This window comes from Staphylococcus sp. HMSC14D10 (genome assembly GCF_001808125.1).
GTDB classification, from domain to species: domain Bacteria; phylum Bacillota; class Bacilli; order Staphylococcales; family Staphylococcaceae; genus Staphylococcus; species Staphylococcus haemolyticus.
The window spans coordinates 1-57,671 of record NZ_KV792248.1; the positions used below are offsets into that span (position 1 = coordinate 1).

A 57,671-nucleotide genomic window follows, 5' to 3' on the forward strand; every position below is an offset into this window, starting at 1 on the left:
TTTAGTCATCAGTCCAATTTATTATAGAGCCAAAAAAACTGAGAAAGCTACAATTAACACTTTCTCAGTTTAGATTGCTAATATATATTTGCAATTTTGTCTTACAATAATTCATTATTAAATCATTTAAGTGTATTAGTAAAAACAATTGATATTTATATTTCAAAAAATTTTATTTTGAGTTTTGTTTTTGACATTCTTCACATACGCCATAAACTTCTAGTTTATGGGTGTGAATATCTACATTAGGTAGATACACCTTTATTTGATCAATTGGACAAAAATCAATAACTTTAGTATCACCACAATTTTCACAAATAAAGTGATGATGGTGATGATTCATACAAGCAATTCTAAATTTCATTTCACCATCTAATTCAGTACTCTCAATAATTTTTAAGTCTTTAAATAAATGTAAATTACGATAAATTGTATCGAAAGAGATACCTGGATAATCTTTGTCTAATTGTTGTTGAATATGTTTTGCATTAATGTATTTATCTTCTTTAACAAAAATATTAATCATATCTTCACGTTTCTTAGTATATTTCAAACCATTATCTTTTAAAATTTTAATTGCATCATTTGTATTCATAAGTTATTGCCCCTTTTTAAGTCTTACAATTGATTTTTGGAATAACATTGTAAGTCCTAATAATAAAACTAATAGTACTACAATAACACCACCCGGTGAAATATTCATATAAAATGCTAAAACAAGGCCCATTATAACTGAAAATTCGCCAATTATGACACTTAAAATGATTAATTGTTTGAAACCTTTAGTTATTCTCATTGCTATAGCAATGGGTAATGTTATTAATGCACTGACTAAAAGTATGCCAACCACTCTCATTGAAGCAGAAATTACCATAGCCACGATAACTATAAATAAAAATTGAATCCATTTAGGAATATTTACAACTCTACTATATTCTTCGTCAAATGAAAGTATAAATAATTCTTTATAAAATAAAGTAATAAATAAAACAACGACAATTGCTATAACTACAACCGTTAAAAAATCACTAAGACTGACCGCACTTATGGAACCAAATAGTAAACCTACAATTTCTTGGTTAAATCCATCTGCAAGAGAAATAAAAATGGCACTTAGTGCAATCCCTGTGCTCATTATAATTGGTATGGCAATCTCTTGATAGTTAGAATACGATGTTCTTAACTTTTCAATTAAAAGCGCACCTACAATAGCATATAATATACCAAACCACATCGGATTAATGATAGTTAGTGCGGGTGACAAAGTTAGTATAAACATGCCAAATGAGATACCACCTAGTGTAACATGGCTAAGCGCATCTGCAATCAAAGATAATCTTCTTACAACTATAAAAGCACCAATTAAAGGTGCAATAAATCCAATTAAAATACCACTAAGTAATGAATATCTCATGAAGTCGAAATTTAATAACGCTTCAATCATGGATATCACCACTCACTTGTTTAATTAATACATTCATTTTGTTACTCCTAATATATTAAATTTTAAACTTCACAACATTCTCTATTATGTTGATGATCTACAAATTTAATGGGGTGACCATAAATTTTAGAAATTTCAACTTCGTCTAGTTTTTTGAAGTCCTCGGTTGATCCATGGAAATGTAAATGTTTATTTAAGCATGCTACTTTTGTTGCTGTATCAGCTACAACGCCAATGTCATGTGTTACTAATATAATCGTTATACCTTCATCTTTTAATCTTTCAAGCGTTTCATAAAATTCACTTACATGTTTTGCATCAATACCATTTGTAGGTTCATCTAAAACTAAGACAGAAGGATTGGAGATTAAAGCTCTAGCAATTAATACACGCTGTTGTTGTCCGCCGGAAAGTTCTGCAATATTCTTGTTGATAAGATGATTGATATTTAATCTAGTTAAAACGTCATCGACAAGTGCTTCATCTTTTTTATTAAATTTTTGAAATAACTTTTTTGTTTTAGTAAGACCACTAAGTACCACTTCTTTAACACTTGCTGGAAATCCAGCATTAAAGGCTGTAGCTTTTTGTGATACGTAACTTATCTTTAAAGCAGATTGATTTTGCTTTTTATATGATTTTCCATCTATATATATTTCGCCCTTTTGCAACGGAAGCAACCCTAATATGATTTTTAGTAAAGTAGACTTACCTGCTCCATTGGGACCCACAATTGCTAAAAATTCACCTTTATTTATGTGTATATTAATATTTTCTAAAACTTGTTTATTATCAAATTGATAATCGATATTTTTTAATTCAAAAACAGGTTGATTCATTATTTCACCTCGTTTAATACTATACAGTTAAGTTTAGAAGTTGTAAATAGTAATGTTTACGACTTGATTTAATAGATAATAAAATGGAGCGATACTGAATTATTGTAAAATTAATTGTATCACTCCTGAGAAAATTATTAAGTCTGTGAAGAGTTATGGTTTAACGCCTTTTAAGGTTATACAGCTATTGTTTTATTACATCATAGCCTTAAATATTAATATTTGATTCACTTCCAATTAATAATAATTATTGCTGAAGAATTTTATATTTTAATTCTGAATCAAATTGTTGTGCTTTTAACATCTCTATTTCAAATTTATAAGGTGGTTTCTTATTTTTTTTATCTTCACCAACATAGGGTGTTTCTAAAATTTTAGGTATATCTTTGAAAACATCATGGTGTACTACATAATTTAATGCGTCAAATCCAATGTGACCGAATCCAATATTTTCGTGTCTATCTTTATGAGCACCTTGCTCATTTTTACTATCATTAACATGAACCACTTTTATTCGATCTAAGCCAATAATTTTATCAAATTCATTTAATACACCATCGAAATCCTCTTTAATGTTATATCCAGCATCATGAGTGTGACATGTATCGAAACAAATTGATAGTCGATCATTATGAGTAACCCCGTCAATAATTTGTGCGATTTCCTCAAAACTTCGTCCAACTTCAGATCCTTTTCCAGCCATAGTTTCTAGAGCGATGCGCACATCATTATCATGAGTTAAAACTTCATTCAATCCTTTAATAATCTGTTGAATACCTTTATCAGCACCAGCGCCAACATGTGAACCAGGATGTAGAACAATATCTTTAGCACCTAAAGCTTGTGTTCGTTCAATTTCATTTTGAAGGAAATCTACCCCTAATTGAAAGACTTCCGGTTTAGTAGTGTTAGCGATGTTTATAATATATGGAGCATGGACGACTAAATTAGATAAACCATATTTATCCATGGCTTCATGTCCTTTTTCGATATTTAAATCCTCTATGCTCTTTCTTCTTGTATTTTGAGGTGCGCCAGTATAAATCATAAATGTAGACTCACCAAATTTGTGTGCTTCTTCTGCAGAACCTTCTAACATCTTTTTACCACTCATAGAAACATGTGACCCAAGTAACATTGCTTTCACCTAACCCTTTTTATTATTTTTTCGTTGTTGTCTATTTTGTCTTTTACTAAATTGTTTTCTTTCTTGTCTCTTCATTCTTTCGACTTCTTGTTTGAATTTCTTTTTATAACCTGGTTTGACTTTATTTTTAGTCTTACTTCGCACTTTATGTTTCACTTCGTTCGTTAAGTGATCGTCTTTTCTTACACGCTTACGTCGAGTATTATGTGCTTTAATTGGTGTTAATTCATTATTTTTCACATCAACATTTTCAAAATGGTAGCCTTTATCTTCAATTAATGTGATTAAATGTTCTTCATCCGGACTATAAAGTGTTATTGCCACACCTCTATAATTACCTCTACCTGTTCTACCCACACGGTGTGTAAAGAAGTCAATATCTTTAGGTACGTCAAAATTAATAACATGACTAACGCCTTCAATGTCTATACCTCGAGAAGCTAAATCACTTGCGATAACAAATTGAAATTCTAAATTACGTATACGTTTCATTTGTTGCTTACGCTCTCTAGGTGTTAAACCGCCGTGTATCATGCCAACTTTAATACCGGCTGCATTTAATGAATTAGCTAATTCATCCGCATTATCTCTACTATTACAAAATACAATACATAAGTACGGATTTAAAATATTAATTAATTGAAGTGTTTTATCTACTTTTTCAGTACCTTTAGTTGGAATTAGATAAAATTCGATATTTTTTTTATTTTGAGATTTAGAATCAACTTCTACATACTCAGGATTACTAAGATATTTATTTAAAAATGGTTGTAAGGATTTAGGTATAGTAGCACTGAAGACAGCTATATGTGCATTTTCATCAAGACGTGATGCAATTAAATCTACATCTTCAATTAATCCTAAATCAATCATTAAATCAGCTTCATCAACTATAAGATAAGATGCTAAGTGCGCATGTAAATGACCACTTTGAGCTAAATCATTAATTCTAGTTGGTGTTCCTATTACTAATTGCGGTTGATTACTTGTACGCTGTCTATCTTTTTCAATATCTGTACCACCAATAAACAAACTAACTTTAACGCCCTGTTTAAAAGTAGCTAGATGGCTTGCTGCATGATATAACTGTTGTGCTAATTCTCTTGTAGGTGCCACCACGATAGATTGAGGTTCTTTATTTTCAACGTCTATTTTATCCATTAAAGGTAATAAAAATGCATGCGATTTCCCTGTACCTGTTTGAGATTGACCTATTAAATTAACTCCTTTTTTAATTCTAGGAATTATTCTATTTTGAATTTCAGTTGGTTTTTCAAATTTTAAATCTTTAATTGCTTCTATAAGTTTTGAGTCTAAATTAAATAACTCAAATGGATGAGTTGCCATCGATTAGGCCTCCTTAAAATATTCAATTGATGTTGATTAAATTTTTTTAGCTATATTTGAATGGGTCTGTATTAATATTAGAAGCTTCAATTGGGAAGTTTACATTTTCAGTATTTAACCAATGCTTCAATAAATCTTTAAGTCCCTCTCTCATTACATATTCACTATAATGATTAATATCTAAAATGGTTATGCCGTTAGTCTGTGCATCAAGTGCATCATGGTGTTTAACGTCCCCTGTTATAAAGATATCAGCCCCCTTATTGAAGGCAAGTGATTCAAATCCAATTCCAGAGCCACCAATAATTGCTACATTTCGAATGAGTTTACCAGAATCACCAGTATATCTAACACTAGGTATATCAAGCTGCTTTTTCACAAATTTCACAAATTCAGCTAATGGCATTGCTTCTTCCATATTCCCGATTTTACCAAGTCCATAATTAGCAGTTTTAGTCATTTTAATAAAATCATAAACTGGCGTTTCATAAGGATGGTTGCTAATAATTGCTTTTTCAGCTAATTCATATTGACTATCTTTAATCATAAATTCAATTTTAACTTCGTTCACGTATTCAATATTGTTTATTTGACCTAAATATGGTTTAGCTTCACCTACAGGTTTAAACTGACCGCGGCCCTCAGTTTCATAAAAACAATATTCATAATTACCTTCTTTTGCAAGTCCTACTTGATCAAGGCTATTTTTAAAGGTTTCTATATCTTCCTTAGGTATATAAGTCTGAACTTTAAAATAGGTTTCATTTTCTTGTGTTAAAAATTGTATATTGTTTAACTTTAATTTATTAGCTAGCATTTGGTTTACACCATTAACGTGGTTATCAAGGTTCGTGTGTAGAGCAATGAGGTTAATATCATGACGAATAATTTTTTGAATTAATTGTCCATAACCATCATCAATAATTGATTTTACTCCCTTAAAAATGAGTGGATGATGAGCGATAATCGTGTTGTAACCATTATCTATTGCTTGGTTAACAATTGAGTCGGTACAATCCAGAGTAGTTAAAATACCATTGATTTCAGATTCATTATTACCTATAAGTAATCCAACGTTGTCCCAACTTTCTGCTGTTTTGAGAGGAACGTGATTATCAACAATAGACATTAACTCTTTAATCTTCATAATTTAACACCTCAGTAATTAATGATATATCATTCTCTATTTCTTTAAGTCTCTCATGATGTGATTCTGAATTCAATTGATTGCGAATATGTTTAAGTGCTTCTAATTCATGATTCCATTTCTTATAAAAAATTTCATTTTTCTTTTGTAATAGCTTAGGTCCAAATTTTAATTCTTTATTATTCAAATTTTCACTAGTAGTATTGTATTCAGCTACAACTATTTCGTAAATATGTCCTTTTTCTTCCATAATAATCTCATCAACAATGTGATAGTTGATAGACATTAAAGTATATCTTAATGCTTCAGTCTGAATGTTACTTTGTAGAACTAGTCTAGGACCTTGAACTAGATGCTCTTTTCCTTCTTTTAATATTTTAGCAATTAACGGACCGCCCATACCACAAATAGTTATATTCTGTATTGATTCGCTTTTGCTTATAACACTCAATCCATCCCCTAATCGAACATCAATTACATCATTAAGTTGATTTACTAATACATTTTTTCTTGCTGCTTCATATGGACCTTTAATAACTTCTCCAGCAATAGCACTAGAGATTAAATTATTTTGAATTGCATAAATTGGAAGATATGCATGGTCAGAACCAATGTCAGCCAATTTTCCGGGAACAAGGTAATTGCAAACAGAAGTTAATCTTTGATTTAAAGTTATCATAGGTATCTCCTTTACTATAAAAAGAGACTGGGACAAAGTTAAGTGTCTCAGCCTAAAATTCTCTTTAGCTCAATATAGTAACGTTTAAAATAGAATTGAATTATCATGGTAGATAATAGAATCATTAATTAGTAAATGCTACAAATTAACTAATTAATTGAAATGAATATTTCAAAATTTTAAACGTTAAGTACTCTATGAGCATTGAAAATAAATAAAGTTTTAACTCGAATTATTAAAATTAATCCATAAAGTCTTTTAATCTCTTACTTCGACTTGGGTGTCTAAGTTTTCTTAGTGCTTTTGCTTCAATTTGACGAATTCTTTCACGTGTAACACCAAAGACTTTACCAACTTCTTCAAGTGTTCTTGTTCGACCATCGTCTAAACCAAATCTTAAGCGTAAAACATTTTCTTCACGGTCAGTAAGCGTATCTAAAACATCTTCTAATTGTTCTTTTAAAAGTTCGTAAGCTGCATGGTCAGATGGACTTTGCGCCTCTTGGTCTTCAATGAAGTCACCTAAATGACTATCATCTTCCTCACCTATTGGCGTTTCTAATGATACTGGTTCTTGAGCAATTTTAAGAATTTCACGTACTTTTTCTGGAGGTAAATCCATCTCTTCTCCGATTTCTTCAGGTGCAGGATCACGACCTAAATCTTGTAATAATTGTCTTTGAACACGTATTAACTTATTAATTGTTTCAACCATGTGGACTGGAATTCTAATTGTACGTGCTTGGTCGGCAATCGCTCTTGTAATTGCTTGTCGAATCCACCAAGTTGCATAAGTGGAGAATTTAAATCCTTTGCTAAAATCAAATTTCTCAACAGCTTTTATTAATCCCATGTTGCCCTCTTGAATTAAATCAAGGAATAACATGCCACGTCCAACATATCTTTTTGCGATACTTACAACTAGTCGTAAATTAGCTTCAGCTAACCTAGACTTAGCAATCTCATCACCTTGCTCAATTCGTTTAGCTAATTCAATTTCTTCTTGAGCACTTAGTAGATTAACTCGGCCAATTTCTTTTAAGTACATTCTTACAGGATCATTAATTTTGACACCTGGAGGGGCACTTAAATCATTTGGGTTTAATTTTTCATCAGTATCTGAGCTATCTTTCTCATTTACTAAACTAATATCATTATCATTTAATTGGTCAAAGAAATCATCCATTTGATCAGAATCCATATCGAAATTTTGCAATTTTTCGGCTATTTCCTCATGACTAAGGTGACCTTCCTTTTTACCTTTATCGATTAATTGTTTCTTAACATCTTCTAATGTTAATGTCGGATCTATTGTTTGTTTTTTAATTTTAACTTGGTTATCAGACATGAAAAGGCCTCCCAATAGTAATATATGTTTTGAAACAAGATATTTAATTATATAATATTTCAATATAATAAGAAAAGTATTAATAAAAATTCATAATAATGGTAACATTTCATATTCAATATTTGAATGTTTAATATCAATTATATTTAAACGACATCACATTAATTAAATGTTACTTATGTTCCATATCTACCCATTAAAAACGCATAATAACCATTATACAATAATGGTTATTAAATAGAAATACTATTTATATGATTTATTAAAGTAAGCAATTTCATAGCAGTTTTTATAATAATAGTTACATACGAGCTTTATTTTTATTAACGATTTGTTCCAAATAATATTTTTGCAATTCTACGTCGCCTATCCGTGACGCTTCACGTAATTTATGATTTAATTCTTCAAGTGTATCTCCATACTTTGATTCATTGATGACATTCATGTAATCTTCTATTTCACTATCATAAGGCTCTTGATTTAAATCATAATTATCCAAAGCGATAATTGCATCTCTCAAATTATCATTATCTGTGTAAAGTATCATATCGCTAATTGTATAACTGTCATTTTCAGCGTAAAAATCTTCTAAAACACTATATATACGTTTGAAAAATTGATTATCAAAGTCACCACTTTCAAGTTGCTTATGATAATTTAAGAATAAGTCTTTATCATTCATAAAATGTTTAAGTAAGGCTCTTTCAGCACTTTCATGTTTTGATAAATGACTAAATAAATTATTTGTATTATTTTGTATTTCACTATCATATGATTGATAATCGTTAAAATGAGGTTCGCTAGGAATATATTGTTGTTGATTCAACACATTGTTATTTAGAGTATTAGAATCAACATTAAATATATGTGCTACATCTTTGATTATCTTATTCTGCAAAATTTGAGAATTCATTAATGCAATATCTTGGGTAACTTCTTTAAGATAACGTTCATAAGCTAAGTCATTATTAGCAATTTCATCTTTGTGTTTATTTACTTTATAAATGATAAATGATTTCTTTTCATTATTTACATATTCAAGAAATTTTTCATTACCATATTTAGTTATATACTCATCTGGATCCATATCTTTAGGTAATTGAACCACAAAAACATTAAATCCTTGTTGTAAAAAGTGTTGCCCAGTTTTAATTGTTGCTTCTTGACCAGCGAAATCACCATCAAACATTAGAGTAATATGAGATGTTAATTTTTTTAGAACAGTAATGTGTTCATCTGATATAGCTGTTCCCATACTTGCAATGGCCGGTTTTAGTCCTGATGAATCGGATTTAATTACATCCATAAATCCTTCTAATAAAATGGCTTCATCATTTTTTCGTATATGCTTTCTAGCATTATCAAGATTATATAATAATCTTCTCTTTTGAAATATGGGTGTTTCCGGACTGTTTAAATATTTAGGTTCTTGATTATTATATGTTCTACCTGAATAGCCCACAATACGACCCTGAGCATTATTTAAAGGGAACATAATGCGATCTCTAAACCTATCAAAATAGCTGAAATTTTCTTCATTTCGTGATAAAAGACCAGCTTCGTACGCGAGTTCTATATCATAACCTTTTTGTTGTAAAAAGTCATGACAAAAGTGAGTATGATTAGGCGCATAACCAATACCACGTGATTTAATAAGTTCTTCAGTAAAACCACGTTTTTTTAGATAATTTAATGCCTCTTCACCTTCTACTGTCTTAAGTAAAGCATATTGATAATATTCAAGCATTAATTCATGCATCTCAATCATTGTTAAATCATTCGATGCTATTTGACTTGTATAGTCACTACTATTACCAATATCAACTGAAATGTTAATTCTTTCTCCTAGCTCTTTTACAGCCTCTACAAATGATAAATCTTTTATCTCTTGAGTAAATTGAAAGACATTACCACCTTTTTTACAACCAAAGCAATGACAAATTTGTTTATCTTCAGATACAGTAAACGAAGGAGTCTTCTCATCATGAAAAGGACACAAACCAATGTAATTGCGTCCTCTTTTTTCTAATTTTACATATTCACTTACTAAATCCAAAATATCGGTCTTATCTTTAATTTCATTAATTACTGATTGTTCAATACGCAATATATATCACCTATAAATTGTAGTCATAATATTATACTTTGTCTAAAGATAAATTAAAACTATTTTGATTGACTTTCGATTATATTAATAACATCATTAGCTGTTTCTTCAATTGCTTTATCAGATACATCAATGACTGCACATCCAATTCTGTCTACGATATCTTCGAAGTATTTAATCTCTTCTTTAATACGTATTTCATTAGCGTATCTAGCTGAATCGCCTAATCCAAGCTGTTTCAAACGTTGTTTTCTAATACGATTTAATTTTTCTTCACTAATTCTTAAAGCGATGCACTTTGATGAGTCAATGTCAAATAACATGTCCGGTGGGGTTACTTCAGGTACAATTGGAACATTCATCACTTTATAACTTTTATGGGCTAAATATTGAGATAAAGGAGTTTTTGATGTTCTTGAAACACCAATTAATACTATATCCGCTTTAGGTAATCCTTTAGGGTCTTTTCCATCATCATATTTTACCGCAAACTCAATCGCATCAATTTTCTTAAAATAAGCGTCATCTAAACGATGGACTCTACCAGGTTGATTATATGGATTCTCTTCAAAAGCATCTTTCAAATAGCCCATTAATGGTCCCATAATATCAATAGAACGTAACTTATTAGTACCTATCTTACTTTCCATATATGTTTTCATTTCTGGTTTAACTAACGTATAAACTATAATTGCATTTCTGTCATTTGCTACTTGAATAACTTCATCAATGTCCTCTTTTGTCTCGATATAAGGATACCTTAAAAATTCATGTTTACATTCCTTTGGATTGAATTGAGAAATACATGCTCTTGTTACTAATTCAGCAGTTTCTCCAATTGAATCAGAAGCGATGATTATCTTTATATTTTCCATCGTTCTACCACCTATTCTTTAAATAATGATACAAATAATTTTGCAATTGTTGTTTTTGAAATTCTACCAGTGACTTGATATTTATTATTATCTTTATTTTTTACAATGGGTATTGAGTCGATTTCTTTCTCTATCATTTGATCTGCAGCATATATAATAAGTTCATCTTCTTCTAAATAAGTTAAGTTAGGCATTCTAGACATGTTTACACTGATAGGCATTGTATGAATATCCTCTCCAATCATAGATGCTCGTAACAAATCCTTTCTTGAACAAACGCCTATAAAATCATTATGCTCATTTGTAATGAATAAAGTACCTGCGTCTTCTAAAAAGATGGTACAAATAGCATCATAAACAGTCATATCTTCTTTTACAATGACTGGTGGAGACATATAGTCTTTAACAACATATTGGCGTAATTTATCGGTCATTAATTTGTTTTTTGATTTTCCTGAATAATAATAACCAACTCGAGGTCTAGCTTCTAAAAAACCGGACATAGTTAAAATTGCTAGGTCAGGTCTTAGAGTAGCACGCGTTAAATCTAATTTTTCGGCAATGTGTTCTCCAGTGATGGGTCCACCGCTTTTGACTATTTCAATGATTTGTTCTTGTCTTTTACTAAGTTCTATAGGTCTTCACCCCTTTTTTATTCACGTCTATTATACCTATTTATTTATGTAGCTACAAATACATATAATTTCTTGCTATTAAATAATCAATCTATTAAACTAATAGTAAGCGAGTTAAGGGTGGTGTAAGCTTAACAATTTTTAATTTGGCTAATATTAAAACTTTATAAAAGAGAGTGGCTACACTAATTTGGGTGGAACCGCGGGTTATTAAGGTATCAACTATATTAAAACAATATAGTAAAATAAATTAACTCGTCCCAAGATAATGATAAATGTAATTTATACATTTATTTATTGTCTTGGGGCGTTTTTATGTATTAAATAAGGAGAGATTATATGGTTAAAGATATGGAAACAATTGTATCATTAGCGAAACACAGAGGATTTGTATTTCCTGGTAGTGATATTTATGGTGGATTATCAAATACATGGGATTATGGCCCATTAGGTGTTGAATTAAAAAATAACGTAAAAAAAGCATGGTGGCAGAAGTTCATAACTCAATCACCATTTAATGTTGGTATTGATGCTGCAATTTTAATGAATCCTAAAACTTGGGAAGCTTCAGGTCACTTAGGTAACTTTAATGATCCTATGATTGACAATAAAGATAGTAAGATTCGTTATCGTGCAGATAAATTAATTGAAGATTACATGCAAAAAGAAAAAGGCGACGAAAACTTTATCGCTGATGGTTTGAGTTTCGATGAAATGAAACGTATTATTGATGATGAAGGTATTGTATGTCCGGTAAGTGGAACTGCTAATTGGACAGATATTCGTCAATTTAATCTTATGTTTAAAACATTCCAAGGTGTTACAGAAGATTCTACAAATGAAATTTTCTTAAGACCAGAAACTGCACAAGGTATTTTTGTGAATTACAAAAACGTGCAACGTTCTATGCGTAAAAAATTACCATTTGGTATTGGTCAAATTGGTAAGTCTTTCCGTAATGAAATTACACCAGGAAACTTCATCTTCAGAACTAGAGAATTTGAACAAATGGAATTGGAATTCTTCTGTAAACCTGGTGAAGAAATTGAATGGCAAAATTATTGGAAAACATTTGCTAGTCAATGGTTAAAAGATTTAAATATCAATGAAGAAAACATGAGATTACGTGACCATGACGAAGAAGAGTTATCTCATTACTCTAATGCTACGACAGATATCGAATATCGCTTCCCATTTGGTTGGGGTGAATTATGGGGTATCGCAAGCCGTACTGACTTTGACTTGAAAAAACATAGTGAACATTCAGGTGAAGACTTTAAATATCACGACCCTGAAACAAACGAAAAGTATGTTCCATACTGTATTGAACCATCTCTTGGTGCTGATCGTGTTACATTAGCATTCTTATGTGATGCATATGAAGAAGAAGGTGTTGAAGGAAGCAAAGATGCACGTACAGTGATGCATTTCCACCCTGCTCTAGCACCTTATAAAGCCGCTGTTTTACCATTAAGTAAAAAATTATCTGAAGAAGCTATTAAGATTTTCGAACAATTAAGTTCTAAATTTGCAATTGATTTTGACGAGTCTCAATCAATTGGTAAACGTTACCGTAGACAAGATGAAATTGGTACACCTTATTGTATTACATTTGATTTTGACTCATTAGAAGATAATCAAGTTACAGTACGTGACCGTGATTCAATGGAACAAGTGCGTATGCCTATTTCAGAGTTAGAAACATTTTTAGCTGAAAAAGTGGCATTCTAATAAAATGTGAATAATTAGTACTAACCCCACCTCAAATTTCTTTGTGGTGGGGTTTTAAGTGTGAGTATTGTTGGATATTAATATTGTATACGTTTAAGTTGGTTAATTAGCTTTTGACCTTTAAAGTACATGCCTGCATATTCTTTATAAATTAATAATATTAATTCTGACATTTCATCTAATATTTCTTGGCTAATGTTAAATTGATTCATTTTATCAATTGGTAATTTTTGTAAAACATCTAATAAGTATAACGTTTTGTTAGATATTCGAAAGGCATGTGGGTCTTTGTGTAATTCTGATTCAAGAATAGTTCCATCATATACAAAACTATACGCAACTAATTTTGATTGATCAAAGCTATTTGAAATAGCTGAGTGATTAAAAAATGCTGTAAACCCAAAACGATTCATACATTTTAAAAGAACTATAATTGACATTAATTGAGCTGAATCACCATTTGAAATCTTTTCGAGTACGAAGTGTAAAAGTTGGTAATGGAACGGTGAAATGTCATCATTATCCATAGAACGTTCAATTGCCTCTGCACATAACGTAGCATAACTACTATTAAATATATCTAAACGTAAATAATAATATTGATTGATAACATCAACTGAACTTAATGTACCCATACCTTTCCATTTATTATAAATAAATAAGCCATACACAAATAGTTGCGTATGGGCTTGCAAACCTGTTTTTGATTTTTTAGCTCGTCTAACCATTAATGGTATTTTTGCACCATGCTCGTTTAATATTGTAATAATTTTATCAGATTCTCCATAATCTACGGACTTTATGATGATACCTTTTTGTTTTTCGAGCATAGTTTCACGACCTTTCTAAAATCAAATATTTTTAATCTTGATCTTCAATATATCCCATTTGACGAATAAAATTAACTTTATTTCGCCAATCTTTTTGAACTTTTACCCATAGTTCCAAATAAACTTTTGAGCCTAGTAACATTTCAATATCATGTCTTGCTCTTTTACCGACTTCTTTTAGTTTTTTGCCACCTTTACCGATAACAATACCTTTTTGTGAATCTCTCTCAACAAAAATAGTAGCTTCAACTCTAACACGCTCGTCATTTTCTTTAATCATTCTATCTACATTTACGCCTATTGCATGCGGAATTTCTTCACTAGTTAAATGTAAAATTTTCTCACGTATGATTTCACTGACAACAAACTGTTCAGGGTGATCTGAGATTTGATCATCTGGATAGTATTTTGGACCTTCAGGTAAATATGTTTTCAACACATCTATAAAATGGTCAACATTTAGTCCTTCTAAAGCTGATATTGGTACGATTTCAGTAAAATCCATGTATTTTTGATATTGTTCTATTCTTGGCATTAAAGCATCAGGATGAACTAAATCGATTTTATTTAATACTAAGAAAACGGGCGTCTTAACATTCTTTAGCATTTCCATGATATATTCATCGCCACGACCGATTTCTTCATTAACGTTAACCATGAACATGATTGCATCAATTTCAGATAGAGTATTTTTTGCAACACGCATCATATAATCACCTAATTTGTGTTTAGGCTTATGAATACCCGGTGTGTCTAAAAATATGATTTGTGCATCATTTCTAGTCATTACACCTTGGATTTTATTTCGAGTTGTTTGAGCCTTGTCGGACATAATTGCAATTTTATGGCCAATAACTCTATTCATAAATGTAGATTTTCCTACATTCGGTCTTCCTATTATTGATACAAATCCTGACTTATGTTCTGTCATTTATTCTAAATCCTTTCCTGAAAAGCCATGTGGTAATAAATCTCCCACAGTTGACTCAAGTAATTCCCCTTTATGGTTTGTCATATATACCGGCATATCATCATCGCATAATTCTTTAAGTACCTGTCTACAAGTTCCGCAAGGAGAAGACGGTTTTTCAGAATCAACAGTTACTGTTATTGATTCAAAATCTCCAGGTCGATAACCTTCAGAAATTGCGGCCACTAAACTAGAACGTTCAGCACAAATGGTAGCAGGGTAAGCTACATTTTCAACATTAGCACCATAGAACGTACGGCCGTCTTTGGTCTTTAAATAAGCACCTACTTTAAAGTTGCTGTATGGTACATACGCACGGCTTTGAGCTTCTCTAGCTTCTTGAAAATAATGTGATCGATAAGTCATTTAAACATCCCCTTTATAGTTAGAAAATATGAGGTAAAAATATAACTAATCCAGTTATTAAAGCAAATATTGATACCAACATAACACTAAATGCGGCAATATCTTTAGCCTGTTTAGCAAGTTCATGATAATCCATTGTAACCAAATCAACTACACATTCAATTGCAGTATTAACAGCTTCTAAGGTTAATACTAAAAAGATGGCTAGTAATATAAATAACCACTCTATAGCACTCAATTGATAAATATAACCTAAAATAATTGTTATAAAAGCAATAATGATATGTAGTAAATAATTATGATCTTTTAGAAGAAGCGTTTTTAACCCATCATACGTATGTTTAAAACGTTTAATATGTTTAATCTCTAGTCAATCCATATGCATTTAGTATAGTGTCTTGACGGCCAAACATTTCTTTCTCATCTTCTTCATTCATATGATCATAACCTAATAAATGTAAAAATCCATGAAGCGCTAAAAATCCAAGTTCTCTTTCAAATGAATGCCCGTATGAGTCAGCTTGTTCTTCAGCTACATTAGTGCAGATAATAATATCACCGAGAACTCTAGGCATATCTAGTCCAACAATTTCTGGTTCGTCTTCTTCAAGAGCGAATGAAATAACATCTGTTACTTTATCGTTATCGCGATAAGTTTTATTTATTTCTTGAATTTCATTTTTATCTACGAATGTGACTGAAAGTTCAGCATCCTCGTTAATTTGCTCTTGTTCTTTAGCAAAATTTAGTAAATTTTCAATCTGATGATACCAAGATTCATTTACCAGGTCTGTATGATCATTAAAATCAATTGTAAACATTTAAATGTCTCCTTCATAGCGATCAATTATTTTACTTACTAATGGGTGTCTTACAACATCACTTTGATCTAATTGCATAATGTTAATTCCTTTGACACCATGTAATTTTTTGACTGCTTCTTTTAGTCCACTTTTAACACCTTTTGGTAAATCGATTTGAGTTTGATCTCCTGTTACTACCATTTTAGAACCAAACCCAAGTCGTGTTAAGAACATCTTCATTTGAGCATGCGTTGTATTTTGAGCTTCATCTAAAATCACAAACGCATCATCAAGTGTACGACCACGCATATAGGCTAAAGGCGCAATTTCAATAGTACCTCTCTCTATAAATCGAGCTGTTTGTTCTCTTCCTAATACAGTGTTTAATCCGTCATAAAGAGGTCTTAAATAAGGGTCTACTTTTTCTTTTAAATCACCGGGTAAAAATCCAAGAGACTCTCCTGCTTCAACAGCTGGTCTTGTTAATACAATACGTTTTACTGAGCCCTTTCTTAGTTGTTTAGCTGCATATACCACTGCTAAAAAAGTTTTACCAGTACCTGCAGGCCCAATGCCAAAGACTAAGTCATTATTCTTCATTGCATTAACATATAGTCTTTGTCCCATAGTTTTTGCTCTAATAGTTTTTCCATAAGCATCTTTTGTAATTTCTTCATCATATAAATCAATAAGGTGATGTATTGTATCATTTTTAGCCATTTTTATTGCAGCTTCTACATCTTTTAATGTAATTGTGTTACCCATTTCAATTACTTTTAATAAATTTTTAAGAACTAATTCTGACTTTTCTACAGGCTCTATTTTTTGACCTTTAACTGCTATTTCTTGGCCACGAGCATGTATTTCGACATCAAATGCCTCCTCAATCGCATTAATATGTTCATCATTATTACCAATTAATGCTTGAGAATGGTTAATATCGTCTATTTGAATTATTCCTGGCATACAAGCGCTCCTTTTCACTTAAACAATGTAAAATCTTTTGATTATATTAGTTTCACTTAAAATTCAAAAATTAAACATGATTTGTTAATCTTCAAAAAAGTAAAACTTAATTAAGTTTAGTAAATTAACTTTCATTTAAATTTTACTAAAGTCTGTTAAAGTATACAAATTTAATTGGCTTTGTGTGCTGATTTATTAAATTATAATATGAGCCTTTTCTTTTTAATAAAATAAAAAAACCCGAAAATCATTTAAAAATGAAATTCGGGTTAAATATAATTTTTAATTATAAAATTATAACATTTCTTCAAATTATAATTGTTTAGGTTTATTGAGAATTTCTTGCCATATAATACCATTTACAACAGGATCATTATCAAACTGAAAACTTTGATGTGTCATATCTTGTTCTATTGCTTTACTATTTAACAATTGTTTTAATCTATAGCGTTTGGTACGTTCAGATAGATTTTTATCATTGATAATAGCTCTTGCTTTATTTTCAATTCTAGAAAGTTGTTTTTCTTTTTCACGGTCGATTTCTGTACGTACGTTATATAAATCGTCTACAAGTTGTTTTTCTAATTCTTTTTGAAGTTTATTCGAGTCTCTATTGCTCTCGCGTGAATTGGCAGATTGACGTGTTTCTCTTTCAACTCTACCACGTTGTCTTGTAGAACGCTCTAATTCCTCTGGTACGCTCTCTTTTTCGATTTCTTTTTCAAGTTTTTGATCCTGATAAACACGTTTTGTGTTACGCTGTTTAGCTTTCTTTTGTTTGTTAGATGGTTTATCTTCGTTTGTAAATTCCTTTTCTAACTCACTAAATGCTTCTTCAATTTGCTCAAAAAAGCCTTTTTCATGAGTTTCTTTTTTGTCAGAAGTTGACTTTTTTGGCTGAGGGGGTCTTTGATTTTTTCTTTGTTCATGACTCTTATCCCTCATCGCACTAATACCTGTAACAATTATGGATATTATAAAAATTATAATACCAATATTCATCTAATCACCCCTTAAATTTTACTTTGGTGATTCATCTTCATTTTGTTCAGTACGTTTGTTTATCGCATTTCTCATGCCAGTGTCAGCCTCTACGTTTTTTAAATTGTAGTAATCTTTGACACCCAAATTGCCTTCACGTAATGCTTCTGCCATCGCAAGTGGAACTTCAGATTCTGCTTCAACCACTTTAGCACGCATTTCTTGAACACGCGCTTTCATTTCTTGTTCAGAAGCTACGGCCATAGCACGACGTTCTTCAGCTTTAGCTTGTGCAATATTCTTATCTGCAAGTGCTTGTTCTGTTTGTAAGTCAGCACCGATATTTTTGCCAATATCTACGTCAGCGATATCGATAGATAAAATTTCGAAGGCTGTACCTGAATCAAGACCTTTACTTAAGACAGTCTTAGAAATGTTATCAGGGTTCTCAAGTACTTGTGTATGATGCTCACTTGAACCAATAGTAGAAACAATACCTTCACCTACACGAGCAATGATTGTTTCTTCTCCGGAACCACCAACTAAACGAGAGATGTTTGCACGTACAGTAATTCTAGCTTTCGCTTTTACTTCTATACCGTTCATTGCAACACCAGTAATAAATGGTGTTTCAATTACTTTAGGGTTTACAGACATTTGAACTGCCTCAAGAACGTCACGTCCAGCTAAGTCAATAGCTGCACCACGTTCGAATGGTAAGTTAATATCTGCACGTTGAGCAGCAATATTTGCATCGACTACTCTATCTACATTACCCCCCGCTAAGTAATGTGATTCTAATTGATTTGTTGTAAGGTTCAAACCTGCCTTATGTGCTTTAATTAATGGACCAATTACCTTACGCGGTGATACTCGACGTAATCTCATACCTACTAATGTTCCAATACCTACTTTAACTCCAGCAGCAATTGCTGATATCCAAAGTCCTACTGGGACAAATGAGAATAACACTAGTAAAGCAATGACAATGATTACTGCTATAACTATAATGCCTAATCCAAACATTTAACCACTCCTCTATGTATTTTCAATCTCTCTAACAACAACTCTAGATCCTTCTACCTCAAGAATTTTAACTTCTTTATTTCTTAAAATAAAAGCGCCATCTGATACGGCATCTATTCTTTCATTATCAAGCGTTATAATTCCTGCAGGTCTTAAATCTGTCACAGTACGAGCTGTTTGACCAACTAAATGAGAACGATCATCGTGAGATCTATATCCTGCTTCTGAATTAGTAGAATCTTTTAACACAACTTTATCTAAAAATGGAATTTTCCTTTTAAACCATTTCACTAATATCACCCATTCAATAATTGCCAATATTGACGCAATCACAACGTTTAATAGCATCAAGAGAATGTTATCTCCTAACATTATTATGCTAAGTATAATCAGTGATATACCAATAATACCTATGACCGCACCAATGACAAATAATTCAATAATAACGAGTATTGCTCCAACGAAGAATAGCAATACAGAAATCAGATTAACATCACCGTTTATTAAAAAACCGAGAAAGAGAATTAAAAGTGCAAGTATTGCAATAATTCCTGCAAAGTTAATACGCTTCGAATACAATTGATATAAAAAGCCTAAAAAAATGATACATGTTAATATAAGTGATATTAATGGACTCGTTACGAACTGGGATAAATTATTAAATAAATTATTAGTGGTTAAAATGGAATTGATAATTGTATGTATTGCAATGAAATAGGTCACAATTTCACCTCGCTCTCAATTCCAATTATACATGAATAAACTTAGTTATAATAGTGATAGTAGAATCTTTAACATAAAAAAGCTCTCGACTAGTTTAACTAATCGAGAGCATATATATAATTAATATTCTTGTTGAGGGAGTCAACAGAGTTATTAATTATTTGAATTTACGTTTACGTGCAGCTTCTGATTTCTTTTTACGTTTAACACTTGGTTTTTCGTAAAATTCACGTTTACGTACTTCTTGGATAGTACCACTTTTAGATACTGAACGTTTAAATCTACGTAATGCATCTTCAAGTGATTCATTTTTACGTACTACTGTTTTAGACATCTGTATTTCCCTCCCTCCAAATATCAACGGAACTTTAAAGTCATTGCATAGTAGGATACAACTATGCTTTACTTAGTATAATATATGAATTTATTATGGTCAATTCCAAATTATTATAAATTTTAAAAATTATAATAATACGCCTTCTTCAGATTTGTTCGTTGCGTGTTCTACAATTCTCACGACTTTACCTGTATTAATAGGATAATCAGCTTTAGCGATTTTTACTTTTACAATTTGACCGATTAAAGAGTCATTGCCTTCAAATTGTACTTTCATATAGTTGTCAGCATACCCCACCAATGTTCCTTCTATCTCGCCAGCTTCTTCAGGAATAACTTCTAAAACTTCATCTTCAAATTTAGAGGCATATTCTTTAGCTAATTGATCACTTAATGTGATTAATTTATGCACACGTTCATTTTTGATAGTTTCATCAATTTGATCATCCATACGAGCTGCAGGTGTACCAATTCTAGCTGAATATGGGAAAACATGTAATTCAGAGAATTTGTGTTTAACAATAAAATCATAAGTTTCTTGAAATTCCTCTTCCGTTTCACCTGGAAATCCAACTATAACATCGCTTGTAACAGCTAAATCTGGTAATGCATCATGTAATTTCATGATTCTTTCTGAAAAATGTTCCATAGTATATTTACGTCTCATTCGTTTTAAGACAGTATCTGAACCTGATTGTAATGGAACATGTAAATGTCTAACAACTTTATTTGAACGTTTTAGAACATCAATGACCTCATCTGTTAATTGACTGGCTTCAATAGAAGAAATTCTAATTCGTTCAAGTCCATCAATTTCTTCTAAATCACGGAGTAACTGTGCCAAATTATAATCTTTTAAATCTTGACCATAGCCACCGGTATGAATACCAGTTAAAACAATTTCTTTATAACCAGCGTTAACTAATTGAGTAGCTTGTTCAACCACTTTTTCTGGATCACGTGAACGCATTAATCCACGCGCCCATGGTATGATACAAAATGTACAGAAATTATTACACCCTTCTTGGATCTTCAGTGAAGCTCTTGTTCTATCAGTAAAATATGGTACATCTAATTCTTCATATGTACGATTTTTCATGATATTTCCAACACCATTGATTGGTTGACGTTCTTCTCTGAATTGTTGGATATAGTCTAATAGTTTATGTCTATCCTGTGTACCTACCACTACATCTACGCCAGGAATTTCCATGATTTCTGCAGAAGATGTCTGAGCATAACACCCTGTCACACATACCACTGCGTCTGGATTTTGTCGAATTGCTCTTCTAATTATTTGTCTACTTTTTTTATCTCCAGTATTTGTTACTGTACAAGTGTTGATTACGAAGACGTCTGCATTAGTTTCAAAATCAACTCTGTCATAATCAGCGTCTTTAAATAATTGCCAAATTGCTTCAGTTTCATAATGGTTTACTTTGCAACCTAATGTGTGAAACGCAACTGTTGACATAATATTCACCCCATTAATTCATTTTCATAACTGATAGCACTTAAAGCGTAAAGTGGCGCCGTTTCTGCCCGTAAAATTCGAGGTCCTAAACCAACATTGAAACTCGTTTCATTTAATAAATTGATTTCATTTTCTGAAAAGCCGCCTTCAGGACCAAATATTAATAAAATACGATCGTTAGTTTTAAACTTCTTCAAGGTTTCTTTAAAAAGACTAACTTCACCACGTTTTGCTTCATCTTCGTATGCTAACAAGATATAGTCATAATGATTAATAGTATCATAAATCTCATTTAAATTCGACTTAAAAATTATATTAGGAATAATTAAGCGATAGCTTTGTTCAGCAGCCTCTTTAATAATCTTTTGCCAGCGTTCTAATTTTTTTTGAACTTTATTTGAGGTAAGCTTTACTACAGATCTGTCCATTTCTACAGCTATAAAACTATCAGCACCTAATTCAGTAGCTTTTTGAATTAGCCATTCATATTTATCGGCTTTAATTAATCCACTACATATAGTAACCTGTACTGGTAACTCTGAATTGATATCAATCTGCTCTATTAGTTTAATTTCAATTGACTCATTTTCAATAGTAATAATTTCCGATTTGAAAACTATTTTATCTTTAAATGTTATAATAATCTGATTACCAATTGTATTTCTCATCACATTAGTAATATGATGTATATCTTCTTTATTTGTTATAAAAAAACGCTGACTTTCATCAGCGTTTTGATTGATAAAGTATCTTTGCAAATTATTCACTCACTTTCTGACCTACAATACATACCCAACCATTGTCATGATTTACTGATTTAATATCAAATCCAACATTTTCCATTTGATTTAATATTTGTTTATATTTTTCCTCTATAATACCTGATGTTATAAAATAACCATCTTTATTTAGAGTATTATAAGCATCTTCAATCATATCTTCAATAATATGAGCTAAAATATTTGCAATAACAATATCAAATTTTTCAGTTTCATTCTTTAATAAGTTTCCTGGTACAGCTTCAATTGCATCTTCACAATGATTTTTAGCAAAGTTTTCTTTAGCAACGTTAACAGCCAATTCATCAATATCCAAAGCTTTAATTCTTTTAACTCCAAGTAAATGACTGGCAATACTTAATATACCAGAACCTGTTCCAACATCAATAACGGAATTGTCAGGATTAACGTAGGTCTCAATTGCATTTAGACACATGCTTGTTGTTGGATGATCTCCAGTTCCAAATGCCATACCTGGGTCTAATTCAATACACTTTTCAGAATCATCTTCTTTAGTGTATTGTTCCCAACTTGGCACAATTGTGAATTTTTCTGAGGCTCTAAAGGGATGAAAATAATTTTTCCACTCGTTCTCCCAATCTACTTCAGCTATAGTTTGCTCAGAAAAATCTAAAACAGTTGAATCAATATTTTCAAGGTTAGTGACAGCTGTCTTAATATTATTTCTTAAAGAATCATCAAACTTTAATTCGTTGAAATAAGCTTTTAACCGGACACCTTTTTCAGGATAATCTTCTTGTTTCAGTTCATAAATTTCACCGAATTTATCGGCAGGTTGATTAATTAAATCATTAGAATCTTCAATTACAACACCATTTGATCCATAATTTTCTAATATATCAGTAACTAAAGGTTCAACTTCATGGTTTACAACAATCGAAAGTTCTGTCCAGTTCATTCGCTTATTCTCCTTTAAAGAATTTGCGTGCTCTATCTTTAAAATTAGATGGTTGTTCTTCAATCGATTCACCATTTAATTCAGCAAACTCTCTCATTATTTCTTTTTGTCTATCTGTTAGTTTTGTAGGTGTAACTACTTTAATATTAACAAATAAATCACCATGACCATATCCATGAACATTTTTGACACCTTTATCTTTTAATCGGAACTGTTTACCAGTTTGAGTGCCAGAAGGAATTGTCAACATAACATTACCATTAAGTGTTGGAACTTTTATTTCATCCCCAAGAGAAGCTTGAGGGAAACTAACATCTAAATTGTAATAAAGATCGTCTCCATCACGTTCAAATTTATCAGAAGGTTTGACCCTAAATACGACATACAAGTCGCCGTGTGGTCCGCCATTTTCTCCTGGTGTTCCTTCGCCAGCAAGTCTAATTTGTTGGTCATTATCTACACCTTCAGGTACAGTTACTTCTAATTTAACTGTTTTATTTTCTGTACCTTTACCATGACATGTTGGGCATGGTTCTTCAAATTCTTGACCAGTTCCATCACATTTCGGACATGTTTGTTGAGTTCTTACACGACCTAAAATTGTATTTTGCTCAACTGACACATGACCTGCCCCATTACAATAACTACATGTTTTTTTACTTGTACCTGGTTTAGCACCATCGCCATTACAAGTGTGACATGTCACATCTTTACGAATTGAGATTTCTTTTTTAGTTCCAAATACAGCTTCTTCAAATTCTAGTGTCATTGTATATTGTAGATCATCACCTTTTCTAGGTGCATTAGGATCTCTTTGACGTGAGCCACCAAAGAATGAACTGAAGATGTCTTCAAATCCACCTCCGCCAAATCCACTAAAGTCTTGGCCACTAAATCCTTGACCACCAAAACTACCTTGAGGTCCGTCGTGACCAAATTGGTCATAATTTGCTCTTTTATTATCGTCGCTTAGGACTTCGTAAGCTTCTGAAATCTCTTTAAATTTCTCATCTGCACCCTCTTCTTTATTGATATCAGGGTGATATTTTTTTGATAATTTACGATATGCTTTTTTGATTTCATCTTTAGATGCATCTTTACTTACACCTAGGACGTCATAATAGTCTCTTTTAGCCACAATCATCTCTCCTTAACTTAATTATTTACTAGGTTTAAAAGAACGAAGTTATAAAATAAAAAGTCAAAGCCAATGTTCAATTGACTTTGACTTTTTGGCTTACATTCATAATAGTTTGCTAATTAAAGCATACTTTACAAACGGTTAGCAATTATTTTTTACCTTCATCATCATTAACTTCTTTAAATTCAGCATCTTCAACATTGCTATCGTTTTGAGTTTGTTGAGTACCTTCTTGGGCTTGTTGCTGAGCTTGTTGAGCTTGTTGATATACTTTTGCAGATAAATCTTGAATTACTTTTTCAAGTTCTTCTTTTTTAGCTTTAATATCTTCGATATCTTGCCCTTCAAGAGCAGATTTTAAAGCATCTTTTTTACTTTCCGCATTAGATTTATCGTCATCACTTATATTGTCGCCAAGGTCAGTAATTGTTTTTTCTACTTGGAATACTAAGCTATCTGCTTCATTTCTTAAATCTACTTCTTCACGACGTTTTTTATCTGCTTCTGCGTTTTCTTCAGCATCTTTAACCATTCGGTCGATTTCTTCATCAGAAAGAGCAGAGCTTGATTGAATAGTAATATTTTGTTCTTTATTAGTACCTAAGTCTTTAGCAGTTACATTAACGATACCATTTTTATCAATATCAAATGTTACTTCGATTTGTGGTACACCTCGTGGAGCCGGTGGAATGTCAGTTAATTGGAATCTTCCTAAAGTTTTGTTATCAGATGCCATTGGACGTTCACCTTGCAATACATGAATATCCACTGCTGGTTGGTTGTCAGCTGCAGTTGAATAAACTTGAGATTTTGAAGTTGGGATTGTAGTATTACGTTCGATCAACGTATTCATACGTCCACCCATAATTTCAATACCTAATGATAATGGTGTTACGTCTAATAATACAACATCTTTAACATCACCAGTGATAACGCCACCTTGAATTGCAGCACCCATTGCTACTACTTCGTCTGGGTTTACACCTTTATGAGGATCTTTACCAATTTCTTTTTTAACAGCTTCTTGAACTGCTGGGATACGTGTTGAACCACCTACAAGAATAACTTCGTCAATTTCAGAAGTTGATAAACCAGCGTCTTTTAATGCTTGACGAGTTGGTTCCATAGTTCTTCTAATTAATGAATCAGCTAATTCTTCAAATTTAGAACGAGTAAGGCTAATTTCTAAGTGTAATGGACCACTTTCACCAGCTGAAATAAATGGTAATGAAATTTGAGTTTGTGAAACGCCAGATAAGTCTTTTTTAGCTTTTTCTGCAGCGTCTTTTAAACGTTGTAATGCCATTTTATCTTGAGATAAATCTACGCCATTTTCTTTTTTGAATTCTGATACTAAGTAGTCAATAATTACTTGGTCAAAGTCATCACCACCAAGTTTGTTGTCACCTGCAGTTGATAGTACTTCGAATACACCGTCACCTAATTCAAGAATTGATACGTCAAAAGTACCGCCACCTAAGTCGAATACTAATACTTTTTGATCTTGATCAGTTTTATCTAAACCGTATGCTAATGCAGCTGCAGTAGGTTCGTTGATAATACGTTCAACTTCTAAACCAGCAATTTTACCAGCATCTTTTGTGGCTTGACGTTCAGCATCATTGAAATATGCAGGAACTGTGATAACAGCTTTATCTACTTTGTCACCTAAATAACTTTCAGCAGTGCTTTTAAGGTTTTGTAATACCATAGCTGAAATTTCTTGAGGTGTATAAGATTTACCTTCAATATCTACTTTATAGTCAGTACCCATATGACGTTTTATTGATTGTACAGTGTTTGGGTTAGTGATAGCTTGTCGTTTTGCTACTTCACCGACTTGTGTTTCACCATTTTTGAATGCCACAACTGATGGAGTTGTTCTAGCACCTTCTGGGTTTTGAATTACTTTAGGTTCATCGCCTTCTAAAACAGCTACACATGAATTTGTTGTTCCTAAGTCAATACCGATTACTTTACTCATAATAAAATTCCTCCAATTTTAATATTTAATATATGGTATTTTTCGTCAATTTATTGATTTACTTTTACCATAGATGGTCTCAATACTCTATCTTTTAACTTATAACCTTTTTGTAGTTCTTGAGTAATATCACCAGATTTGAAATCTGGATTATCATCTTGAACGACAGCCTGGTGGAAGTTAGGGTCAAAAGCTTGACCTTCAGATTCGATTTCTTCAAGACCATTATCTTTTAATGCTCTAAGTAAACTTTCGTGTACCATTTGAACACCTTTTTGAAGTGATTTAAACGATTCATCATCACCTTCAATTTGAAGTGCGCGTTCAATATTATCAATCGTTGGTAAAATGTCAGTTAGAACATGTTGAGATTGATAAGTTTTATTAGTTTCATTTTCTTTCTGAATTCGTCTTTTATAATTTTCGAATTCAGCGTATAATCTTAAATATTTCTCTTCATTTTCATTAGCTTTTAATTGTAATTGCTGAATTTCTTCATCTTTAGGATCAACTGCAGTTTCTTCAGAACTTTCTTCATTCGAACTGTCGTTAGATGAATTATCACTATCAGAAGTACTACCTTCAACACTATCAACTGTTGAAGGTTCTTCATTCTTAACTTCTTGTTCTTCAGTATATTCAGAATTACTTTTTACTGATTCATCTTTTTCTGTCATTTTTTACCCTCCAATATAATTACAATTAAAATCACCATATTTGGTTAAGTAATTGAATCACATTCTGATAACGCATCGCTGCAGGTCCAATAACCGCAATTTGACCTTTTAATGAATTGTCGAAGTGATATTGACTCGTTACAATGGATATATCACTAAGACTTTCATCAATTTCTTTTCCTATCTTAACGTTAATATCATTTGATGTAATTGTCTGGAGCAATTCAGTGATTCTCTCAGATTCTAGATATTGTAAAATTGGTTGAATTGATGAAACATTTGATTCATTTAACGCATCAATTAGTTTAACCTTTCCACCTAAGAAAATGCTATTACTTTGTTTGTTAATATGAGAATTTATCATCTTAACAATGTCATTAATAAATCGATTCTCTTCATTCGAGCTAGCAAAAGAATTAATTTTATTTGATAGTTTGGCGCTCATTTCTAAATTATTGTTACTAATAAAATTAGAAATAGCGATTAATCTATCGGATGATAACTCAAGTGAAGAATTCAAGTGAAAATGCTCAACATGACCAGAATTATAAATAATTACTAAAATCATGATCGAATCATTTGCTTTAATCAAATGAACATTATTAATCATTTCTTCACTATGCTTTGGACGTACAACTAAAGTTGCATAATGAGATTTCATTGACAACTCATTTGCAAAGTAGCTTAATGCTGAAGAAATATCATAGTGATTCTCAATCAATAGTTGATTTAAACGTTGTATTTTATTTTTATTTTGACGAAAGGTTTGTTTTAACAATTGATCGACATAAAGTCTAAACCCTTCTTCGGAAGGTGAACGCCCTGAAGAAGAATGCGTCTTCTCTAAAAAGTTCAAATCTTCAAGTAGCTTCATCTCATTCCTTATTGTTGCAGGACTGACACCTAAATGATGTCTATCAATCAAAGCTTTAGAACCTATAGGTTGTCCTAAATCAACATAATCTTCAACAATTGCATTTAAAATGCTTAATTGTCTTTGTGTAATCATGTTTTCACCTCATTAGCACTCTTTTGTTCTAAGTGCTAATTATAATTTATCAAATTGGTCAAAGTAAGTCAACGTTAAAGCTTTACTTTTTGGATTTTTTATTAATTTAATAAGAAAGCTTCAAATACTTCGTTACCTATAACCTTTCCTCTTTCAGTAAGTGAGATGTTTCCGTCCGTTTCAACCAAAAGTTGTTTTGATTTTAAATGAAATATTGTTTCACCAAATATGTCATCTAATGATTGACCAAATTTCACCTCGAAACGTTCACGATTGACTCCTTGATTCATTCTCAAGCCTAAAAACATTTCTTCTTCCATCTTTTCGTTAAAGGTTGGACAACTAGAGGTTAAAACAGGTCGTTTTCCATTATTAATAGCATCAATATAGTGGCGAACTGGATTTAAATTTGTATAGCGTTCACCTTCAACATATCCACTTGCACCTGCTCCAAATCCGTAATATTCCTCGTTAAACCAATACACTTTATTATGATCGGATTCATGATTAGTTTTAGCAAAGTTGGAAATTTCATATTGTTTAAAGTCGGTTTGATTTAATGTTTTCATTAGGTATTGGTACATTTCAGCGCCTAAGTCTTCATTCGGTAATTTCAATTTCCCCTTACGATACATATTATAAAACTGTGTCTTTGGTTCAAGTATTAAACCGTAACTTGAAATATGGTCAATATCCATATTAACTGCTTGGTTTAAACTATCTGCAAAATCATCTATCGTTTGTTCAGGTAAATGGTACATTAAGTCAAGACTTATCGAATTAATACCAGCTTTCCTAGCATTATTTACTGCATTATAGATATCTTGAGTATTATGTGTTCGTCCTAATATTTTTAATAACTCAGGTTTAAACGTTTGCACACCCATTGAAATTCGATTAACACCATACTGTTTAAGTAACTTAACTTTATTTAAAGTAAGTTCATCTGGATTTGCTTCAAAACTAAATTCACCATTTATCGAGAATTTTGAATTTATCGCTTGTAATAAACGTTCTAATTGCATTTCACTTAGTGCAGTTGGCGTGCCTCCTCCAACGTACATGGTCTCCAGTTTTTTTATTTTACTAAATGACATTTCTTTTATTAAGGCATCAATGTATTCATCTACTGGCTGTTTATCAATATAATATTTATTGAAATCACAATAAGTACAAATTCTCACACAAAAAGGTATGTGTATGTACGCACTTTTAACTTCCAATGTTACACCCCCTTTTTATAACTTAAAAAAGAGATTGAGACTTAGTAATATAAGTTAGTAGCTTCTTTATCAATAATATTCATTATTGTTATGATATCTACCAATATATATTCGTCTCGACCTCTTTTATGTTCTATTCATCATCCATTTTTAGTACAGCTAGGAAAGCGTCTTGAGGAATTTCAACACTACCTACGGCTTTCATTTTAGCCTTACCTGCTTTTTGCTTTTCAAGTAACTTTCGCTTACGGCTAATATCCCCACCATAACATTTAGATAATACATTTTTACCCATTGATTTTATGTTTGTTCTTGCAACAATTTTTTGACCAATAGCTGCTTGTACAGGTACTTCAAATTGTTGACGTGGTATAAGCGTTTTTAATTTTTCAACTAATGCTTTACCACGTTCGTATGCAAAGTCTTTATGGACAATAAAGCTTAAAGCATCAACTTTATCTCCATTAAGTAGGATGTCCATTTTCACTAAGTTACTTTCTTTATTTTCAATAAATTCATAATCAAAAGAAGCGTAACCTTTAGTGTTGGATTTAAGTTGATCAAAGAAATCAAAAACAACTTCAGAAAGTGGTATCTTGTATACGATATTAACTCTAATATCATCTAAATAATCCATATTAATAAATTGTCCACGTTTACGTTGGCATAACTCCATAACTGCTCCAACGTAATCGTTTGGAACCATCATTGTAGCTTTCACATATGGTTCATAAATTGAGTCAATCTTATCTCTTTCTGGCATTTGAGCCGGATTATCTACTGTAACCTCTGATCCATCTTTCATAATACATTGATAAATTACAGATGGCGCGGTAGCAATCAATTCAATACCAAATTCTCTTTCGATTCTTTCTTGAATGATTTCCATGTGAAGCATTCCTAAGAAACCTGTTCTAAAACCAAAACCAAGAGCCTGAGAAGATTCTGGTTCAAATTCTAATGAAGCGTCATTTAATTGTAATTTTTCAAGCGCTTCTCTTAAATCATTATAGTCTTTATTTTCAATTGGGAACAAACCACAATATACCATTGGGTTCATTTTTTTATAACCTTTTAATGGTGCTTCAGCTGGTCTATTAGCATGAGTAATAGTATCACCCACACGTGAGTCATCAACATTTTTGATGCTTGCAATAATATACCCTACATCACCTACAGTTAGTTCTTCGATAGGTAGTTGTTTAGGAGTATTAATGCCTACTTCACTAACTTCAAATTCTTTACCTGTAGCCATCATTTTAATTTTGTCACCAGCTTTAACGACGCCTTCCATCACACGTATTGATGAAATAACACCTCTATAAGGGTCGTATTCTGAATCAAAAATTAATGCTTTCAATGGTTCACTAGGATCACCTTCAGGTGGTGGGACAACTTCTACAATTTTCTCTAAAATATCTTCAATACCAATATTTGACTTTGCACTTGCCATTACTACATCGTCTTGATCTAGACCAATTACATCTTCTAATTCTTGTTTTACTCTTTCAGGTTCAGCTGCAGGTAAATCAATTTTGTTTACTACAGGTAATAATTCTAGATCATTATCAAGTGCTAAATATACGTTTGCTAAAGTTTGTGCTTCAATACCTTGTGCTGCATCCACTACTAATATTGCACCCTCACATGCTGCTAAAGATCGTGAAACCTCGTATGAAAAGTCTACATGCCCTGGTGTATCAATTAAATGAAATGTATAAGTTTGACCATCATTTGCTTCATATTTTAATCGCACAGCATTTAATTTAATTGTAATGCCTCGTTCTCTTTCAAGATCCATTGAATCTAATAATTGATCTTGCATTTCCCTTGTTTCTACAGATTTAGTATTTTCTAAAATTCTATCTGCTAATGTTGATTTACCATGATCAATATGAGCAATAATAGAAAAATTTCGTATATTTTCTCTTCTGTTATAGCGTTCTTGCATATCCATAGCCTATCATTCTCGCTTTCATAAAATTAGCCCGTATATGTATACATCTTTGATATAATAACGTTTTTAATGCTTAATTGCAAACGTAATTGTGCTATTAAAAATTTAAGCATAAGCTTAATAATTCATTACTTACATTACATTTTCATTTTGATTACATACTAATTATAAAGTGTTAAAGAGTGCATTCCAACAGTAATTATGATTTAATTCAGATTTTAATTACACTATACTTAATTAATGATTGCACAAATATGTATGTTTTGATAAAATATTTCTTGTTGTAATCAAAATAAAATTTGATATGCTTAAGATTACTTTTAGGAGGTGACAGTAATGCCAAATATTAAATCTGCTATTAAACGTGTTAGAACAACTGAAAACGCTGAAGCTCGTAATATTTCACAAAAAAACGCTATGCGTACTGCTGTGAAAAATGCTAAAACAGCAATCAACAATAATGCTGATAACAAAGCTGAATTAGTTAACTTCGCTATCAAATCAGTTGATAAAGCTTCACAAAGTAACTTAATTCATTCAAATAAAGCTGATCGCATTAAATCACAATTAATGTCTTCAAGTAAATAATTTGTTAAAAAGCACGGAACATTGTTCCGTGCTTTTTTAATTGTTAGACAAATTCCCATATAATATTAATTATATGTTTATCACTGATTTGATTTAAATATTTGAATTTGATTAATATTTAAAGTGATAAAATAAATAATTCAAGAATTAAATGTTTGTCCATATATGAAGATTTTAGTTTATAATCTGTTTCGGCACAGTTATTAATAATATTTAGTAGTTGACCTAACTCGTAATGACGTACTTGATTTAATGCTAGTTTAACTCTATAAGGGTGAACATTTATGGTCTTAGCAATTTGCTGGCCACTATAGCCCTTTTGAGCAAGAATTTTACATTGATAATATAATCTATAATTACTTGTAATAAGCGCCAGTAATTTTATAGGTTCTTCTTTCATAATTATTAAATCTCTTACTAATTGTATAGCCTTATTTTTCTGGTTCTTCTGAATGAACTCTGTTAAAAGAAAAACATTTTGCTCTAAACTTCTATTTATTATTAAACTAACATCATTTTTAGTAATAGTGGTTCTATCACCTAGGAATAATGAAATTTTGTCTAATTCTTGAGAAACGATATTAAAGTTAACACCAGTTAATTCTATAAACAAATTTAATGCATCTTGTTTTATATCTTTGTAATTCTTGTGTAACTGATTTTGTATCCATGATTTAATTTCTTGTTCTGACATTTGTTCTACTTTTGAAAGTTTACTAGTTTTCTTTAATGTTTTAGTTAATTTCTTTCTCTCATCTAATTTATTGCTATATATTTCAAAAATGACTAAGTTTTCACCATCGTATTTTTCTAAGAATTCAATAACTTGTTCATTATTTGGTGTAATATCTTTGTTAACTTTTTCACCAGTAAACATGAATGAATTTTTAACAACAATGACTTTCTTCTCAGATATAAAAGACATGGTTAAAGCTTCTTCAATAACTGTAGACATATCAGTTTCATAAAGATTATATTTAATATAGTTAAAGTCATCTTTATCTTCATTTAAGAATGAATGTGTCAGTTCATTGCTTTTCTTTTCAACTAATTCAGGCACTTCACCATATATTGCCATAATGTTATTTGCCATAATTGTGAACTCCCTTTCAAATATCAAACATTTATAATTATACCACGTCTGTATAAAGCCTCACTAGATAAATAGCTAATTTTTGAATTTTATATCTAAATCATGGTCTAAGTCTATCGTTATTTCTCCAACATCTTGTGTGTTTAAAATTGAACTATTTATAGATCTTAGCGTTTGTAACGTTTCTCGATTAGGTAAGTGATATTTATTGTTTTTACCACTTGAAATGATACTTATTGTTGGCTTTATTAAGTTAATAAATGATTCAGAACTGCTAGTCTTACTTCCATGATGAGCAACTTTCAGTATATCAATTTTTGGTAATTGATATATTTTCATTAATTTTGATTCATTATTTTTAGTTACATCACCTAGTAAAAGCATCTTATATCTTTGATATTCAATAAGTAAAATGATGCTATGTTCATTTTTATCATTACTGTTGGGAATATCTCCATGTAAAAATGAAATTTTAGAATTATTTAGTTGAATAAATTGTATCGTTGTAGCATCTATTAATTCAATATTATTGATCTTACATAAACGTTTTATTTTTATTAATTCTATTTCAGAATAGCTATATAAGTTTATATATAACTTTTTGATTCTGATGTGTTGGGCGATATATGGTAATTCACCAATGTGATCTGCATGCGGATGAGTAATAATTAGATGATCAATTTTTGTAATTCTTTTTTGCTTTAATGTTGGTATAATATGATATTTAGCAATATTATGATGATCAATATTACCTATTTTAACCTTTTTACCACCGGTATCAACCATGACAGTTTCTTGTTTTCTTGTTTGAAAGATTAGACTATCCCCTTGACCAACATCAAAGAAGGTTATCGTGCTAACATTTGGTCGAACATTAAAAACACATAAAACTATAAACACGATAATGAATAAAAACAGAATTTTCTTTTTTTTATAACAGAAAAAGATATAAATGAGTACTATTAATAATACGAAAATAGAAAATTCTACTGCCGATTTAGGTGCTATAAAAATTTGATAATATTTAAAAGTTAAGAATAAATCTAAAAGTTTGTTATGAACTATGTATATTTTGTCAAAAACTAAATTAGGCAATGCCGTATCACTTACAAAATGATACGCAAAGAATAAAAATATGGCTAATGGAAAAATGATAAAACTATAAAATGGAACAAAAATGAGATTGGATAGTAATCCTATCCATTGAATTTGGTTAAAATGATAGATTGAAATTATAGTTGAAGAGAGTTGTGCGATAAATGTAAGTACAAAAATATTTTTAATGAAAGTTAATTTTTTAAGAAGAGGAAATGAAATAATAATAAAAAATGAGATTATAAATGAAAATTGGAAACCAATGTCATATAGATAATCAGGCTTGAAAAAGGTCATAACTAAAAATATGAGACCTAGTATATCTATAGAAACTATTTTTGTTTTATTTGAAATAAGTATGACAGTAGTTGTTGTTAAAATTGCTCTTAGTGCACTTGGTGCAAAACCAGTATAATATGCAAATATTGATAAAAATAAGATGATTAAACCATTAATAATTACTTTAGGAATGTTTAATCTTACAAGTGGTTGATAAATGAGAAATGAAATTGTTGCAATATGTGATCCGCTAACGGCTAATAAATGGTAGATACCGATATCTTTTACTTTATCAATGAAATCAGTATTGATTCCATTTACATCTCCAGTTACTAAAGCGATAACATATTCAGGATGAGATAAACTTGAATTGTTTAATTTTTTAATAATAAAGTCTCTTTGTTTTTCAATTATATTTTTACTTTTAGTAATATGACATGAATTTAAGTCTACATTACTTATAGAGACATAAGGAGTATGATTTAAAACACTAATTACCTTGCCTTTAATAACACAAGATTTATTTTCTAGATCCTTTTCTTTTAGATAATTAGAATAGAGGTAATACACGAAAGGTTGATGACTAAGTTCAAATATACCTTTTAGTTGTCTCTCTTGTTTCTCTATCTTGGAACCAAATTGAACTTCGGTAGATATATTAGAATTTGACTTAAGAAATTCGTCTTTATTTAAATTATATTCATTGTGAAAGTGTTCAAAAGTTAAGCCGGAAAATAAACAAATAATCAAAAAGAAAATATGTCGTAACTTTAATCTCTTTTGTAGCGAGATAATGATTAACAATAGAGTAATAAGAACGGCAATCCATTTTATATGTATCCATAAAATACCTGATAGAAAAGATAATGCATAAAATATCATAAATTTAGTTAGTCAAATATCGAGCTACATTTTGTGCTGAAAAAGGTATTTTTTTATAATCAATACCTGCTTGATCTAAAAGTTCTAGTGCGTATTTATGATTGTGATAGTCTTCAGCATAGTATATTTGTTTAATACCAGCCTGAATTATAGATTTTGTGCAATTAAGGCATGGGAAATGAGTAACGTATATAGTAGCTCCATCAGTCGATACACCTTGTTTAGCACATTGTAATAAAGCATTCATTTCGGCGTGAATGGTTCTAATACAGTGGCCATCTTCAATTAAACATCCTTCATCAATACAATGAACTTCTCCAGCTACTGACCCATTATAACCTCCAGCAATAATTCTATTGTCTTTAACGATTGTTGCCCCTACTGATAATCTTTGACAAGTTGAGCGCAAAGCTAATAGATGACTTTGCGCCATAAAGTATTCATCCCATTTCAATCTTTCCATTTTCTTCACTCCAATACGTAATTATTATAAATATTATAAAGTATCCTTAAATAGAAGCCAATAATCAATATTAAGTTGTTACATATTCCTTAATTCTTTCAAAAGTTTTATCACCAATACCTTTAATATTTTTCAAATCTTCAATTGAATGAAACGTATTATTTTTTTGTCTGTAATCAATAATTTCTCTTACTTTAGTAGGACCAACACCCGGGATTTTTAATAATTCTGCTTCGCTTGCAGTATTTATATTGACCTTATTAGTAGATGATGAATTTAAAGACTTACTATGGCCACTTTTATTATTATCGTCATTTTGAGTTATGCGATTTTTATTTTCATTAGCAGAGGGAATATATATCATTTTTTGATCTGTTAACTTTTCAGACAAATTGACCTGACTCAAATCCGCGTCAGTAAGCAATTTAGCTTTATCTAACACATCTTTTATTCGATCTGAACTTTTCATTTTATAAACATTTGGGTGTTCTACTGCACCTTTAATATCTACAAAAACTATTTCGTCTCCATTTTGAATTGTATTAGATTCTATCTTATTATTAGTTTTATCATTATTTTTCAACACATCATGATTTTTTCCTTTTTGATTAGAGTTTACATGAGATGTAACAATAGGTTTAGTATCATTTGTGTCTTCATCTGATTTCGAAAAAAATAGAAATAAAGCTATAGATATAATCACTAATACAGTGATACTCAATTGGAATTTCCATTGCTTAATAATATATAATAACTCTTTTTTATCTTTAAACAAAAAACTCATCTCCTTATATGTATAAACGTTTGAGGAGATGAGTTTACTTTATTTATTTAAAAGCTACGAAGAACAGGCGCTCACCATGATCATCGTGATTATTTCGGTTAAAGTCAATAAATGTTTCGATGTTTTTAAAACCTATTTGATTTAACATGTTTATATAAGTTTCTTTTTCAAAGGTTCTTTGATAGTGAGATTCATTAAATCGTTGATAAGTACCGTTATTGTCTTCTATAAAGAAACTCATGTCGTGATAAACACTAAAAGGTTCATCACCTTCAATGGCTTCCCATGCTAAAAAGGTTGACTCATTTTCATCAATATAACATTGATTATGAAACAACGTACTCATCTTATAAATAGTGTGAACATCAAATATAAAAACGCCATTTTCTGATAAATGATTGAAAACATTTATAAATGTTTTATTTACATCTTCTATATCAGGTAAATAATTCAGTGAATCACAAAATATTGTTATTACATCAAATTTATTATTAAATGAAAAATCGGTCATATCTCCCTCTAACCATAATACTTGATTAGATTTGTTTGCAGCAATGGCTAGCATATCAGAACTTAAATCCATTCCTGTTACCGAACCAATAGTATTAAGTTGAGCAGTTAAACTGCCTGTCCCACAACCAAGATCAAGAATATTAGGCTTATGATTAAAATTTTGAGAATAATGTTGTACTATCTCAAACCACTTATCATAAGGTTGGTCTTGTGTTAGTTGATCATATACTTGACTCATTCCAACATATTGGGTCATTTAGTAAGCAACCTGACCATATGATTCTATTGGTGCATCTTGATATAGCTTCTCAATATTATAATAATTGCGTTCGTCTTTATGGAAGACATGGATAACTACATCTGCCAAATCAATTAAAACCCATCTGGCACTTTGATACCCTTCCATACGTTTAACATCAATAGCTTGTTCATGTGCAGCTTCTTTAACTGCTCTAGCAATTGATTGAACTTGACGTTCATTATTACCGTGACAAACCACAAAATAATCAGTCATATCACTGATGCCTTTCATATTTAGAGAAACAATATCTTCTGCTTTTTTGTTTTCTGTCGCATCGACAGCAATATTTAATAATTCTTCTGAATTCATTTAATCATCCTTTATTCTTTGATCACTATAATTATAATAGTTTAAACATGAAATCGTTGTGCCATAAACTGTAATATCCTTACTGATTAAGAAAAGTACCGTTCGCTTAGAAATTTCATAAATCGTTTTATCTAAGCTACCTTGATTGTATGCCATATCTCTTATTTCTTCAACTCCTGGGGTTTTTCTCCCTGGTTCAATATAATCAGCAATGAATACAAGTTTTTCAGTTTTAGTCATTTCTTTTCGACCAGTTGTGTGATTCTTGATTGCAAGAAGCACTTCCTCGTCTTCAATACCAAATTCTGATTGCATGATAGCAGCACAGACTGGTCCGTGTAAGATTTCTCCACCATAACTTAATAATTCACTATCTAAATCGTGTTGTCTTACAATTTGGTACATTGTGCTTAGGTCATCATACTTACAATAATCATGTAATACACCAGCTAAATTAGCTTTATCTTTATCACCATCATAAATTTCTGCAAGTTTTACTGCGGTTTCAGCTACTCTCAATGAGTGCTTAAAACGTTTCTCCGGTAGTTTATCTTTAACGAGTTCAATCGCTTTATCAATTTTCATAAAATCCTTCCTCTCTTATATAGTCGTGAATACTACGAGGAACCAAGATATTTATTGGTTGTTTATTTTTTACACGATTTCGAATCAATGATGAACTAATATCCATTCGCGGTATATTAACCGATATCATTGACTCGTCGACCTCTTGATAATTAACATCTCTGTTCACAATTACAAACGTAATTAGTTGTTTTAACTTTTCAATTTTATACCATTTATCTAATTGTTTGTACTGATCTGTTCCAATAATGAAATAGATATCCGCATCTTTTTCATTATTAACGATATCTTTTAGCGTTTCATAAGTGTAACTTTGACCTTTTCTCTCAAGTTCAATTTGACATATTTCACCAAAACCTAATTCTTCAATTGCAAGTTGAATCATTTTGATTCGATATTTAGCATCTAAATAGTCATCATGCGTTTTCAAAGGTGCCATATAACTTGGTAAAAAATAAAATTTGTCAGGTTTAAGTTGATGATAGACTTCATTTGCAACTAACAAGTGTGCAGTGTGAATTGGGTTGAATTGACCACCATAAAGCACTATTGCTTTTTTATTCATCATTTATGGTAATGTGATTTCTTTATTATCAACTGATTCTCTATAAATGACAATCATCGAACCAATCACCTGAACAACTTCACTATTAGTTGCATTGCTTAACGCTACCGCTAATTCATTTTTATCATCAAAATTATTTTGTAACACGTGTATTTTAATTAACTCGCGATTTTCAAGTGTATCATCAATCTGAGCAATCATATTGTCATTAATGCCTGCTTTACCAATTTGAAAAATAGGATCTATATTGTGAGCTAAACTTCTTAAATATCTTTTTTGTTTTCCAGTTAACATATTAAACTCCTTTTAATTTGTTTAGTACTGCATATTTCATTTCTAGTATATTAGGCTGTTTGCCGGTCCAAATTTTAAAACTTTCAGCGCCTTGGTTTATAAACATATCCAGGCCATTATAAACCGTATTGCCTTTGAATTCTGCTTCTTTTAAAAATTTAGTCTTATATGGAATATAAATAATATCACTAACGAGTGTACTTGATGATAAATTATCTAAGCTAATAACAATATCATCGTTATTATTTAATCCAGCAGATGTCGTATTGATTATAATATCAAATTCATCTAAATATTGTTCTGATTGTTCTAATGAAATTGCATTAATATCCATATCCCATGTCTCAAATCTACTCATTGTTCTGTTAGCGATTGTTAATTTTGGTTGTACAATTTTACTGAGTTCATTTGCAATTCCCTTACTAGCACCACCAGCACCAAGGATTAAAACATAAGCATTTTCTAAATCGGGATAAACTTGTTTCAAGCCCATCACATAACCAATACCATCTGTATTATAACCTATCCATTTATTGTTAATAATTTTCACAGTATTAACGGCTCCAACAGCTTTTGCTTGGTCATTAATTTCATCCAGATAAGGAATAATTCTTTCCTTATGCGGAATCGTAACATTGAATCCGTTAATATGGTTATCTTCAATAATGTGTCTAATATCATGGAAATCTTGTGTGGGAATATGCAACGCTTCGTATGTGTCTTCCATATTTAATGATTTAAAATTAACTTGATGCATGACTGGTGATAATGAATGTGAAACGGGATCACCTATTACTGCATACTTCATAAATAACCCACCTTACATAATTGAATTTCTTAGGATTACATCAACATTTTTAGGGACGCGTACAATGACTTTTGCACCTGCTTCAATCGTTATAAATCCTAGACCTGATATCATTATGTCTTTCTTTTCCTTACCAGTTTCAAGACGTACAGCTTTTGTATCACTCATATCGAAGTGGTCAGGATTATTTGGTGGTGTTAAAACATTTCCAATTTGATTTCGCCATAAATCATTAGCTTTTTCTGTTTTGGTACGGTGAATATTCAAATCATTTGAAAAATAACAAACTAACGGTCTTTTTCCACCTGAAACATAATCAATTCTAGACAGTCCACCAAAGAATAACGTTTGTCCTTCATTAAGTTGAAAAACTCTTTGTTTTATTTCATTTTTAGGTACGATTGTTTTTAGCTCTTTCTCAGAAACATAGTGTGTCATTTGATGAGATTGAATAATACCAGGAGTATCATACATAAACGTTTTTTCATCTAAAGGTATGTCAATTAAGTCTAATGTAGTACCAGGAAATCGTGATGTCGTAACTACATCTTTCTCTCCTACACTTTGTTCAATCAATTTATTTATAAGTGTAGATTTACCTACATTCGTTGTGCCGACTATATAAACATCTTGTTTATTTCGATTTTGGTCAATTGATGTTAGAAGATCATCGATTCCCCAACCTTTTTGAGCAGATATTAATATAACATCGTCAGCATCTAAGCCATATTTTCTAGCAGTTTTCTTAAGCCAATCTTTTACTCGTCGTTTATTAATCTGTTTAGGTAGAAGATCCAGTTTATTAGCTGCTAAAATAATCTTCTTGTTACCAACTATCCGTTTTAAAGCATTAATAAATGATCCTTCAAAGTCAAATATGTCAACTACATTAACAATAATGCCTTTTCGGTCAGACAGTTCATTTAATAAATTTAAAAAATCTTCACTATCCATTCCAACATCTTGAATTTCATTGTAATTTTTCAATCTAAAACAACGTTGGCAAATAACATCCTCTCTAAAAAGGTTATGTTCAGGAACATAACCAGGTGCACTTTTATCTTCGGACTGAAGTGGCGCGCCACAGCCAATACATTTTAATGTGTCATCCAATCAATTTTCCTCCCATGTGATATAGCCTTTATTTTTAAAGTAATTTAATAAGCGACGTTCAATAATACGGTTGAACTTTGTAATAAAACCATCTGTACGTTTAACAGGAACCACCATAATTGTATATAAACCATTTCGATTGCCTCCAAATACATCAGTTAACATTTGGTCTCCAATGACAATCGTTTCTTCTGGTTTAATATTCATATGTTTAATAGCTTTTTTAAATGCTTTGCCCACAGGTTTTCTTGCTTTGAAAATAAAATCCACATCTAGATCTTTAGAAAAACTAGACACTCTATCTTCATTGTTGTTAGATACAATTGTAATTGTGATACCTAACTCATTTGCTCTTTTAAACCATTGCTGTATCTCTATAGTAGGAGATTTAACATCCCAACCCACTAAAGTATTATCTAAATCTGTGATAATGCCTTTAAATCCAGCCTCAGCCAACTTTTCAATGTCGATTTGAAATACAGACTTAATGTAATCGTTTGGCATAAAAAATTTTTTTATTAATCCCATTTATTTATCACCTTTATTATTATTTATAAAACTTTGATTAATGATTCAACAATTGAACTTGAAGATTTTGCGGCTTCACCAAGGAACTCTTCAAAAGATATGTCTGCTTTGCCATTAGCTAGATCTGAGACTGCACGTGTAACTATAAAAGGAACATGAAATTGATGGCAAGTTTGTGCAATTGCAGTTGCCTCCATTTCAACAGCCATAGCCTCAGGAAACTGTCGTTTAATTGTTAGTCGCTGATCAACACTACCAATAAAGCTATCACCGCTAACAATTTGGCCAATTTTAGCATTATAATTTTTTTTATTAATTACTGTTTCTACCGATTTAAGTAATTCTTGATCCGACTTAAATTCTAAAGGCATTTGAGGTATTTGACCCAGTTTATAGCCAAATGCTGTTGCATCAACATCATGATAAACAACATCATTACTAATTAACATATCTCCAACAGATAAACTCTCATCTAATGCACCGGCAGATCCAGTGTTGATGATTAGTTTTGGATTGAATTTTTCAATTATTAACGTAGTTGAAATAGCAGCATTTACTTTGCCAATACCACTTTGAGTTAACACTACTTCTTTTGAATTTAATTTCCCTCTATAAAACTTTACATGTGCAACAGAAATTTCATTCATATCTGTTAATTTGTCTTTTAGTATAGCTACTTCTTCTTCCATAGCTCCTATAATTCCAATCATATTAACACCTCAGTCTTTATCTTAGCAATTGCTATTTTATCATATATTTTTATTCATCACGACAATGTTATTTACTCTTTAATTAAAAAAATAAATTCATCTAATATAAAATCTTTTAAGGTCATGAAATTAATGTACTAAATTAATATAAACTTGTAAAAAAGACCATTTCTATTGAAATTTAATAGAAACAGCCTTAAAGAATTATATAAGCACTTTACGAGTGTGCAAATTATTGAAAATTTAGCCTTTCCAAAGCGTAGCCAAATCTTGTAGTGAGAAAATACCAGTTACAATTGTTACAATCACTGCTACTATACCGAAAATAAGCATCCATGTAGGGTGTTTGTAATCTCCGACTATAGATTTTTTACGACTTGCAATTAAAATAGCCCCAAGTATAATAGGTAAAATCCAACCATTTATTGCACCAGCAATAATAAGTAAACTAATAGGTTTACCAATAAATAAGAAAATTAGAGTTGAAACAACAATAAAGATAATTACAATAAGATTATTTTTAGTCAATAATGATTTATGTAATGTTTTCAAGAATGTAGCACTTGTATATGCTGATCCTATAACAGATGACATAGCAGCAGCAAAAATAACTACACCGAAAATATTTTTACCAATAGGTCCTATTGCATGTTGAAATACAGATGCAGGTGGGTTATCAGCGCTTAATGTTACTCCAGTAACCACAACTCCTAATACTGCAAGGAATAACAATGTTCTCATAATACCAGTTGTTAATATACCAGCAATAGCAGAACGGTTTACAAATGGTAAGAATTCTTTCCCTTTCATACCAGAATCTAAAAGTCTGTGTGCACCAGCAAATGTAATATATCCACCCACTGTTCCTCCGACTAGTGTAATAATTGGTAAAATTAACTTAACTGGATGTTCAGGAGCAAATGTGTGAACTAATGCATCTCCATATGGTGGATTTGAAACAACCATAACATATGCAACTACTAGTATCATAACAACACCTAAAATCATCGATACAACATCCATGATTTTTTGTCCACTTTTACTTACAAAGATTAATATTGAGAAGATAGCTGTAATTGCAGCACCCCATTTAATATCTAATCCAAACATAGCATTTAACCCTAGACCAGCACCGGCAATATTACCAATATTAAATGCCAGTCCACCAAATGCAATTAGTATGGAAATTAAAGTACCAAGACCTGGCATAACTTTATTAGATACTTCTTGTCCACGAAGTCCAGTTACTACAAGCACACGCCAAATATTAATTTGTGCTCCAATATCAATTATAATGGAAATTAATATTGCGAATGCGAAGCTAGCGTAAAATTCTGCAGTGAACACAGCGGTTTGAGTTAGAAAAGCTGGTCCAATGGCTGAAGTTGCCATTAGGAATACAGAACCGTACAGTAATCGTCTATGATTTTTTGTGAATTTAAATTCCTTTTCATTTGGATTAATTTCTTGATTTGGATTTTGGTTTAAGTTTTCTCCCATAATAGCTCCCCCTTATAAGGATTGAATATCAATGCCTTCCTTCGTTAATTTTTCTCTAATTTGTGATACAAATTCTAGAGCATGAGCCCCATCTCCATGCACACAAATCGTATCAGCTTTTAAATCAATTTCTTTTCCGTTTTTACTAACAACTTTGTTTTCAATTACCATTTTTAAAACTTGATCTAAGGCTTCTTCAGTATTAGTGATTACTGCATCTGCCTCTTTACGACTAACGAGTTGACCATTGTCTTCATATCGTCTGTCAGCAAACACTTCAGATGCAGTACGTAATCCTAATGATTCAGCTTCAGTTATTAATAATGTATTTGATAACCCTACTAAGATTAGTGAAGAATCAAAATCATATACAGCTTGAGCAATTGCATGTGCAATGTTTTTATCTTTTGCACCCATATTGTAGAGAGCACCGTGAGGTTTAACATGATTAATACGTGTTTGATGTACCTTACAAAATCCATCTAACGCACCAAGTTGATAAACAACTAAATTATAGATTTCTTTTGGTGTAATATCCATGTTGCGACGACCAAATCCTTTTAAATCTGGTAATCCAGGATGAGCTCCAATACCTACACCATTATCTTTAACAAGTTTAATTGTGTCATACATGACATTTTCATCGCCAGCATGGAAGCCACAAGCAATATTAGCTGATGTAATTAATGGAATGATTTGATTATCTCCACCGAATGAGTAATTTCCAAACGCTTCACCTAAGTCACAATTTAAGTCTATGCGCATTATAACTCCACCCCTTCAATTATTTGATGTTTTTCAAGGAATTTAATATCTACTTCACTTGCGTCATCATCTGCATAAAGTGGGTAACTTAAAACTGCATATAAAAAGTTTGCAGTTGTTGTAAATCCATCTATAACCATTTCATCAAGTGCTACTTTTAATTTGTTTATAGCTGTTTTTCGATTAGTATCTTTTACTATAACTTTAGCAACTAGCGAATCATAATAAGGTGATACTTGATACCCAGGATAAAGCAGAGAATCGACACGTATGTTGAAACCTTGAGGTAAATGTAACTTTTTAACTTTACCAGGGGTAGGTTGAAATTTCTTTTCTGGATTTTCAGCATTGATACGCGCTTCAATTACATGTCCATTAAACACAATATCATCTTGAGAGAATGGTAATTTATCATGTTGCATTAAGTATAATTGGGCTTGTAATAAATCTCTATCAGCGCGCATCTCTGTAACAGTATGTTCCACTTGAATACGTGCGTTCATTTCAATAAAGTAGTGTGCATCCTTAGTTACTAAAAATTCAATTGTACCTGCACTTCGATAATTTGATGCTTTAGCGACTGCAACTGCATCTGCGCATATCTGTTGGCGTCTCTCTTCAGTTAAAGCGGCACAAGGACATTCCTCTATTAATTTTTGGTTTTTACGTTGAACCGAGCAATCTCTTTCGCCTAAATGTACATAATTACCTTTACCGTCACCAATAATTTGTACTTCCACGTGTTTCGCTACAGGTATAAATGCTTCAACATAAACTCTGTCATCGTTAAAGTATTTTTGACCTTCGCTTTTCGCTTCTTTAAGGGATTTTTCAAGTTGTTCTGGCTCTTTTACTATACGGATGCCTTTACCTCCACCACCACTTGCTGCTTTTAAAACAACAGGATAGCCAATTTCTTCAGCTAGTTCCTTTATTTCATCAACTGAATTAACTGCACCTTTAGACCCTGGAATTACAGGAACACCTGCATCATCTACAGTTTGTCGAGCAGTTATTTTATCACCCATTAGTTCCATTGTTTTCTTACTTGGACCAATGAATTGAATATTATTTTCTTCTACTTTTTCAGCAAAAGTTGTACTTTCTGATAAAAATCCATACCCTGGATGGATCGCATTCGCACCTGTTATTTCAGCTGCACCAATGATACGTTCAATATTTAAATAACTATCTAAAGGATTGGCTTCTCCAATACAAACTGCTTGATCAGCTAAGCTAACATGTAAACTTTGCTCATCTCCTTTAGCATATATCGCAACAGTCTCTATGCCCATTTCACGACAGGCTCTAATGATACGGACTGCAATTTCTCCTCTATTTGCTACTAAACAACGGTACATTTAGCTGTCCCCCTTTATTTAAGTTTAACTAGTACTTGATCATATTCAACATTTGTACCATGATCTGCTACTATTTCAACGACTTCTCCATCTACATCGCTTGTAATTTCATTCATAACTTTCATTGCTTCAACATAACCGATGATATCTCCAGATTTAACTTTATCTCCAACTTTAATTTGGGGATCAGTTAATTCTTTACTATCTTGTAAGAAGAAAGTACCCACCATTGGTGAAGAGATTTCTTTAGAAGTTTCTTCACTTGCACTCGTTTGAACTTGTTGCAGACTTTCATCATTTACAGTGTTTGTACTTACTAAGTTTTGGTTTGAAGACACATTAGATGATTGATAACCCTCAGTGAAATCTAATTCTAATTCGCTTTTATTATCCTTAAATTTAAAACGCTTAACGCCATTTGATTTAACTAAGTTAATAACTTCTTCTATTTTTTTTATATTCATCTATTATTTCTCCTCTTCAATTAATTTTGCTAATTTTTTTGATGTTGCTCGCATTGAATGCATATTAAATATTGGAGCCTTTGTCACTGATTCTAACTTCTCTTCAAATTGTTGATTAAAGTTTTTTAACATAGCATTCGCTTCATCCACAGATATCCATTTAAACTGTATCACATCACCTGGCTTAAATTGTGCTAGTTTTTTAAGGTCTAATTGACTAACTGTAGCAATTTTTGTATAACCACCAACTGTTTGTTTATCATTTAAAAGTATTATCGGATTGCCATCATTTGGTACTTGAATACTACCCAACCCTACAGGTTCTGATATGATATCAGCTCCATTATCTGGTGGAATGTTGTCACCTATAAGTCTATATCCCATTCGGTCTGATTGGTCAGATATTTTATACACCGATTCAACTAAGGTCTTTCTTTTTTCATGTGAGAAAGCATTTACTTGAGGACCTTCTATAATATGAATAATATTGTCTTGTTCTATTGCATCATAGTCGCTTGTTTTTCCAAGATTAACCTTAAAGTTGCTATTTTGCACAACTTGAATATGATCATCTTTTTTCAAAGCTCTACCATTAAAACCGCCTATTTTACTTCTTGTGTGTGTAGAGTAGCTACCAGCAACCATCTCAATATCAAGAGGATGGCCAAAGAAAATATAACCACGTGCACCCTTTATTGCTGGCCCAAATTCAAGTACATCTCCTTTATTCGCTAATAAGACATTATTATTGGAAATATTAATATCATTTAATTTTGCATTAAATTGACCACCTGTTATTACAAAAGTGTTAGCTTGAGTAAAAGTCAATGTTGGACCAATGATAGTAAATTCTAGGCTAGGACCGCTATTTCCGATTAGTTTACGTCCTAAGTTATAACTAAATTGATCCATTGCACCAGACCCGGAGAAACCTAAATGTTGATATCCAAAACGGCCTTTATCTTGAACGGTAGTGAAAAGACCTGGTTTCAAAATTTTAATGCCCACTACGAGTCACCCACTTTTCTTTATTAAATCTTCCGTCATTGATTTCACTTTCAATTTGATTATACGTCGTCTCATCTATCGAGTAGAATTTAATATAATCACCAGCTTCATACAATGTCATCGGTTCAGAATATTGATCAAAGACTTTTAAAGGTGTTCTTCCAATAATTTGCCATCCTCCAGGTGAATCAGAAGGATATAAACCTGTTTGATTGTTAGCTATTCCAACTGAACCAGCATTAATTTTAACTCTTGGTTCAGATCTTCTAGGTGTATGAATACGTTCGTCTAAACCACCTAAGAATGGGAAACCGGGCATAAAACCTAGCATATATACAAGGTATTCATTAGTTGTATGGATTTGAACAACTTCTTCTATAGTTAAGTTGTTATAACTAGCTACCTCTTCTAAATCGGGTCCCATTTCTAAGTTATATAGTACAGGAATATGTATAACATTTTTTTTAGAGTATGTATCATCTTTTGAAACTTTGAGCTTATCTAATTCTAATTTTTCAATCAATTGTTTGTAATCGATTGAATCATTATTGAAATTAATCATAATAGCTCGATATGATGGGATAACATCTCTAATATCTGGAATATTTTTGGACAGAATATGTTGTGTAGTTAAATCAACCTCTTGATAATTAACTTCACTTATTTCTTCTTTGAAATAAAGCAATAGCGATTGCTCATTTATAACTTTAACTTCCAATCCATTGCCTCCCCTTTAATCTTAATAATTGTATATTTGCGCCTTAAAAAATAATGATTCAATATTTTAAATAATCATATTTTACTGATATGTATAAAAAAATTATAACATTATAATATCTTAGTTGTTTAATAAGTATTTCAAATTATGAATAATAAAAAAAGCGAGACGAAATGTAACCGCTTACTTTATAGTGTAATTAGCAAATGATTCAATTGTATTTACATTGTTATTTAAGCATATAAAACTAATTTTGTCATGAAAAAGTTCAGATTTTCAAATTAATTTGATAAAATATATATGAATTTTTGTAACATAAGGTATAATTTTATCTAAAAATATCATATTCTAGCTATTAAGTTTTTTAATATCACTTAATTAAAACTAATACAATAGCATTATTAGGTTATTAAAAAAAGCTATGAAGAAATCATTGTTACTTGATTTCTTCATAGCCGATATAAATATGCATTTTATTAATGTAAATACCAAGATATTTAAAGAGTTTGTAAAACTTTATTCAGAAAAAATTTATCTATTTAATATTTACAATTTTAACATTAATTTCTCCACCATTTGGTAGAGGCACACGCACTTCATCTTTTAAACTTTTACCAATTAATGCTTTAGCCATAGGTGATTCGTTTGAGATTTTGCCGTTAAATGCATCTGCTTCAGCAGAACCAACGATTTGGTAACTTTCTTCTTCATCTCCAGGTAACTCAATAAAAGTCACGGTTTTACCAATTTGAACAACATTATTATCACCTGTATCTTCAATGATTAATGCATATCTAAGCATATGTTCGATACGTTGAATGTCTTGTTCAATGAATCCTTGTTCATCTTTAGCAGCATCATACTCAGAGTTCTCAGAAAGGTCACCAAATGAACGTGCCACTTTAATTTTTTCTACAACTTCAGGACGCTTAACCGTTTTTAATTCTTCTAATTCTTTTTCTAATTGTTCATAACCCTCTTGAGTCATTGGATATTGTTTTTGATTTTCCATTATGTCATCTTCCTTTTTCATTTAATATGGTTTAGTCATTAAATATATTGTTTTTTGATACATATTGTAACTTACTTATTGTTTACTAACCAATGTTTGAATTTTAGTGGTCATTATATCAATTGCAACCTTGTTACTTCCACCTTCTGGAATGATAATATCTGCATACTTCTTAGTAGGCTCAATAAATTGATTGTGCATTGGTTTGACAACATTTAAATATTGGTTAATTACTGATTCCATAGATCGACCGCGTTCTTTAGTATCACGTACGAGTCGTCTTAGAATTCTTAAGTCTGCATCAGTATCAACGTATATTTTGACATCCATCATATCACGAAGTGTTTTATTTTCTAAAGCAAATATACCTTCTACGATAATAACATCTTTAGGTTCAAATGCAATGGTTTCATTACTTCGTGTATGATTTGTGTAATCGTACGTTGGAACTTCAACTGCATGACCATTTCGTAAATCTTTTAAATTTTCTATTAGCAAATCATTGTCAAATGCAAAGGGATGGTCATAATTTGTTTCAAGACGCTCTTCAAAAGTTAAATGTGATTGATCTTTATAATAATAGTCTTGAGCAAGTAATGCGACACTATGGCCTTCTAAATTCTTCATGATTTCATTTGTAACTGTTGTTTTACCAGATCCTGAACCACCGGCAATACCAATAATTGTTGTGTTTGCCATTATCTAATTTCCTTTCTCATCATGTTCTTAGGATAAATTGGATGATTTACTTTAATTTGTACAATTTGAAGTGGGTGACGAGCAGCATCTAGACTATTGCCCTCCTCATCATATATGGCATCAATAACTTGTCTAAAACTTTGTATTTCAGGTCCAAAGAATTCAATTTCTTGACCTGGTTTAAAGTGATTTCTTTGTTGTATTGTAGCAATTTGAGTAGTTTCATCATAATCTATTACTAATCCACAAAAATCGTAAGGTGATTTTTTATTTTGTTGAACACCAAACATTTGCTCTTCATATCCTGGTGTACCTTCAAAAAATGCTGGTGCAGTATCTCTATTAGCACATTTATCTAATTCTTTTAACCATTCAGGATTAATTTTAAAATTCTCAGGATCTTCAGCATAAGCATCAATAACTTTTCTATAAACTGATACAACTGTAGCTATATAATGAATAGATTTCATGCGCCCTTCTATTTTTAAAGAGTCGATACCGATTTCCATCATTTGAGGTATTGATTCAATTAATTTTAAATCCTTAGGACTCATAGCAAATGGTACGGTGTCTCCATCTTGATAATAAAGATCAAGTTCACCGTCATTATCTACTTCTAATAAATCGTAATCCCAACGACAACTTTGACAACAACCACCTCTGTTAGAATCTCTAGCTGTCATATGATTACTTAGTGTACAGCGACCTGAATATGCAATACACATTGCACCATGTATAAATGCTTCAATTTCAATGTCTACATTTTCTTTCATTTCTTTCATTTCCATCGCACCAGTTTCACGTGCTAATACCACTCGATCTAAACCTTCTTCTTTCCAGTATTGAACCGCTTTAGTATTAGACAATGACTGTTGTGTCGATAAGTGTATTTCTAATTTAGGAGCAACTTGCTTACAAGTTTCAATAATTAAAGGATCTGCAACAATGATTCCGGTAGCACCCGTTTTTTCTAATTCAATTAAATAATTTTCCAGACCTTTAATATTCTCGTCATGAGCGATAATATTAGTAGTTACGTATATTTTTGCATTATATTGATTTGCAAATTCAACGCCTTCTTTAATTTCAGCCATAGTAAAATTATCAGCATTAGAACGCAAACCATATTCTTGACCACCTAAAAATACTGCATCTGCACCATAATGTACTGCAATCTTTAATTTTTCTAAATTACCAGCAGGCGCTAATAATTCGGGCTTTTTAATTTTACTTTTAACTTTCGTTTGAATTTCAGTCAATGTTTTCATTTTTTAGCGCCTCCTTTTTAATAAACTGTTTGTTTGTATAAGAATCCTTCATCAAATGGACGATGTTCTGGTTGAATTGCTTCAATTGGATCTACTAACATGAATTTTTCATCTTCATATGCTTCAGGATCTTCATTATATAAATCTATTGCTTCTCTGTATTGAGCTGTAACAGTGTTTATATATTCTTCGCTTTGCAGAATTCCATCTATCTTAAATGAATCAATTCCAGCTTCAAATAGTGGCTCGAGTTCTTCAATTAAGCAGATATCATTTGGAGACATTATATGTGTACCATTAAAATCTTCAAATACAGGATATTTATTATCACGTTCTTCGTCATATAGTAGTAACTCTTTATCATCATTTTCACGTTTAATCTTCATTTGTTTATCTTGGAAAGTATAATAGTTCCCAAGCAACATGCGTTTAGATTGGAACATACAAGTCATCCCATGTACTTGAACTTCAATTTCAACATTTGCATTCTCTTTTATATTTATTATTTCATCTAAGTTTAATTCTCTCGCTAGAAGCGCTCGTTTGGCACCTCTTTTTCCCCAATAGTTACATTGGAAATAGTTAGTTACTATAGTTTCAGCATCCCAATTTAGTGGTATCGGATTATGTTGATTTTTGACATTCATGACGACAGCAGGGTCACCAAATATAATTCGGTCTACTCTAACTTCATGTAAGAAATTAATATAGTCTTCCAATGCATTTAAATGATAATTGTGGAAAATGCCATTTACAGCAACATATATTTTTCTATCATGCTCATGCGCTAAATTGACTGCTTGTTTAATATCCTCACGATTAAACTCTCCTGGTAATCTTAACCCAAATTTTTGTTCACCAATGACAAATGCATCTGCACCAATATCTATTAGTGTTTCTAAATGACTTAATGATTTAGGAGTAACGAGTAATTCCGTCATAATTATTCTCCTTTAATTGATATAGCTAACCCATCATCCATATTTATAAAGTTAGTACTGTAATTTTCTAGACTAATTAGCCAATCATTAAATTTTTGAACTTTTTTAACCATTTGCTTAACATTTCTTGAGCGTACGATATCTATATTCGATACAAAACCGTGGTATAGAACATTATCTGTAATGACTAGTCCACCATTTCTTAATAGTGGTGTGTAATATTCAAAAAATTTCTTTGATTGAGCTTTTGCTGCATCAATAAAAATAATATCATATTGTTTATCATTGACTTCATTATATTGCTCTAAAGCATTTCCCTCTATAAGTCTTATTTGTGATGAGTAGCCATAAGTTTCGAAATTTGATTTAGCTTGTGTAATCATTTCCTCATCACGCTCTATAGTCGTAATATGTATATCATTTGATACGGATGCAAATTGCATTGAACTATACCCTATTGCAGTGCCAATTTCTAGAATGTTTTTTGCACGATGTATCCGAATTAATTGTTTAATCATCTCTAGGGATAATCTATCAACAATTGGTACAGCATTTTGCTCCGCATATTCTCTTAACGTTTCAATTTTATTATCTGTTTTACGATGTTTATCCAATAAATACTGCTGGTTAGCTTCCATTTATTTACTTCCTTTTTAAAGACAAAATGACATTAAAAAATAAACCAGTCGATATAGAGTTATCCGCTAAACTTTAAAAATTTAAATAAACTTAACCGTGCTAGGATAACTTATACTTATAAATGTATGACTGATTTAAATATTTATTAAAACTCATTGTCTACCTATAAGAATTTAACTTTAAATATTTTATCATATATTTGTTTGTAATTTAAGATGTAATATGTAAAAAAAACATGATTTAATCAATCAAAAAAGGAGCAGAATAGAACTCGAATTGAATTCATTATCCCACTCCCTATACAAAATTACTGTTCTGAATTATAAATTAAATCACATATTGATAGTTCAGTCAGCTAATTTAAATTAGTTTTAGTATTAAGTATTAAATCTAGAAAACTATTCTTCCATGTTTGTGTTAACTACTTCTTCAATCATGTCCCATTCTTCGTCAGTCTCGATAGGTACTAATTTACCACCATCGCCTGATTCATCAGGTTCATTAATCATTGGAATCAATTCAATCATGTCATCATCGTCAGATTGAGCACCTTCCTCAGCTAAAATAACATATTCTTTTTTAAATTCTGGATGGTAAAATTCCAACATTTTACGATATAAAACTTCGTTACCATTTTCATCGAATAAAGTTAATAACTCTTCTTCATTACTAATATCTAATTCTACATCGTGGTTATGATTATGTTCAGTCATTGTTTATTACTCCTTTATTGGATTGAATCTAAATAGCCTTGCAATATAAACACTGCTGCCATTTTATCAATTACTTTTTTTCTTTTTTGTCTAGATACATCTGCTTCAAGTAATGAACGCTCTGCTGCCATAGTACTTAATCGTTCATCCCACATAATTATCTCTATATCAGGTAAGCTTTCTTTGAGTAACTCCTTATATCTTAACGAAGCTTCTCCACGAAAGCCAATAGAATTATTCATATTCTTAGGTAAACCAATCACTACAGAACCAACGTTATTTTCTTTAATGATGGTCACTAATTGCTCTATACCATAATCTTCTAGTTCCTCGTTAATTCTTAGAGTGTCCAATCCTTGGGCAGTCCAACCCATTAAATCGCTTATAGCTACGCCAACTGTTTTACTACCTACATCCAAACCCAAAATTTTGTGCGTTAACATATACTATTTCTTATTCTCTTTTAAATAATTTGAAACGAGTTCTTCCATGATAACGTCACGATCAATGTGGCGAATTTGATTTCGAGCATCATTTTGACGAGGTATATATGCAGGATCACCTGAGAGTAAATATCCTACAATTTGATTTACAGCATTGTAACCACGCTCTTCTAAAGTTCGGTGTACGTTGTTTAACACTGTTTCAACATTATCTTTCGGAATTTCTTCATAGTCAAACTTCATTGTTTTATCAATATTATCCATAGATGCGACACTCCTCTAAAACGAATTATCTTACATACACCAATTTTACACTAGTTGATTACAAAGTTATAGTTTTTTAATGTAATCTTTAATAAAGCGTAATGCTTCTGAGATATTCTCTGGTTGCGTACCGCCACCTTGAGCCATATCTGGACGACCGCCACCTTTACCACCAACTAATGGCGCCATATTCTTAATGATATCTCCAGCTTTAATTTTATCTGTCTGTTCTTTTGGTACAGTTGCTATTAGTGATACCTTTTCACCTAAATCACTTGCTAAGATTATAATAGCATCTTGTTGTTTAGATTTGAAATCATCCATAGTTTGTCTTATTTCTTTAGCATTAGAAACTTCAACTTCTGTAGCTAATACTTTAAAGCCATTAATTTCTTCAATTTGATCCTCAATATTGCCCATTTTAAGTGAAGTGATTTCCTTATTTCGCTGTTCTAATTGTTTATGAAGGTTCTTTTCTTCTTCTTGTAGCTGGACAATTTTATCAAATACTTGATTATCAGATTTAACTTTAACTTGATCTTTAATAGAATTAAATTTATTTTGAATATCTTCTAAATGTAAGAATGCTGACTTACCAGTAAATGCTTCAATACGTCTAACGCCTGCACCTGTACCTGATTCACTTATAATCTTGAAAAGTCCAATTTCTGCAGTATTATCAACATGTATACCACCACATAGCTCAATTGAGAACGGTGCCATATTAACAACGCGCACAATATCTCCGTATTTTTCTCCGAATAACGCCATAGCACCCATTTGTTTTGCTTCATTAATAGGCATCTCTTGTATATTAACTGAAATACCTCTCCAAATTTCTTCATTTACACGTCTTTCAACTTGATCAATTTCGTCTTGAGTCATCGGACCAAAATGTGAGAAGTCGAAACGCAAACGCTCACTTTCAACTAACGAACCTGCTTGATTTACATGTTCACCTAATACTTCTTTTAATGCAGCGTGAAGTAAATGAGTGGCACTATGATTTTTTTGGATGTCTTTTCTTTCATCCCTATTAACACTTGCATCTACATCACTATTAATTGTAACTTGACCAAATTGGATGACACCTTGATGTAAGTTTTGACCATTAGGTGCTTTAGTTACTTCAGTTACTTCAATCTCAAAGTTCTCATTACCTACTGTTCCTTTATCAGCTACTTGCCCACCACTAACTGCATAAAATGGAGTTTCTTTTAAAATGAAATATACAGTTTCTCCTGGTTCAGCAGATTCAACTTTCTCTCCATTATAAATTAAATCAGTTAACGTAGTCTGATAATCTGTAGTTTCATATCCGACAAATTTGCTTTCAGTGGTAATATTTTTAAGAACTTCACTTTGGATTTGCATTGATTGTGAACTTTGTCGAGCTTCTCTAGCTCGTGTACGTTGTTGATCCATTTCTTTTTCAAACGTTGCCATATCCACAGAGATGTTTTCTTGACTAGCTAATTCTTCTGTCAATTCAATTGGGAATCCATAAGTGTCATATAATTTGAACGCATCTGAACCGTTAATTTCATTATTAGATGATTTAGCTTTTGCTAATAAATTATTCAAAATTGCTAAACCTTCTTGAAGTGTCTCATGGAAACGTTCTTCTTCTGATTTAATAACACGCTTAATAAAATCAGCTTTTTCTTTAACATTTGGATAATATGGTTCCATTATCTCTGCAACGATGTCAACTAACTTATACATAAATGGTTCATTAATGTCGAGAGTTTGACTAAATCTGACTGCTCTACGTAGAAGTCGACGTAAAACGTAACCTCTTCCCTCATTTGCAGGTAAAGCGCCATCAGCAATAGCAAATGCAATTGTACGAATATGGTCCGCTATTACCTTAAAGGCAATATCATGTTCGTTGTTTACTAAATATTTTTTGTCAGCTACTTTTTCAACTTCATTAATGATTGGCATAAATAAGTCTGTTTCATAATTTGTTCTTACGTTTTGAGAAACAGAGGCCATTCGTTCAAGCCCCATACCTGTATCAATATTTTTATTTGGTAATGGTGTATAAGTGTTGTCTTTATTATGGTTAAATTCACTAAAAACTAAGTTCCAAACTTCTAAATATCTTTCATTTTCCCCACCTGGATACATCTCTTCTGATGGATCATCTTGACCATATTCATCTCCACGATCATAGAAAATTTCAGTGTTAGGACCAGATGGACCCTCACCGATATCCCAGAAATTACCTTCTATTCTAATAATTCGACTTTCTTCTAATCCAATTTCATCATTCCAAATACGATAAGCTTCAGAATCTTCGGGATGAATAGTTACATATAATTTTTCAGGTTCCATGCCCATCCAGTTTTCACTAGTTAAAAATTCCCACGCAAAGTGGATTGCTTCTTTTTTGAAATAATCACCAATTGAAAAGTTACCAAGCATTTCGAAAAATGTATGATGTCGTGCAGTAAATCCTACATTTTCAATATCATTTGTTCTAATTGCTTTTTGAGAATTGACTATTCTAGGCTTTCTTGGTGTTTCTCTACCATCGAAATATTTCTTTAAAGTTGCTACACCAGAATTTATCCATAATAATGAATCGTCATCAATTGGCACTAAAGGGGCTGAAGGTTCAACCATATGACCTTTTTCGACGAAGAAATCAATATATTTTTGACGAATTTCACTAGCTTTTAAATTTTTCATTTCCGACACTCCTATATCAACATATTTTAACTAAAAACAAAAAAACGTTCATCCTCAAAAAAAGGGACGAACGTTTTCGCGGTACCACCCTAGTTATAAACAATCTATCTTTAAGCTGCAAAAATTATCGCTTGATAGAAAACATTTATCACTCAATTAAAATATAAAAATGACATGAAGTAGCGTTCAACAATATACATTGCACTTTTCACCAACCAGTACATCTCTATATAAGTAATAATTGCCTACTCATCTTCATGCGAACTTAAGATTATTTTAAGTATTTTCAAACTAAATGTCAACGCTCAACAAAATCATAAGGAGAAACATCCCCCATATTAATCATTGGATTGATTTGATATAACGTAGATTCACTTAAAATGACTTGATCATCTTTAGTATCAACGTCGTGAATTGTATTCATTGCCTCTTCATCTTTACTCACAGTATTTGAAATTGTTACATCACTTTGTTTATGGTCTATATCAAAATATGACAAGATTAGCTCTTGCAATTGTGTATGTCGTAATTGTCCTTGCGTATTTAATCCAATTTCAAATGCGGTTGAATCTCCAAGTAATACTAATGATTGTTTAGCACGTGTAAATCCTGTATAAAGTATTGGTCGCTGTAACATTCTAAAATACTGCTTGACGATAGGCATAATTACAATAGGAAATTCAGATCCTTGTGATTTATGAATAGATGTGCAATAAGCATGTGTTAATTCTAATAAATCTTGACGAGTGAAAGTAATCTCGTTACCTTCGAAATCAACAACCATAACATCTTTATTTAAAGCATTT

General features: G+C 31.3%; 59 protein-coding genes and 3 pseudogenes (1 of these 62 running past the window's edge). 2 read left to right on the forward strand and 60 right to left on the reverse strand.

Features of this window, described 5'->3' with window-relative positions; translation table 11 throughout:
• Positions 1 to 172: 172 nt before the first annotated feature.
• The 11 genes and pseudogenes from HMPREF3134_RS04320 to HMPREF3134_RS04370 all read right to left on the reverse strand — a co-directional run bounded on the left by HMPREF3134_RS04320 (position 173) and on the right by HMPREF3134_RS04370 (position 11,568).
• Positions 173 to 595, reverse strand: coding sequence for a Fur family transcriptional regulator (locus HMPREF3134_RS04320; RefSeq protein WP_011275658.1), 423 nt, complete (start codon positions 593 to 595; stop codon positions 173 to 175).
• Positions 582 to 1,444 (reverse strand): annotated as a pseudogene (locus HMPREF3134_RS04325) (metal ABC transporter permease). The gene HMPREF3134_RS04320 and the pseudogene HMPREF3134_RS04325 overlap by 14 nt, the downstream one beginning before the upstream one ends.
• A 62-nt stretch (positions 1,445 to 1,506) precedes the next feature.
• Entirely contained in the window at positions 1,507 to 2,283 is a 777-nt protein-coding gene (locus tag HMPREF3134_RS04330; RefSeq protein WP_037536591.1) for a metal ABC transporter ATP-binding protein, read from the reverse strand.
• A gap of 247 nt (positions 2,284 to 2,530) precedes the next feature.
• On the reverse strand, positions 2,531 to 3,421 hold the full coding sequence (locus HMPREF3134_RS04335; RefSeq protein ID WP_037550644.1) for a deoxyribonuclease IV: 891 nt from the start codon (positions 3,419 to 3,421) through the stop codon (positions 2,531 to 2,533).
• A 9-nt stretch (positions 3,422 to 3,430) separates the two neighbouring features.
• Positions 3,431 to 4,777, reverse strand: a complete 1,347-nt coding sequence (locus tag HMPREF3134_RS04340) for a DEAD/DEAH box helicase (protein WP_037550646.1) — start codon at positions 4,775 to 4,777, stop codon at positions 3,431 to 3,433.
• A 46-nt stretch (positions 4,778 to 4,823) separates the two neighbouring features.
• On the reverse strand, positions 4,824 to 5,924 hold the full coding sequence (locus HMPREF3134_RS04345; RefSeq protein WP_070441018.1) for a Nif3-like dinuclear metal center hexameric protein: 1,101 nt from the start codon (positions 5,922 to 5,924) through the stop codon (positions 4,824 to 4,826).
• The gene (locus HMPREF3134_RS04350) at positions 5,914 to 6,603 is read right to left on the reverse strand and encodes a tRNA (adenine(22)-N(1))-methyltransferase (protein ID WP_070441021.1); all 690 of its coding nucleotides are present in this window, start codon (positions 6,601 to 6,603) and stop codon (positions 5,914 to 5,916) included. Before HMPREF3134_RS04350 ends, HMPREF3134_RS04345 begins: the two co-directional genes overlap by 11 nt.
• Positions 6,604 to 6,844: 241 nt before the next feature.
• A complete protein-coding gene (rpoD, locus tag HMPREF3134_RS04355; protein ID WP_011275651.1) occupies positions 6,845 to 7,951 on the reverse strand; it encodes an RNA polymerase sigma factor RpoD in 1,107 nt (368 codons plus the stop codon).
• 301 nt (positions 7,952 to 8,252) lie between these two features.
• Positions 8,253 to 10,058 (reverse strand): DNA primase, encoded by a 1,806-nt coding sequence (gene dnaG, locus HMPREF3134_RS04360; RefSeq protein WP_070441024.1) that lies wholly within the window; start codon positions 10,056 to 10,058, stop codon positions 8,253 to 8,255.
• 59 nt (positions 10,059 to 10,117) lie between these two features.
• The gene (locus HMPREF3134_RS04365) at positions 10,118 to 10,933 is read right to left on the reverse strand and encodes a pyruvate, water dikinase regulatory protein (protein ID WP_070441027.1); all 816 of its coding nucleotides are present in this window, start codon (positions 10,931 to 10,933) and stop codon (positions 10,118 to 10,120) included.
• Positions 10,934 to 10,944: 11 nt separating this feature from the next.
• On the reverse strand, positions 10,945 to 11,568 hold the full coding sequence (locus HMPREF3134_RS04370) for a transcriptional regulator CcpN (RefSeq protein ID WP_083279102.1): 624 nt from the start codon (positions 11,566 to 11,568) through the stop codon (positions 10,945 to 10,947).
• A 339-nt stretch (positions 11,569 to 11,907) separates the two neighbouring features.
• Between HMPREF3134_RS04370 and HMPREF3134_RS04375 the strand changes: the two genes are divergently transcribed.
• The gene (locus tag HMPREF3134_RS04375; RefSeq protein WP_011275647.1) at positions 11,908 to 13,299 is read left to right on the forward strand and encodes a glycine--tRNA ligase; all 1,392 of its coding nucleotides are present in this window, start codon (positions 11,908 to 11,910) and stop codon (positions 13,297 to 13,299) included.
• A gap of 77 nt (positions 13,300 to 13,376) precedes the next feature.
• Here the strand turns inward: HMPREF3134_RS04375 and recO are convergent, their stop codons facing one another.
• The 19 genes from recO to lepA all read right to left on the reverse strand — a co-directional run bounded on the left by recO (position 13,377) and on the right by lepA (position 31,463).
• Positions 13,377 to 14,129 carry a DNA repair protein RecO gene (recO, locus tag HMPREF3134_RS04380; protein ID WP_070441033.1) on the reverse strand — a complete coding sequence of 251 codons (753 nt, stop codon included), beginning with the start codon at positions 14,127 to 14,129 and terminating at the stop codon, positions 13,377 to 13,379.
• Between the two features lie 31 nt (positions 14,130 to 14,160).
• The gene (gene era / locus HMPREF3134_RS04385; RefSeq protein WP_037536609.1) at positions 14,161 to 15,060 is read right to left on the reverse strand and encodes a GTPase Era; all 900 of its coding nucleotides are present in this window, start codon (positions 15,058 to 15,060) and stop codon (positions 14,161 to 14,163) included.
• Positions 15,061 to 15,465 carry a cytidine deaminase gene (gene cdd / locus HMPREF3134_RS04390; protein WP_070441036.1) on the reverse strand — a complete coding sequence of 135 codons (405 nt, stop codon included), beginning with the start codon at positions 15,463 to 15,465 and terminating at the stop codon, positions 15,061 to 15,063.
• Between the two features lie 19 nt (positions 15,466 to 15,484).
• On the reverse strand, positions 15,485 to 15,820 hold the full coding sequence (locus HMPREF3134_RS04395; protein ID WP_037536612.1) for a diacylglycerol kinase family protein: 336 nt from the start codon (positions 15,818 to 15,820) through the stop codon (positions 15,485 to 15,487).
• A gap of 4 nt (positions 15,821 to 15,824) precedes the next feature.
• Positions 15,825 to 16,286, reverse strand: a complete 462-nt coding sequence (ybeY, locus tag HMPREF3134_RS04400) for an rRNA maturation RNase YbeY (protein WP_070441039.1) — start codon at positions 16,284 to 16,286, stop codon at positions 15,825 to 15,827.
• Positions 16,287 to 17,234, reverse strand: a complete 948-nt coding sequence (locus HMPREF3134_RS04405; RefSeq protein ID WP_037550663.1) for a PhoH family protein — start codon at positions 17,232 to 17,234, stop codon at positions 16,287 to 16,289.
• Between the two features lie 312 nt (positions 17,235 to 17,546).
• Positions 17,547 to 18,236, reverse strand: coding sequence for a hypothetical protein (locus HMPREF3134_RS04410; RefSeq protein WP_070441042.1), 690 nt, complete (start codon positions 18,234 to 18,236; stop codon positions 17,547 to 17,549).
• A gap of 18 nt (positions 18,237 to 18,254) precedes the next feature.
• Entirely contained in the window at positions 18,255 to 19,241 is a 987-nt protein-coding gene (gene floA, locus HMPREF3134_RS04415; protein WP_011275639.1) for a flotillin-like protein FloA, read from the reverse strand.
• Between the two features lie 12 nt (positions 19,242 to 19,253).
• Entirely contained in the window at positions 19,254 to 19,925 is a 672-nt protein-coding gene (locus HMPREF3134_RS04420) for an NfeD family protein (protein ID WP_370591693.1), read from the reverse strand.
• A gap of 196 nt (positions 19,926 to 20,121) precedes the next feature.
• Entirely contained in the window at positions 20,122 to 20,298 is a 177-nt protein-coding gene (rpsU, locus tag HMPREF3134_RS04425; protein ID WP_000048060.1) for a 30S ribosomal protein S21, read from the reverse strand.
• Positions 20,299 to 20,427: 129 nt separating this feature from the next.
• The gene (mtaB, locus tag HMPREF3134_RS04430; protein WP_070441048.1) at positions 20,428 to 21,774 is read right to left on the reverse strand and encodes a tRNA (N(6)-L-threonylcarbamoyladenosine(37)-C(2))-methylthiotransferase MtaB; all 1,347 of its coding nucleotides are present in this window, start codon (positions 21,772 to 21,774) and stop codon (positions 20,428 to 20,430) included.
• A gap of 5 nt (positions 21,775 to 21,779) precedes the next feature.
• Positions 21,780 to 22,532, reverse strand: coding sequence for a 16S rRNA (uracil(1498)-N(3))-methyltransferase (locus tag HMPREF3134_RS04435; RefSeq protein ID WP_070441051.1), 753 nt, complete (start codon positions 22,530 to 22,532; stop codon positions 21,780 to 21,782).
• 1 nt (position 22,533) lies between these two features.
• Positions 22,534 to 23,472 (reverse strand): 50S ribosomal protein L11 methyltransferase, encoded by a 939-nt coding sequence (prmA, locus tag HMPREF3134_RS04440; RefSeq protein WP_070441054.1) that lies wholly within the window; start codon positions 23,470 to 23,472, stop codon positions 22,534 to 22,536.
• Positions 23,473 to 23,476: 4 nt separating this feature from the next.
• Complete coding sequence (gene dnaJ / locus HMPREF3134_RS04445; RefSeq protein ID WP_070441057.1) at positions 23,477 to 24,610, reverse strand: molecular chaperone DnaJ; 1,134 nt, start codon at positions 24,608 to 24,610, stop codon at positions 23,477 to 23,479.
• A 151-nt stretch (positions 24,611 to 24,761) separates the two neighbouring features.
• Entirely contained in the window at positions 24,762 to 26,597 is a 1,836-nt protein-coding gene (gene dnaK / locus HMPREF3134_RS04450) for a molecular chaperone DnaK (RefSeq protein WP_070441060.1), read from the reverse strand.
• A 50-nt stretch (positions 26,598 to 26,647) separates the two neighbouring features.
• A complete protein-coding gene (gene grpE, locus HMPREF3134_RS04455; protein ID WP_070441063.1) occupies positions 26,648 to 27,274 on the reverse strand; it encodes a nucleotide exchange factor GrpE in 627 nt (208 codons plus the stop codon).
• Between the two features lie 31 nt (positions 27,275 to 27,305).
• Positions 27,306 to 28,283, reverse strand: a complete 978-nt coding sequence (hrcA, locus tag HMPREF3134_RS04460) for a heat-inducible transcriptional repressor HrcA (RefSeq protein ID WP_070441066.1) — start codon at positions 28,281 to 28,283, stop codon at positions 27,306 to 27,308.
• 101 nt (positions 28,284 to 28,384) lie between these two features.
• Entirely contained in the window at positions 28,385 to 29,506 is a 1,122-nt protein-coding gene (hemW, locus tag HMPREF3134_RS04465; protein ID WP_070441069.1) for a radical SAM family heme chaperone HemW, read from the reverse strand.
• Positions 29,507 to 29,639: 133 nt separating this feature from the next.
• A complete protein-coding gene (gene lepA / locus HMPREF3134_RS04470) occupies positions 29,640 to 31,463 on the reverse strand; it encodes a translation elongation factor 4 (protein ID WP_070441072.1) in 1,824 nt (607 codons plus the stop codon).
• A 336-nt stretch (positions 31,464 to 31,799) separates the two neighbouring features.
• Here lepA and rpsT point away from each other — a divergent pair, with 336 nt between their 5' ends.
• Positions 31,800 to 32,051 (forward strand): 30S ribosomal protein S20, encoded by a 252-nt coding sequence (gene rpsT, locus HMPREF3134_RS04475; protein ID WP_011275628.1) that lies wholly within the window; start codon positions 31,800 to 31,802, stop codon positions 32,049 to 32,051.
• 118 nt (positions 32,052 to 32,169) lie between these two features.
• Here rpsT and holA read toward each other — a convergent pair whose 3' ends face one another.
• The 30 genes and pseudogenes from holA to HMPREF3134_RS04620 form a co-directional block, all read right to left on the reverse strand.
• On the reverse strand, positions 32,170 to 33,144 hold the full coding sequence (gene holA, locus HMPREF3134_RS04480) for a DNA polymerase III subunit delta (RefSeq protein ID WP_070441075.1): 975 nt from the start codon (positions 33,142 to 33,144) through the stop codon (positions 32,170 to 32,172).
• Between the two features lie 75 nt (positions 33,145 to 33,219).
• Positions 33,220 to 35,268, reverse strand: coding sequence for a DNA internalization-related competence protein ComEC/Rec2 (locus HMPREF3134_RS04485; protein ID WP_256262269.1), 2,049 nt, complete (start codon positions 35,266 to 35,268; stop codon positions 33,220 to 33,222).
• 136 nt (positions 35,269 to 35,404) lie between these two features.
• Complete coding sequence (locus tag HMPREF3134_RS04490) at positions 35,405 to 35,863, reverse strand: ComE operon protein 2 (RefSeq protein ID WP_011275624.1); 459 nt, start codon at positions 35,861 to 35,863, stop codon at positions 35,405 to 35,407.
• 70 nt (positions 35,864 to 35,933) lie between these two features.
• Positions 35,934 to 36,638, reverse strand: a complete 705-nt coding sequence (locus tag HMPREF3134_RS04495) for a helix-hairpin-helix domain-containing protein (RefSeq protein ID WP_070441081.1) — start codon at positions 36,636 to 36,638, stop codon at positions 35,934 to 35,936.
• Between the two features lie 52 nt (positions 36,639 to 36,690).
• Positions 36,691 to 37,416: a class I SAM-dependent DNA methyltransferase gene (locus tag HMPREF3134_RS04500; RefSeq protein ID WP_070441084.1), complete on the reverse strand. Its 726-nt coding sequence runs from the start codon at positions 37,414 to 37,416 to the stop codon at positions 36,691 to 36,693.
• Positions 37,417 to 37,770 (reverse strand): ribosome silencing factor, encoded by a 354-nt coding sequence (gene rsfS, locus HMPREF3134_RS04505; RefSeq protein WP_033080146.1) that lies wholly within the window; start codon positions 37,768 to 37,770, stop codon positions 37,417 to 37,419.
• Entirely contained in the window at positions 37,771 to 38,355 is a 585-nt protein-coding gene (gene yqeK, locus HMPREF3134_RS04510; protein WP_011275620.1) for a bis(5'-nucleosyl)-tetraphosphatase (symmetrical) YqeK, read from the reverse strand.
• Positions 38,345 to 38,923 (reverse strand): nicotinate-nucleotide adenylyltransferase, encoded by a 579-nt coding sequence (locus HMPREF3134_RS04515; protein WP_011275619.1) that lies wholly within the window; start codon positions 38,921 to 38,923, stop codon positions 38,345 to 38,347. The genes yqeK and HMPREF3134_RS04515 overlap by 11 nt, the downstream gene beginning before the upstream one ends.
• Positions 38,924 to 39,214, reverse strand: a complete 291-nt coding sequence (yhbY, locus tag HMPREF3134_RS04520; protein ID WP_070441087.1) for a ribosome assembly RNA-binding protein YhbY — start codon at positions 39,212 to 39,214, stop codon at positions 38,924 to 38,926. It abuts the gene before it with no gap.
• Between the two features lies 1 nt (position 39,215).
• A complete protein-coding gene (gene aroE / locus HMPREF3134_RS04525; protein WP_011275617.1) occupies positions 39,216 to 40,022 on the reverse strand; it encodes a shikimate dehydrogenase in 807 nt (268 codons plus the stop codon).
• Positions 40,023 to 40,034: 12 nt separating this feature from the next.
• Entirely contained in the window at positions 40,035 to 41,135 is a 1,101-nt protein-coding gene (gene yqeH, locus HMPREF3134_RS04530) for a ribosome biogenesis GTPase YqeH (protein WP_011275616.1), read from the reverse strand.
• The gene (locus HMPREF3134_RS04535; protein ID WP_070441090.1) at positions 41,136 to 41,663 is read right to left on the reverse strand and encodes a YqeG family HAD IIIA-type phosphatase; all 528 of its coding nucleotides are present in this window, start codon (positions 41,661 to 41,663) and stop codon (positions 41,136 to 41,138) included.
• A 23-nt stretch (positions 41,664 to 41,686) separates the two neighbouring features.
• Positions 41,687 to 42,373 (reverse strand): 5'-methylthioadenosine/adenosylhomocysteine nucleosidase, encoded by a 687-nt coding sequence (locus HMPREF3134_RS04540; RefSeq protein ID WP_041615146.1) that lies wholly within the window; start codon positions 42,371 to 42,373, stop codon positions 41,687 to 41,689.
• A gap of 243 nt (positions 42,374 to 42,616) precedes the next feature.
• On the reverse strand, positions 42,617 to 43,873 hold the full coding sequence (locus HMPREF3134_RS04545; RefSeq protein WP_011275613.1) for an NRAMP family divalent metal transporter: 1,257 nt from the start codon (positions 43,871 to 43,873) through the stop codon (positions 42,617 to 42,619).
• 12 nt (positions 43,874 to 43,885) lie between these two features.
• Positions 43,886 to 44,638 (reverse strand): 5-oxoprolinase subunit PxpA, encoded by a 753-nt coding sequence (gene pxpA, locus HMPREF3134_RS04550; RefSeq protein WP_011275612.1) that lies wholly within the window; start codon positions 44,636 to 44,638, stop codon positions 43,886 to 43,888.
• The gene (locus HMPREF3134_RS04555; RefSeq protein ID WP_011275611.1) at positions 44,638 to 45,999 is read right to left on the reverse strand and encodes an acetyl-CoA carboxylase biotin carboxylase subunit; all 1,362 of its coding nucleotides are present in this window, start codon (positions 45,997 to 45,999) and stop codon (positions 44,638 to 44,640) included. The genes pxpA and HMPREF3134_RS04555 overlap by 1 nt, the downstream gene beginning before the upstream one ends.
• A gap of 14 nt (positions 46,000 to 46,013) precedes the next feature.
• Positions 46,014 to 46,244 (reverse strand): annotated as a pseudogene (locus HMPREF3134_RS12640) (acetyl-CoA carboxylase biotin carboxyl carrier protein subunit); the annotation flags it as partial.
• Positions 46,245 to 46,352: 108 nt separating this feature from the next.
• Positions 46,353 to 46,463: pseudogene (locus tag HMPREF3134_RS12645) on the reverse strand (acetyl-CoA carboxylase biotin carboxyl carrier protein subunit); the annotation flags it as partial.
• A gap of 3 nt (positions 46,464 to 46,466) precedes the next feature.
• Positions 46,467 to 47,471: a 5-oxoprolinase subunit C family protein gene (locus HMPREF3134_RS04565; protein WP_011275609.1), complete on the reverse strand. Its 1,005-nt coding sequence runs from the start codon at positions 47,469 to 47,471 to the stop codon at positions 46,467 to 46,469.
• A complete protein-coding gene (gene pxpB / locus HMPREF3134_RS04570) occupies positions 47,461 to 48,189 on the reverse strand; it encodes a 5-oxoprolinase subunit PxpB (RefSeq protein ID WP_011275608.1) in 729 nt (242 codons plus the stop codon). Before pxpB ends, HMPREF3134_RS04565 begins: the two co-directional genes overlap by 11 nt.
• A 535-nt stretch (positions 48,190 to 48,724) precedes the next feature.
• A complete protein-coding gene (gene greA, locus HMPREF3134_RS04575) occupies positions 48,725 to 49,201 on the reverse strand; it encodes a transcription elongation factor GreA (RefSeq protein ID WP_011275607.1) in 477 nt (158 codons plus the stop codon).
• Between the two features lie 75 nt (positions 49,202 to 49,276).
• Positions 49,277 to 49,900, reverse strand: a complete 624-nt coding sequence (gene udk / locus HMPREF3134_RS04580) for a uridine kinase (RefSeq protein ID WP_011275606.1) — start codon at positions 49,898 to 49,900, stop codon at positions 49,277 to 49,279.
• Positions 49,900 to 51,168 (reverse strand): peptidase U32 family protein, encoded by a 1,269-nt coding sequence (locus HMPREF3134_RS04585; protein WP_011275605.1) that lies wholly within the window; start codon positions 51,166 to 51,168, stop codon positions 49,900 to 49,902. The genes udk and HMPREF3134_RS04585 overlap by 1 nt, the downstream gene beginning before the upstream one ends.
• Positions 51,169 to 51,185: 17 nt before the next feature.
• Complete coding sequence (locus tag HMPREF3134_RS04590; RefSeq protein ID WP_016930855.1) at positions 51,186 to 52,109, reverse strand: peptidase U32 family protein; 924 nt, start codon at positions 52,107 to 52,109, stop codon at positions 51,186 to 51,188.
• A 2-nt stretch (positions 52,110 to 52,111) separates the two neighbouring features.
• The gene (locus tag HMPREF3134_RS04595; protein ID WP_011275603.1) at positions 52,112 to 52,747 is read right to left on the reverse strand and encodes an O-methyltransferase; all 636 of its coding nucleotides are present in this window, start codon (positions 52,745 to 52,747) and stop codon (positions 52,112 to 52,114) included.
• A 399-nt stretch (positions 52,748 to 53,146) separates the two neighbouring features.
• The gene (locus HMPREF3134_RS04600) at positions 53,147 to 53,461 is read right to left on the reverse strand and encodes a DUF1292 domain-containing protein (RefSeq protein ID WP_011275602.1); all 315 of its coding nucleotides are present in this window, start codon (positions 53,459 to 53,461) and stop codon (positions 53,147 to 53,149) included.
• 14 nt (positions 53,462 to 53,475) lie between these two features.
• Positions 53,476 to 53,904 carry a Holliday junction resolvase RuvX gene (gene ruvX, locus HMPREF3134_RS04605; RefSeq protein WP_011275601.1) on the reverse strand — a complete coding sequence of 143 codons (429 nt, stop codon included), beginning with the start codon at positions 53,902 to 53,904 and terminating at the stop codon, positions 53,476 to 53,478.
• Positions 53,905 to 53,907: 3 nt separating this feature from the next.
• Positions 53,908 to 54,168 carry an IreB family regulatory phosphoprotein gene (locus HMPREF3134_RS04610; RefSeq protein WP_011275600.1) on the reverse strand — a complete coding sequence of 87 codons (261 nt, stop codon included), beginning with the start codon at positions 54,166 to 54,168 and terminating at the stop codon, positions 53,908 to 53,910.
• Between the two features lie 66 nt (positions 54,169 to 54,234).
• Entirely contained in the window at positions 54,235 to 56,865 is a 2,631-nt protein-coding gene (alaS, locus tag HMPREF3134_RS04615) for an alanine--tRNA ligase (RefSeq protein ID WP_011275599.1), read from the reverse strand.
• A 298-nt stretch (positions 56,866 to 57,163) separates the two neighbouring features.
• A protein-coding gene (locus HMPREF3134_RS04620; protein ID WP_046464899.1) for an SF1B family DNA helicase RecD2 crosses the window boundary here: on the reverse strand, positions 57,164 to 57,671 show its final stretch. It continues 1,931 nt past the right edge of the window; 508 of the gene's 2,439 nt are visible here — the last part of the coding sequence; the start codon falls outside the window, past its right edge; the stop codon is at positions 57,164 to 57,166.

Coding starts and splice junctions, on each gene's coding strand:
- HMPREF3134_RS04320 (WP_011275658.1), bottom strand. CDS start 595: ATGAATACAAATGATGCAATTAAAATTTTAAAAGATAATGGTTTGAAA.
- HMPREF3134_RS04330 (WP_037536591.1), bottom strand. CDS start 2,283: ATGAATCAACCTGTTTTTGAATTAAAAAATATCGATTATCAATTTGAT.
- HMPREF3134_RS04335 (WP_037550644.1), bottom strand. CDS start 3,421: ATGTTACTTGGGTCACATGTTTCTATGAGTGGTAAAAAGATGTTAGAA.
- HMPREF3134_RS04340 (WP_037550646.1), bottom strand. CDS start 4,777: ATGGCAACTCATCCATTTGAGTTATTTAATTTAGACTCAAAACTTATA.
- HMPREF3134_RS04345 (WP_070441018.1), bottom strand. CDS start 5,924: ATGAAGATTAAAGAGTTAATGTCTATTGTTGATAATCACGTTCCTCTC.
- HMPREF3134_RS04350 (WP_070441021.1), bottom strand. CDS start 6,603: ATGATAACTTTAAATCAAAGATTAACTTCTGTTTGCAATTACCTTGTT.
- rpoD (WP_011275651.1), bottom strand. CDS start 7,951: ATGTCTGATAACCAAGTTAAAATTAAAAAACAAACAATAGATCCGACA.
- HMPREF3134_RS04365 (WP_070441027.1), bottom strand. CDS start 10,933: ATGGAAAATATAAAGATAATCATCGCTTCTGATTCAATTGGAGAAACT.
- HMPREF3134_RS04375 (WP_011275647.1), top strand. CDS start 11,908: ATGGTTAAAGATATGGAAACAATTGTATCATTAGCGAAACACAGAGGA.
- recO (WP_070441033.1), bottom strand. CDS start 14,129: ATGCTCGAAAAACAAAAAGGTATCATCATAAAGTCCGTAGATTATGGA.
- era (WP_037536609.1), bottom strand. CDS start 15,060: ATGACAGAACATAAGTCAGGATTTGTATCAATAATAGGAAGACCGAAT.
- cdd (WP_070441036.1), bottom strand. CDS start 15,465: ATGACTTATCGATCACATTATTTTCAAGAAGCTAGAGAAGCTCAAAGC.
- ybeY (WP_070441039.1), bottom strand. CDS start 16,286: ATGTTTACAATTGATTTTAATGATCATACAGACCTGGTAAATGAATCT.
- HMPREF3134_RS04405 (WP_037550663.1), bottom strand. CDS start 17,234: ATGCCAGGAATAATTCAAATAGACGATATTAACCATTCTCAAGCATTA.
- HMPREF3134_RS04410 (WP_070441042.1), bottom strand. CDS start 18,236: ATGAATATTGGTATTATAATTTTTATAATATCCATAATTGTTACAGGT.
- floA (WP_011275639.1), bottom strand. CDS start 19,241: ATGTTTGGATTAGGCATTATAGTTATAGCAGTAATCATTGTCATTGCT.
- rpsU (WP_000048060.1), bottom strand. CDS start 20,298: ATGTCTAAAACAGTAGTACGTAAAAATGAATCACTTGAAGATGCATTA.
- mtaB (WP_070441048.1), bottom strand. CDS start 21,774: ATGTCAACAGTTGCGTTTCACACATTAGGTTGCAAAGTAAACCATTAT.
- prmA (WP_070441054.1), bottom strand. CDS start 23,472: ATGAACTGGACAGAACTTTCGATTGTTGTAAACCATGAAGTTGAACCT.
- dnaK (WP_070441060.1), bottom strand. CDS start 26,597: ATGAGTAAAGTAATCGGTATTGACTTAGGAACAACAAATTCATGTGTA.
- grpE (WP_070441063.1), bottom strand. CDS start 27,274: ATGACAGAAAAAGATGAATCAGTAAAAAGTAATTCTGAATATACTGAA.
- hrcA (WP_070441066.1), bottom strand. CDS start 28,283: ATGATTACACAAAGACAATTAAGCATTTTAAATGCAATTGTTGAAGAT.
- lepA (WP_070441072.1), bottom strand. CDS start 31,463: ATGGATATGCAAGAACGCTATAACAGAAGAGAAAATATACGAAATTTT.
- rpsT (WP_011275628.1), top strand. CDS start 31,800: ATGCCAAATATTAAATCTGCTATTAAACGTGTTAGAACAACTGAAAAC.
- holA (WP_070441075.1), bottom strand. CDS start 33,144: ATGGCAAATAACATTATGGCAATATATGGTGAAGTGCCTGAATTAGTT.
- HMPREF3134_RS04490 (WP_011275624.1), bottom strand. CDS start 35,863: ATGGAAAGATTGAAATGGGATGAATACTTTATGGCGCAAAGTCATCTA.
- HMPREF3134_RS04500 (WP_070441084.1), bottom strand. CDS start 37,416: ATGACCCAATATGTTGGAATGAGTCAAGTATATGATCAACTAACACAA.
- rsfS (WP_033080146.1), bottom strand. CDS start 37,770: ATGAATTCAGAAGAATTATTAAATATTGCTGTCGATGCGACAGAAAAC.
- yqeK (WP_011275620.1), bottom strand. CDS start 38,355: ATGAAAATTGATAAAGCGATTGAACTCGTTAAAGATAAACTACCGGAG.
- HMPREF3134_RS04515 (WP_011275619.1), bottom strand. CDS start 38,923: ATGATGAATAAAAAAGCAATAGTGCTTTATGGTGGTCAATTCAACCCA.
- yhbY (WP_070441087.1), bottom strand. CDS start 39,214: ATGTTAACTGGAAAACAAAAAAGATATTTAAGAAGTTTAGCTCACAAT.
- aroE (WP_011275617.1), bottom strand. CDS start 40,022: ATGAAGTATGCAGTAATAGGTGATCCCGTTTCACATTCATTATCACCA.
- HMPREF3134_RS04535 (WP_070441090.1), bottom strand. CDS start 41,663: ATGGGATTAATAAAAAAATTTTTTATGCCAAACGATTACATTAAGTCT.
- HMPREF3134_RS04540 (WP_041615146.1), bottom strand. CDS start 42,373: ATGATTGGAATTATAGGAGCTATGGAAGAAGAAGTAGCTATACTAAAA.
- HMPREF3134_RS04545 (WP_011275613.1), bottom strand. CDS start 43,873: ATGGGAGAAAACTTAAACCAAAATCCAAATCAAGAAATTAATCCAAAT.
- pxpA (WP_011275612.1), bottom strand. CDS start 44,638: ATGCGCATAGACTTAAATTGTGACTTAGGTGAAGCGTTTGGAAATTAC.
- HMPREF3134_RS04555 (WP_011275611.1), bottom strand. CDS start 45,999: ATGTACCGTTGTTTAGTAGCAAATAGAGGAGAAATTGCAGTCCGTATC.
- greA (WP_011275607.1), bottom strand. CDS start 49,201: ATGGAAAATCAAAAACAATATCCAATGACTCAAGAGGGTTATGAACAA.
- udk (WP_011275606.1), bottom strand. CDS start 49,900: ATGGCAAACACAACAATTATTGGTATTGCCGGTGGTTCAGGATCTGGT.
- HMPREF3134_RS04585 (WP_011275605.1), bottom strand. CDS start 51,168: ATGAAAACATTGACTGAAATTCAAACGAAAGTTAAAAGTAAAATTAAA.
- HMPREF3134_RS04590 (WP_016930855.1), bottom strand. CDS start 52,109: ATGACGGAATTACTCGTTACTCCTAAATCATTAAGTCATTTAGAAACA.
- HMPREF3134_RS04595 (WP_011275603.1), bottom strand. CDS start 52,747: ATGGAAGCTAACCAGCAGTATTTATTGGATAAACATCGTAAAACAGAT.
- HMPREF3134_RS04600 (WP_011275602.1), bottom strand. CDS start 53,461: ATGACTGAACATAATCATAACCACGATGTAGAATTAGATATTAGTAAT.
- ruvX (WP_011275601.1), bottom strand. CDS start 53,904: ATGTTAACGCACAAAATTTTGGGTTTGGATGTAGGTAGTAAAACAGTT.
- HMPREF3134_RS04610 (WP_011275600.1), bottom strand. CDS start 54,168: ATGGATAATATTGATAAAACAATGAAGTTTGACTATGAAGAAATTCCG.
- alaS (WP_011275599.1), bottom strand. CDS start 56,865: ATGAAAAATTTAAAAGCTAGTGAAATTCGTCAAAAATATATTGATTTC.